Here is a 57,671-nt window from a genome sequence, read left to right as displayed (position 1 = left end):
GCTGTTTGGTGGCAAATCATCAGCAAAAGGGGTCAGTTCCTTTCAGGCCTTTGCCATTGCCATTTCGGGACGGGTCGGAACCGGAAATATTGCCGGTGTTGCCACGGCCATCGCCATGGGCGGACCGGGCGCGGTCTTCTGGATGTGGACCATCGCGTTTTTAGGGGCAGCATCGGCTTTTATCGAAGCTACGCTGGGTCAGATTTACAAGCAGGTGAAAGATGGTCAATACCGGGGTGGACCAGCCTATTACATCGAAAAAGGATTGGGAATTCAATGGTATGCAACGCTGTTTGCTATCGCAACGGTTCTCAGTACCGCCTTATTTTTGCCCGGCGTTCAAAGCAACAGCATTGCCATCAGTGCCCAAAATGCGTTTCAAATCCCGGTGGCCGTTACCGGTGGCATTGTAACGCTCCTGTTGAGTCTGATCATCTTTGGTGGCGTAAAACGCATTGGGAAAGTGGCCGAAATTGTCGTTCCGTTTATGGCCGGGGCCTACATTCTGATGGCCGTTATCATCATTGTCATGAACATTACCGAAGTCCCCTCGGTGATGAGCCTTATCGTTCGGTCGGCGTTTGATCTGGAACCGCTCTACAGTGGCGTTTTCGGCATGGCTGTGGCCTGGGGTGTAAAAAGAGGCATCTATTCCAATGAAGCCGGTCAGGGAACGGCCCCGCACGCAGCCGCAGCCGCCGAAACCAGCCATCCCGCCAAACAGGGACTGGTGCAGGCATTTTCGGTGTATGTCGATACGCTGTTCGTTTGTACCGCCACCGCCTTCATGATTTTATTCACGGGCCAATACAATGTTGTGAATCCGAAAGGCGGGTTTCTGGTCGAAAACATCCCCGGCGCGGCCATTGGGGGTGAATACACCCAAATGGCCATCAACACCCACTTCCCGTCGTTTGGGGGTGGTTTTGTGGCGGTATCGTTGTTTTTCTTCGCGTTTACCACCATTATGGCCTACTACTACATCGCAGAAACGAATTTGAGCTACCTGGACCAGAAAAAGAACAGCAAAAGTCTGTTGCTGGCACTTCGCATTCTGATTCTGGGTGCCACCTTTTACGGGTCAGTCAAAACGGCGGCTCTGGCCTGGACGCTGGGCGACATCGGCGTAGGCATCATGGCCTGGCTCAATGTCATTGCCATCGTTCTCCTGCGAAAACCGGCGTTGCTGGCCTTGAAAGACTACCAGGCTCAGAAAAAAGCGGGGAAAGATCCCGTTTTCAATCCGAGGGAACTGGGTATTAAAAACGCCGATGAATGGGAGAAGTCCTGAAAAGACGACGGTTCCGGTTTCAGAACAGCGGTTTTTTCTCGTTCAGCTTCTTCGCCCGTAGCAACGCTTCCAGGTAATAGTAATCGGCATAAACCAGCGGCACATCCCGCTCGAACGTCTTCGCACCCGTGCTGTGCAGGAGCAGAAAACCGTGGTTTTTCCCAACCGGCGAAGCATAACTTTTTGACAAACTGGTGATGACCTGATCGGCTTTGGCGCGGTAGTGTGCGTTCCTTAAACCGTAGGTACTCAGTTCGTACAAGGCCGAAGCCATCACCGCTGCCGCCGACACATCGCGCAGCTCGTTCGGAATGCCCGGCGCATCATAGTCGTAATATGGCACCAGATCGGCGGGCATCCGGGGGTGATCGAGCATAAACCGGGCAATGGCTTCGGCCTGTTTCAGAAACTGCGGATCTTTGGTTTCGCGGTAACAAAGCGTATAGCCGTACAATCCCCAGGCTTGGCCCCGCGACCAGGCCGACGCGTCGTTGAAACCCTGGTGCGTATTTTTCTTCAAAACTTTCCCGGTCAGCGTGTCATAATCGACCACGTGAAAGGAACTGTGATCGGGGCGGTAATGGTTTTTCAGCGTCGTTTTGGCGTGCGTAACCGCTATTTTGTAGAAACTCGAATCGCCCGTCAGGCGGGTGGCCGCAAACAGCAATTCCAGATTCATCATGTTGTCGATGATCACCGGACACTGCCAGACCTCTTTGTGGTGATCCCACGACCGGATGATACCGGCCGTCGGTTTAAACCGTTTGCTCAACGATTTTGCTCCCTGAATAATGACCTCGCGGTATGCCGGATCGCGCGTCAATCGAAAACCGTTGCCGTAGCTGCAATAGATTTTGAAACCCATGTCGTGCGTGCCGGCATTCATCTTCTCGGCTTCCAGGTTGGCCGTGTAGAACCGGGCCTGGGTGGCCCATTCTTTTTTACCGGTAAATTCGTAGAGGTACCACAGTTCGCCGGGGAAAAAACCGCTCGTCCAGTCGCGGGCGGGAACAAGCTGCAACGCACCGGCGTCATTTAACGTTCGGGGCGAGACCAAAAGCGGTTTGTTGTTGCCCGCTTTTTTATCGGCAGCGGCTACTTCGCTCAGCATCAGCCGGGTTTGCTGTTCTGCCTGGTCGAACAGGGATTTGATCAGGGTGTTGGGAACGAAACCGGTCAGCAGACCCAGTAACGCCAGTAGTGAGATGGGGACTTTTTTCATAGATACGGGGACATTAAAGCCAAATGACAGGATTGCGAATGGGCAGGTTCCGCAGCACTTCCTCAACCTGCGGACGATGTTCCAGTTTTTGCCAGGTTGCCAGCCAGGCCGGTTGGTCGAAAGCCACGGCCCCAAACACCAGAAACGGATGCGCCACCGGCCACTCGTTCCAGTACATGACATCGGGTTTGAGCGGCCAACTCGCTTTATTCTGCACAAACGGAACCAGATACGAAATGCCTTTACGAATACCGCGTCCGTCGGCAGTCTGGTACGTCCAGAGGTTGTCGGTTTTGGTGGATAAGATCTGACAGATCGTCGTCATGGCATCGAGGTTGAACAACGAATACCCATACGGTTTGGTCCGGCGAAGTTCCAGCGGAAAGCTGCCATCGACGGCCATTTGATCGGGGAGCAGCACGGTTTTGTAGCGGTTTCGGCAGAACGCCAGCAGCGAATCGTTGTTCGTGAGTTTGGCAAAAGCCGCCACCTGCATCACCCAGCAGGTGCCGTGGTTGTTCTTCGCATTCATTTCGTCTTTCCCGTACGGATGGGTCGTCAGCCAGGTCAGATAATCGGCAAACCATTGACGTACAGTCGCTACAGATCGTTTATCGCTGCTTTTGGCGGTTTCCATCACCCGCAATCCCTGCGCCACTTCCATCAGGTGAATGGTGTCGATGATGCCGATGCCCCGGCCCGTCGCCCGGCCTTTGATGGCCTGCGTGTAGAGCAACGACGGGTTCATGCGCGTGGCCGGATCGACAAACCAGGCGTTGAGGTGCCGGAAAGCCTGCCGGACGTAGGTTTCGTCGCGGGTGATGACGTAGGCAGAGGCCAGCGCCCCCACCACCCGGCTGAAGCGGATCATGGCCTGGCGGTGGGCCACAAAATTGTCGGGGTTGGTCATGCCGTCGCGCTGGACATAGGGCCCCTGCGGATTGGCGGAGTCGGGCCACCAGTAGTCGCCTTCCGAAAAGAAATCATGTTTGCCGCCCGCGCTCCGGGGTGAGGTTTGCGCCGTCACAGTGACGGGTTCCTGCTGCATGGCCCAGCGGGCTTCGGCCAGAACGGCGGACTTCAACGTGGACACAACGGTTTTCGGTGGGTTGGGCAACTGCCCATAAACCACCCCCGCCAGCCAGTGGCAGATCAAAACCGGGAAGAGAAGTAACCGTGTTTGCATCGGTATCACTTAAAAAGTACGGACTTGTCCGGCAACCCCAAAACCGGGGGTGTCAGCGCGAAGTCAGAGCAGGATCGAAAGCAAATATAGGAGAAAGGAGACGAGTACGACGATGGACCCGACTTCAGCAATGGATAGAATAAGTCTGTTTTTTCTCACAGGAATCGCTCCTACGTTTTGGAAGTGCAAGTTTAGTTACGTCCAACTTTTTCTTGATAACGTCTAGTGGTCAAATTGGTGGACAAATCGTTCAGGCCGATCAAAAACCGTTCAAAGAGGTGGACAAACCGTTCGATTTAGATTATTCCGACATTTTTTAGTCTCCTGACAATTAATATTGCTTCATGTTTAACCAATCAGCTTTGTCAACCCGATCAACTAGCATGTGGGCGTCGAGGGTACAACCTATTTTACAATTCTAAATCCTATGAAAAAAAACGGTACAAAAGCCAGCCGGTGGATCTGGTTCGCCCTGCTGGTGGGCCTGCAGTTTCCAATCCTGCTCATGGCGCAGCAAACCGCCCCGGTTTCGGGGAAAGTAACGGGAGCCAACGGTGAGGCCATTCCCGGAGCCAACGTGGTCGTGAAAGGAACGACCACCGGAACCTCCACCAATGCACAGGGTACATTTAGTTTGAACGCGCCGTCCAACGGCACGCTGGTCGTTTCGTCGCTGGGGTTTACTTCGCTCGAAGTGAACATCGGCGGTCGGAGCCAGCTTACGATTACGCTGGCCGAAGACCAGAAAGCGCTGGAAGAAGTCGTGGTGGTGGGCTACGGAACGCAGCGGAAAAGCGACGTAACGGGTTCGCTGTCGTCCGTTACGGCAAAAGACATCAAGTCTGTTCCGGTGACGGGTGTCGGGCAGGCGTTGCAGGGCCGGGCAGCCGGAGTGCAGGTAACGCAAGCATCCAACGCGCCGGGTGGTGGCGTAACGATTCGGATTCGCGGGGGTAACTCCATCAATGCCGGAAACGAGCCGCTCTACGTTATCGACGGTTTTCCGGTGTACAACGAAAGCGGAGCAAACCTGAACCCGAACGACATCGAATCGATGGAAATCCTGAAAGATGCGTCGGCGACGGCCATTTACGGGTCGCGTGGTGCTAATGGCGTGGTGCTGATTACGACCAAACGGGGTAAATCAGGCCAAAACCGCATCGAATTTGAGACCTACTACGGCATCCAGCAGGTACGCAAGAAACTGCCGATGCTGAATGCGACGCAATACGCGACGCTGGTGAACGAAGCCAACACCAATGCGGGCCGGGCACCGGTTTTCACGGATGCGCAAATCGCCGGTTTTGGCGAAGGCACCAACTGGCAGGATGAAATTTTCCGGGAAGCCCCGATTCAGAATTACCAGTTGACGGCGTCGGGCGGTTCCGACAAAACGCGCTATGCGGTTTCGGCCAACTACCTGAATCAGCAGGGTGTTATCATCAATTCCGAGTACGACCGGGCTTCATTCCGGTTCAATTTCGACCATAAAATCAACGACCGGTTCAACATCGGAACCAGCCTGAACGTGATCCGGAGCCGCAACAATGCCGTGCCGACGGACGCCGATGGTGGAACGAGCGGAACCGTCGTCTACAGTGCGCTGAACTTCTCGCCAACGCAGCCGGTTCGCAACCCGGACGGAACGCTGGTGGTTTTCAACACACCCGGCCGGATTCAGATCGGTAGCCCGGTGGCACAGGCACTGGGAACGTTCAACAAAACCGTTGGAACGCGGATGATCGGGAGCGTATTCGCCGATTACAAAATCATTCCCGGTCTGACGTTCCGGACGAGCTTCGGAGCCGATGTCAATTACTCCAAACGGAGTCTGTATCTGTCGCGCAATACCGCCACCGGTACGCAATTGAGCGGTCAGGCATCGATCATCAATACCCAATCGTCGACCTGGCTGAACGAAAACACGCTGACCTACAACAAAACGTTCGGTAGTGTTCATAACCTGACGTTTCTGGCGGGTTATACCATGCAGGGAAACCGGTTCGAGAGCGTCGAAGCGCGTTCGCAGGGATTTGCCAACGACATTCTGACCTACGAAAACCTGGGCTCGGCGTCAACGGCACTGGTGCCAGCGTCGTCGGCCAGCAACTGGCAGCTTAATTCGTATATCGGTCGCGCCAACTACGATTATGCCGGCAAATATTTGATGACGGCAACGGTTCGGGCCGATGGTTCATCCCGGTTTGGTGCCAGCAACAAATGGGCGGTTTTCCCGTCGGCTTCGGTGGCCTGGCGGTTGTCGGAAGAGGATTTCCTGAAAGGGAATAACGTGATCAACGACCTGAAACTGCGGGTAAGCTACGGCCTGAGCGGAAACCAGGAAATTACGCAATACCAATCCCTGGCGACGCTGGGAACGCAGAATGCCAACTTCAACAACACGGTTGTGATCGGCATCGGGCCGTCGCGCGTGGCCAACCCGGATTTGCGCTGGGAAACCACTGCGCAGTTCGATGTCGGTGTCGATGTGGGCGTTCTGAATAACCGCATCACGCTGACGGCGGATTATTACAACAAGAAAACGACTGATCTGCTGTTGTCGGTGCCGCTGCCTTATGTTTCGGGCTATGCGTCGGCTCTCCAAAACCTGGGAAGTATCCGGAATCAGGGGGTCGAACTGGGCATCAATTCCACCAATTTGACGGGTGCGTTCAAGTGGACGACGGCTTTCAACATTGCGGCTAACCGCAACGAAGTGCTCAATCTGGGCGATCAGACGGAATTTGCATCGGGCGATGCCAGCGGTCACCTCCAGCTTCCGAACTCCGGACTGGTGCGGGTGGGCGAGCAGATTGGCCTGTTCTACGGTTATAAAACGGACGGTATTTTTCAGACGCAGGCCGAAGTTGATGGATCAGCGCAGAAAACCGCCAAACCCGGTGACCGGCGTTACGTCGATCAGAACGGCGACGGTGCCATCAACGCCAGCGACCGCGTGATTCTGGGATATGCCCAGCCGAAACTCTACGGTGGGTTGACCAATACGTTCTCTTACAAAGGCGTGGAACTGAGCATTTTCATGCAGGGAACATACGGCAACAGCATCTTCAACATCAACCGCTTTGAGCAGGAGTCGTTGACGGGGGTGAGCAACCAATCGACGGAAACGCTGAACCGCTGGACGCCGACGAATCCGAGCAACACCATTCCGCGCGCCAACGCCGTCGGCAATGCCTACGTGCTTTCGAGCCGCCAGATTGAAGATGGCTCGTATTTGCGGGTGAAAAACATCAATTTGTCGTACACCCTGCCGTCGTCGCTGGTCAGTAAAATCAAACTGTATAACGTGAAGGTCTACGTCAGTGCGCAGAACTGGATTACGTTCACCAAGTACAGCGGTTTTGATCCGGAAGTGAACCGGTTTGGACAAAGTACGCTGAGCCAGGGCAGCGACTACGGGAGCTATCCGGGCAATAAAATGATTCTGGCCGGTCTGAACATTGGACTCTAATCCGACCTTAAAATTCTTGTAAGATCATGAAAATCAATCATATCCTTGCTGTTGCCGCGTTGACTTTCGGGCTGGGAGCGTGTTCGCTGGAAGAAACGCCCCCGTCGTCGCTGGCTCCGGTCAATTTTTATACGAACGCCAACGATGCCACGGCGGCCGTCAATGCCGTCTATGACATTGCCAACCAGGTGGGCGACCAAAGCCGGAATTTCATCATCATGGGCGATTTGCCCTCGGATGATATGGACCCCCTGCTGAACAATGCCGACCGGGTTCAGCTCTGGAGTTTCCAGACCATTCCGACCAACAGTGTGGTGACGCAGAGCTGGCAGGTGATCTACCAGGGCGTCAACCGCGCCAACACCGCCATCGACCGGATTCCGGGCATTACGATGGACGAAACGCTGAAAAAGCGTCTGATCGGGGAAGCGAAATTCCTCCGGGCTTTCTATTCTTTTTACCTCGTGCGCTGGTATGGCGGGGTGCCGCTGATGCTGACCGAAACCCAATCGCTGAGTGCGGGGAAAGATGTGGCCCGGGCCAGTGCCGATGAGGTCTATACGCAAATCATCAAGGACCTGACCGAGGCCGAAACGTCGTTGCCGGACAAGTTTACGGGTGCCGATCTGGGTCGGGTTACCGCCGGGGCTGCCAAGTCGATGCTGGCGCGGGTGTACCTCACCAGGAAGGATTTTGCAAACGCGCGGGCCAAATCCAAGGAAGTGATCGACAATGCCGCCAAATATGGTTACGGTTTGTTTGATCGGTACATCGACGTGTTTGCCATTTCGAATAAAAACGGCAAAGAGTCGGTTTTCGAGATTCAGTTTGTGGGTGGCGGCAGTGGCCAGGGCAGCGGTATGGTGACGTATTTTGCGCCGGAAAACTCGCCCATCACGGGCCGGGGTTTCGGGTCGTTCATTCCGACGATGGATTTGTATAACAGCTTCCAAACCGGAGATAAGCGCAAAGAACTGTTCCTGAATTCGTATGTAAACGGAGCGGGCCAAACCGTCAATACCTTTCAGCACTTCAACAAATACGTCGATCCGTCGGCGCGGGCGTTTGGCGATGCCAACAACAACTTCCCCATCATCCGGTATGCCGATGTGTTGCTGATGTTTGCCGAAGCCGAAAATGAAATCAGCGGACCTACGGCTGCGGCTTTGGGCGCTATCAACCCCATTCGTCGCCGGGCTTACGGTTTTCCGTTGACCGGCGCTTCGACAGCCGACTTTACGGCGGCTTTAACCAAAGAAGCCTTCCGGCAGGCGATTTGGGACGAACGGCGCTGGGAGTTTAACGCCGAAGGACACCGCTGGTTTGATCTGGTGCGGACGGGCCGGTTGGTGCCACTGCTGAAAGCCAAAGGCAAAACCAGCATTACCGAAACGCATACGCTGTATCCGATTCCGCAGCGCGAACGGGATCTGAACCCGAATCTGACGCAGAATCCGGGGTATTGAAGCCAATTGATAAGCAGGGATTGCCCCGGAGGGGCTCCCTGTTCATAGAAAATAAGTACGAATAGGTGATAAGCTCCGGAGGAGCGTCCTTCTTATTTAGGACGCTCCTCCGGAGCTTATACATGACCGGATTGCTAACAGGTTATTGACAGAGGGCTCCGCTGGAGCCTGATCAATTCTGACTCACATGACCGAATTACATAGAAATTGTTCCTTCCAGCTAGCCGCTTCAAAACGAATAATTCACTCCCTTTGGCAACGCTTCCACCGCCAGTTTCATCCACTTTCCGTTGATTTTAATCACAACGATGTTGTGGTCTTTATCGTAGAAGATTGTTCCGTTTTCGCTGTTTTTCAACGCTTCATAATTGACGTGTTTCGCGTCTTCGGCGTAATTCGTTTCGGCATCCGCCGTCGGTTTTTCCACCAGAAGATTATCGCGGCCAATATTGCCTAACGTCAGCGCATTGGTCATTTTTAAAGAACCGTAAAAAACCGCTTTATCACGGCTGAACAGAAACGAGTGTTGCCGTACATCGGAGCCGATTTTAAACCAGTTATAAGCCGGTTCGTCGTGGTTATAAACCGTACTGTAATAGTAGAGTTCGGCGACCGGTTTTTCATCCTCAATATGTTTGTTCACCAGCATCGTAATGCGGGATTTGTCGTCTTTGGCGTAGCCTTCAAACACATGATAGCCCCAGCGTTTGCGGTTTCGCTCATTTTCGTTGCCCCGCACCTGAATCATGTACGGCGTACTCAGAATCCCGTTGACGGTCGTATACATCGGCGTGATTCGCGGATTGAAGCCAAAATTATACCCGCGTTCTTTCCAGCGGTTCCAGGTCGTGTCGATGTCGGATGAAATCTCTACCCGTTTGAAGGCCGATTGCTCCGAACCGGGAATGAGTTTCAGGTAGTCCGTACCATTCGTAACCGTGGAATTTTGGGCATTTGCGTAACTGAAAAAGAAGGTAAGAGCATACAGGATGACTGCGTTTTTCATACGGAATTAAAATTGGATGGATTGAAAACAGGATGAGAAAATGTACGTATAATTTTGTGCCGATGGAAATTTACCGCACGTGCAGCACAATGCGACGGTAGCGGCTGAGGGCCGGTTGACCGGAATCGGTTACGGTCAGGAGCAATGAAATGGATTGGTTCCGGGCTTCCTTCGCGGTCCGGCAACGCAGCCGGGCTGTTTGATCGCCCGCCAGAACAAAGCCTTTCGGCAGGGTTCCGGGGTAGATCTGCCAGTTGAACCGCAGGGACTGACCATCCGGATCGGTCGAGTTGCCGGCATCAAACTGCACGTCGGAACCGGCAGAGATGACCCTGGTAAGCGGTTGAAAAGCAGCGTCTCCGTCAATACGAACCTGGGGATGGTGGTTTGCTTGCCGGTACGGTCGGGTACACCACTGTAAACGGGCCTGGAAGTCGGCCTGCCAGGCGGGACGCCAGCGGTAAACCGAGGCCATATACGGTGTCGGATCGGTAGCGTAATCCGCAGTCGAATCAACCTGATCCTGGAAATAACCCGCAGGGCTTCGCTGGAATGTACCACCCCAGCCGCCCAGTTCCGGCTGTTCCGGCCCGTTCAATCCGTTGGGAACCAGGCTCAAAAAGGACGGCGAGTCGCCTTCTTTGATCCCTTTTACCCGACCAATCCGGGAACTCCAGATGTCACCTCCGGCATAATTTGGATACAACGCGCCGAGCGGACTGCCACTTTGCTGAATATGGGTGGCTACCCAGCCTGAATCAGCCAGCCGGGTGTTTCCGCCCCGGTACATACCCCTGAAGTTGTGGCGGTTCAGGATATAAAAAAGCGTCGGAAACTGCTGCCGGATCCAGGGGCCGGTGGCATCCTGATCCGCAATGGCGTGAATGCGTAGTTTACCAATAAAATCCTTTACGGCCTTTTCGGAACGGGTTTGTTGCACCTTCCAGAGCGCCTGCGCCAAATCGGCCGTACCACCCCAGGCACACACCCAAACCGGACGCGGATCGGGCCGATCGACAACCCGGATCAGCCATTCCGAGGCCTCGGTGTCACGACCGGCACCGACGCTCGTGGTTACCGGCACGTTCGGCCCGGCCAACAGCTGGCCGGATTTGACCAAACCGAGCAACCGGGCGGCTGGCGGGTAAGAGCGATCGTGTTGTAAAAGTGTGGGCTGAACCTTCCCGTAGGTTTCGATGACCTGCCGAATCAGATCCGGTTGCACCCGCTGGCCATGCCCCAAATTAGAAGAGGCAACCAGTCCCTCAATCTCTAATTCATTGGTATACAGCATCAATCGGATCAGCGACTGACCGTCGTCGGGTTCGCCAGTGCCAGCTTGTAGACTGGTGATGTCGGTTAAAATCAGAACGCGCGGCTTGTCCGGGCCGGTGCGGGGTTCCTGGAAGGGCTCCGTCCAGAAGCCACTGATTGCCAGTATGCCCCCTAAAGCGGTGATGCCGGTGATGAGCGCGAAAAATCTTTTTGTAGGCAGGGGGAGCATGGTATGAGCCGGTTTTAGGGTCGCATTGATCGGAAGATCAGGACACTGCATTGATCGCACCCGCTGTTAAAAGCATTCCGTATTTTTGTTTTACTACTTGTCGTTGTTCAGAAGCAACTGAAACGCAGCCCAGGACCGGGTAGAATTCACAAGCCCACAAATCCGACCATCAAAAAAAAAACTATCGTAATATTGCGATTAATAAAATGACTGGTACCTTTGCAACATGGGACTCACCAAAACCGAAATATTTTCTGACCAGCAAAACCGCATCGCCGATCTGGCCAAAGCCTTTGCTCATCCCGCCCGGGTGGCCATTCTGCAATTGCTGATTGCGAAAAAAGCCTGTGTATGTGGCGATCTGGTGGATGAATTGCCGCTGGCACAACCGACGGTTTCCCAGCATTTGAAAGAACTGAAACGCATTGGTCTCATCAAGGGAGAAATTGATCCGCCCCGGGTGTGCTACTGCATCAACGAAACCGTTTGGGAAGAAGCCCGGCAGGCGTTTGGTACCCTGCTGGATTCGTTCGTGCCCGCGACCTGTTGCTAAAACCAGCGTCGCTATTTTTTTACCTGAATCAATCGTAATATTACAATAAACAAATCAATAAACGTGAACATGGAAACTGCTGAACAACTAAAAGAAATCGTGCGCCAGACCTACAGTGCTATTGCCGAAGGGGGGCAGCCTGAAGCGGCTGGCTGCGGGTGTGGTCCTACGTCGTGCTGTGGCCCCTCGAATGACGTGCCCATCAACATGGCCGTTGGCTACGACGGATTGAACGGCTACGTAGCCGAAGCGGATCTGGGGCTGGGCTGTGGCCTGCCGACACAATTTGCGCAGATCAAACCCGGCGACGTGGTGGTGGATCTGGGTTCAGGAGCGGGCAACGACGGTTTTGTGGCCCGGGCCGAAACCGGCGAAACCGGCCGGGTGATTGGCCTGGACATGACGCCGGCCATGATCGACCGCGCCCGCCGGAACGCCAAAACACTGGGGTATAGCAACGTTGACTTCGTGTACGGCGACATCGAAGAAATGCCGCTGCCCGACAACCTGGCCGATGTGGTGGTGAGCAACTGCGTGATGAATCTGGTTCCCGACAAGCAGAAAGCGTTTTCCGAGACGTTCCGGATTTTGAAACCCGGTGGTCATTTCAGCATTTCGGATATTGTATTGAAAGGCGATTTGCCTGCGGGCGTCATCAAGGATGCCGAATTGTATGCGGGCTGTGTGTCGGGGGCTATCCAGAAAGATACCTATTTGCAGATTGTTCAGGAAGCCGGTTTTACCGGGATCAGCCTGCAAAAAGAACGCGAAATTGTTCTGCCCGACGAACTGCTGCAAAACTACCTGACTGCGGACGAAATTGCTGACTACCGCCAGCAGGACAAAGGTATTTACAGCGTTACGGTTTATGCCGAAAAACCTACCGCACCGGCTGTCGAATTGGCTCCGGCAGCGACCAGTGCCGCTTCCTGCTGCGGACCCGACTGCTGCAATTAGTATCTTTAGTTAACGCGTTCAATGTTGAAAATGATGACTTTATCAATTGAAAATGTCCGCCCGGAAGACCGGGAAACGGTTATTGCGCTGTTGCAACAGGCGGAGTTGCTGACCGATGATTTGCCACCCGAACTACCCGGTTTTGTGATTGCTAAAGAACAGGAAACCGGCATTGGCGTGGCGGGTCTGGAACGCTTCGGAACCGTGGCACTGCTGCGTTCCGTGGCCGTTGAACCGCAGCACCAGGGTCGGCAAATCGCTGCGCAACTGGTTGACCGGCTGCTGGAAACTGCCCAAGCTGACGGGTTGGCCAACGTGTATCTGATCACGACCACCGCCGACCGCTATTTTGAGCGATACGGTTTTCTGCCCGTTGATCGACAGGACGTGCCTGAAGCCATTCAGCAAACGCAGCAGTTCAGTGCCCTTTGTCCCTCTTCAGCCATTGTGATGAAGCGAACGGTAAACAACAATGCCGCATGAACACGCCCCGCCTTTCATTTCTCGACCGGTTTTTAACGCTGTGGATTTTCCTGGCCATGCTCACCGGCGTGGGCATCGGCTACTTTTTTCCACAGTCGGAGGGCTTCATCAACGGGTTTAATTCCGGTTCGACAAATGTGCCGCTGGCCATCGGCCTGATTCTGATGATGTACCCGCCCCTGGCGAAGGTGCGGTATTCCGAATTGCCCAAAGTATTTTCCAATACCAGAATTCTGGGACTGTCGCTGGTGCAGAACTGGATCATCGGTCCGTTGCTGATGTTTTTTCTGGCCGTGATCTTCCTGCCCGACAAACCCGACTACATGACTGGTTTGATCCTGATCGGAATTGCCCGCTGCATCGCGATGGTCATCGTCTGGAACGATCTGGCGGGGGGCGACCGGCTCTACGCGGCCGGTCTGGTGGCTTTCAACAGCATTTTCCAGGTGCTGTTCTATTCACTCTATGCCTACGTTTTCATCACCGTTCTGCCGCCATTGTTTGGGTTACAGGGCTTCACGGTCGATATCACGATTGGCGAAGTGGCGCAGAGCGTGTTCATTTACCTGGGCATTCCGTTTCTGGCCGGTTTGCTGTCGCGGCTGATTCTGACGCGCGTTTTCAGCCGCCAATGGTACGAAGAGACGTTTTTATCGGCCATCAGTCCGATGACACTCATCGCCCTGCTGTTCACGATTGTGGTGATGTTCAGCCTGAAAGGAAAACTGATCGTTTCCATTCCGTTCGATGTGCTCCGGATTGCCGTTCCGCTGACGATCTATTTTGCCATCATGTTTTTCTCGGCGTTCTACCTGTCCAAACGGGCCGGTGCCGATTACGCCAAATCCACCTCGCTGGCTTTCACGGCCGCCGGGAACAACTTTGAACTGGGCATTGCCGTGGCCATTGCGGTTTTTGGCATCGACTCCGGAGCCGCTTTTGCCGCCGTCATCGGCCCGCTGATTGAAGTACCGGTGTTGATCCTGATGGTCAACTTCGCGCGTAAACAGAAGAATACATTTGGAATCTCCTCCCAAAAACCGTCCCCAAAAACCGTATGAAAATTGCCCTGTTTTCCGACATCCACGCCAACCTGCCCGCTCTGGAAGCGGTTTTAGCTGACATCGACCGCCAAAAACCGGACGCCGTGTATTGCCAGGGCGATTTGGTGGGGTACAACATCTGGCCCAACGAAGTGATCGCCGAAATCCGCCGTCGGAACATTCCGACCATTGCCGGTAATTACGACTACGGCATTGGCCGCTCGTCGGATGATTGCGGGTGTGCCTACAAAACCGAGGACGAAAAAGCCAACGGCAAGGTTTCCATTGCCTATACCAACAAAACCATAGGCGACAACGAACGGGCGTATTTGCGGACTTTACCCACCCACATTCGCGTCGAGTTTGAATTGGGCAACAATCCGGAACAATTGTGGCAGCAGCAGACGCCGGTTTCTTTGTTGCTGGTACACGGCAGCCCCCGGCGCGTCAACGAATATCTGTTTGAAGACCGCGGTGACCGCAGCCTGGCGCGTGTTCTGGAAGGTGCCAGCGCCGATATTATGTGTTTTGGCCACACGCACAAACCGTATTACAAAGTGGTGAATGCGCTGGGCGAAGGCGAAACACCGTATTACCGGCACGCCATCAACATCGGTTCCGTGGGCAAACCCAAAGACGGCGACCCCCGCGCGGGGTACGTTCTGCTCACGATCGGCGAAACCGCCCGGCCCGGTTCTGCCGATGGCGTTCACGTCGAGTTTGTTCGGGTGCCGTACGATGTGGAACGGGCGGCTCTGGCCGTCGAGCAGAGTGAATTGCCGGATGTCTATGCGCAGGCGCTGCGGCTGGCGCAATGAACAAGAAAGCTTGTTTCCAGTCGTATGCCTGGTGGCATGAAGCCTGACTTACGTAAATAGTGGTATTCTCCCGTTAATACCGGTGCCGTTTTTAACGCACTCACCAGAGCGCCAGAGGAACCGAATTTTTATGGCTTTTTCATGCATGAAATGATGAACTGGGCCGAAAAAACGTGCTTTATACCCGGAATTTTTTCCAGAAAAGGCTGTAAGAAATAGACCACTTTGGCGGGGCCGGTTGGAAAAAAGAAGGGGACGTAACCAACGTAGCTCCACGAATCAATTTGTCCGCCCGCATTGCGTATCCAGCGTTTTAAATCCCACTCGAAGAAGGACTGTTCTTCGTGTGCGATGTGATATTTGGACGTTTTTTCGATGACTTTCAGGATGGGGTTGTTGCCATTGGGTTCCATGATAATCAGGTGATCGGCGAACCGGAAAGCATTGGTGATGGCTTTTTGCTGATCGGAAAGGTGGTGGAGAACGCCCCGGATGACGGCTACATCGTATTTTTTGGCCGGAACAGGCAACTGGTCGTCCAGCAAATTAATGGTTTCAAACTGCACAGTAGGGTACTTCTTACTGGCGATCTGAATGGCCGAGTCGGCAGGATCGAAGCCGTGCACGTCCAGATGCGGGAAGTTTTCCTTGATGTTGTTGGTGTACATGCCGTCGCCACAGCCAATGTCTACCAAGGTTTTGTAATGTGGTTTGATGAGTTTGAAGATCTCGTCCGAAATCCGTTTGTTAGCGACATGCGACGAAAACTGCGCATTGGTGGTGTACAGAAAACCGCCATTTTCGTTCACATTCCGGTTGAACTCCTGGACATTTTTTTTCAGCGCCGTATTCATTATGCTAGGGGGTTAGATGAAGGAGAAGAGTGAAACTAATAGTGATCTTTGATCGGAGGATCAGGGTGGAACAAGGTGTAGCATGGCTAAAACGAGATTTGCAGCTTTCCCTCCGCGAAATAGCAGAACGGAAAGCCAGATGGGCCAGCCGCAAAACGGCTGAACACTGCTCGAAAAAGTGGCAAAAAGAGGAACTCCCCGGCACCCGATGAGGCCGCGTCAACGATCTAGCCCAGGGCTGGGGCTAGCGGAAAATCGTCGTCAGGGGGGAGTAAGTTGCAGCATAATTCTGAATGTGATCAATATCTATTGATCGGTTACTACGGCAAAAATTAAAAAGAAATTAAAAAAAGCAAGGGGAAAGATTAAAATCAGATTAAGTGGCCCTGCTGGAAGTTTCTTCTTACTATTGCAGTCTATCAATTGAAAAACCGATGAAAGCGACTTTTTTGAAACACTTCCAGGATTTTTTTACATCGGGTTCGATAGGCGGTTTCCTTCTCTTTCTCTGTGTGGTCATCTCACTCGGTATCGCCAATTCGCCCTTGGGGGCGTCCTTTGAAAACCTGCTGGCCACCCGGCTGGGAACGGACTGGGGCGGTCTGGATTTACAATACTCCGTTCTCATCTGGATCAACGATGGCCTGATGGCGATCTTTTTTCTGATGGTGGGCCTGGAAATCAAAAGGGAATTGGTCGAAGGAGAACTGTCATCCGTCAAAAAGGCGGCTTTGCCCATTTTTGCGGCCATCGGAGGTGTGGCGGTTCCGGCCCTGTTTTACATGATGCTGAACCGCGGAACCGAAACCACCGTGGGCTGGGGAATTCCGATGGCAACGGACATTGCTTTTGCCCTTGCCCTCATCACCTTGTTGGGAAAACGGGTTCCGGCGTCGCTGAAAATCTTTCTGACCGCCCTGGCTATTGTGGATGATCTGGTCGCCATCGTGGTGATTGCCATTTTCTACAGCACGGATCTGCACGTCAATTACCTGGCGTATGCAGGGGGTGTTTTGCTGGTATTGATTATTTTCAACCGGGTGGGCGTAACGAATCTGGCTTTCTACCTGATTCCCGGCCTGTTCATCTGGTATTTTATCCACCATTCGGGCGTCCATGCTACCATCGCCGGGGTGCTTACGGCCTTTACGCTGCCGACTACGCCGGATGACACCGAATCGGCACTGGAAAAACTGGAGCACATGCTGATCAAACCGGTCAATTTTGCCATCATGCCGCTGTTTGCACTCGCCAATACCAACATCCGGTTTGAAGACGGCATGTTGCAAGGCTTGTCGACCCCGCTGGGGTTGGGCATTTTGGTAGGGCTTGTGGTGGGCAAACCCGTGGGAATTACGCTGCTTTCCTGGTGCTCCGTCAAAGCGGGTTTGTGTACGTTGCCCGAAGGTGCGCGCTGGCCCCATATTATTGGGTTAGGCCTGTTGGGCGGCATCGGTTTTACCATGTCGATTTTTATCGCGCTCCTTTCGTTTGCCGGACAGCCGGTTTTTACCGCCGGTGCCAAATTTGCGATTCTCATCGCATCGGTTCTGGCGGGTGGTTTTGGCTACATTGTTTTAAGAGCCGTCGCCCGGAAAGACGACGTTCTGATCGCTGAAGAGTAAGTTTACGGACAAGAAAAACCCCATGAACGAATCACCGGTACGGGATCTGATTATTGTCGGAGGAGGACAATCCGCTCTGGCTACGGCCTACCATTTACAGCGCAGTTCCCTCGACTTTATCCTGCTGGATGAGCAATCGGCACCCGGTGGCGCCTGGCAGCACGGCTGGGAGTCGCTGCGGCTTTTTTCGCCGGCGGATGCCAGTTCCCTGCCTGGCTGGCTGATGCCCCGCACCGCGTCGTTGTATCCGTCGCGGCTGGACGTCATCGATTACCTTACGCAGTATGAGAAGCGGTATTCGTTTCCTGTTCACCGTCCGGTTCAGGTGCAAGCCGTCGAGCGTGCGGGTTCGTTGTTTCGGCTCATTACAAACCAGGGTGAATACCGCACCCGGACGCTGGTGTGTGCAACCGGAAGCTGGAGCAATCCTTACATTCCTGCGTATCCCGGAAGAGAAAATTTTCAAGGTCGGCAACTCCATTCGGCCCACTATCGCTTCCCCGCTGAATTGGCGGGAAAACGGGTGCTGGTGGTGGGCGGAGGCAACTCGGCGGCCCAGATTCTGGCAGAAGTGTCGAAGGTGGCGAATGCGACCTGGGTTACGTTGACCGAACCCACTTTTTTGCCGGATGAAGTCGATGGACGGTATTTGTTTCAGGCGGCCACCCAGCGGTTTCAGGCGGGGGACACCAAAACCGGTGGCAGTCTGGCCGATGTGGTCATGGTCGAACCCGTAAAAGAAGCCCGCAGTCGGGGTGTTCTGCATTCCGTCCGACCTTTTACGGCACTCACCCCAACCGGAGTAATTTGGCCCGATGGGAAAACCGAAGCCGTCGATGCCGTCATCTGGTGTACCGGTTTCCGGCCCGCCCTCGCGTTTTTAGAACCGCTTGACGTTCTTACGCCGGATGGAAAGGTCGCCGTAGCCGGAACGCGCTCGGTTCGGCAGCCGGGTTTGTGGCTGGTTGGCTACGGCAGTTGGACCGGTTTTGCCTCGGCAACCCTCATTGGCGTCAATCGGTCCGCTCGCCAGACGGCGCAGGAAGTCATCGGTTTTCTGCAAAAAGCCTTGTCTCCTTAACGAAAAAAACCGGAGTGGAGCCCCGGTTTTTTTCGTAGCCATTCTTGATTACACCACGGCCACTTCCTTGCGTTCGCCAATTTGCTGCCGCCACATGGCGTAGTATAATCCTTTCTGCAACAGCAAATCCGCATGACGGCCCTGTTCGGCCACGTGGCCTTTTTCCAAAACAAAAATCCGGTCGGCGTGCAGAATCGTGCTCAGGCGGTGGGCAATCAGAATCGTGATGTGCTGCCGCGAGCCCGAAAGCTGGCGGACGGTTTTGCCGATTTCCTCCTCCGTCAGCGAATCGAGGGCTGATGTGGCCTCATCGAACACCAGCAGGGTCGGACGGCGCAGCAACGCGCGGGCGATGCTCAGCCGCTGTTTTTCTCCCCCGGAAACTTTCACCCCGCCTTCGCCAATCACGGTATCGAGCCCTTGTGGAGCGCGACTCAAAAGCGTATCGGCGGCCGCCTGGCGGAGTGCCGTGAGGCATTCGGCATCGGTGGCATTCGGAGCTACAAAGCGCAGGTTTTCGCGAATGGTCCCGGCAAAAAGCTGCGTGTCCTGCGTTACAAAACCAATCTGTTCGCGCAATTCATCCAGATCGACTTCCGAACTCGGGATGTCGTTGTACAGAATCCGGCCCGCCAGCGGGGGATAAAGACCGACCAGCAGCTTGACCAGCGTCGTCTTCCCCGAACCGGACGGCCCGACAAACGCGATGGTTTCGCCCAGTTTGACATCGAACGAAATGCCATCGAGGGCCGGGTTGTCGGCGGATAAGTGTTTGAAACGGACGTCCTCGAACGCCAGCGTTTGAATCTTTTTGATTGGGATCGGATGGGCCGGTTTTACATCGCGGGGCGTGTCGAGAATCTGCTGGAAATTAGCCAGCGAGGCTTCCGTTTCCCGGTAAATATTGATGATGTTGCCCAACTCCTGCAACGGTCCGAAAATAGCGAAGGAGTAAATGAAGAGCGAGAAAAACTCACCCACCGTAATGCGTCCCTGCACCACAAGAAACAGCATCATCAGCATGATGGCATTCCGCAATAAGTTGACAAACGTGCCCTGCACAAACGACAGCGAGCGCACGTAACGGACCTTTTTGAGTTCGAGCCGCAGGATTTTTTCGGTGGTTGCATTCAGCCGTTCGGTTTCCTGCTGGGCCAGGCCGAGGCTTTTCACGAGTTCGATGTTGCGCAAACTTTCGGTGGTGGAACCGGCCAGCGCGGTGGTTTCGGCCACGATGTTCTTCTGCACGACTTTGATTTTTTTACTCAGCAGCGAACTGACAAAACCGAGCAGCGGAATGGTCAGAAAATAGGCCGGGGCAATGGGCCAGTACACCGTGCTGGCGTACCACATGACGAAAATAATCCCGACTACCGATGTGAATAATACGTTGACAAACGACTGGATGAGCTTTTCCACATCCGTCCGCACCTTCTGGAGTTTGCCCAGCGTCTCGCCCGAACGCTGGTCTTCAAACACCTGATAAGGCAGGTCGAGCGAGTGGCGCAAACCGTCGGAATAGAGCTTGGCGCCGAGTCGCTGCGTGATGACGTTGACGTAATAATCCTGAAAGTTTTTGGCGATGCGGCTCACCATCGCAACGCCCAGCGCCTGCAAAATCAGCAGCCCGGCACCATCGCTCAGGAAGCTCACGAAGTCCAGTCGCTGAATAGCCGAACCCGGTTTGACGACGTACTGATCGATGATTTTTCGGAAGATGTACGGATCGAGCAGCGAAAAAATCTGGTTGATGGCGGCCAGGAGCAGGGCCAGAATGAGGAGTGGCCAGAAACCGCGTAAGTAGCTGTACAGTAATTTCATAAAGTAAAAAAAGAGGTTTGATTTCGACCGGGCTGCGTACGGTTTTCAAAACAGGACAGCCCGTGGCGGGTCACTGCATCGTCCGCAAGCGGTTTTCCCGCTGAAACTCCTTAATGAGTTTTGTATTACCGGCCAACCAGATAACATCGCCCGGAAGGAAAAAGGTCGTTGAATCGGGATTTAAAATGCGCGTTCCCTTGCGTTCGATGCCCACGATGAGCCCCTGGGTTTTTTCCCGAATACCGGAATTTCGAATGCTTTGGTCGATGTACGGAAACGATTCATCGACGGCAATTTTCTGGAGCGATATTTCCTGCGCCGACGTAGCCTGAACCTTTTCTTTTTTAGCCGGTTCGATCAGGCTGATAAAATGTTCCAGTTGCTTGTCGGTGCCAATCACGGCAATTTTATCGCCCGGAAATAGCCGTTCGTTGCGGCCCGGCACCAGCATGGTCACGCTGCCCCGCGCAATGGAAATGACGTTGACGCCATATTTTTCCCGAAGCGCCAGTTCGGCGAGGGTAGACCCGACGCCCGGCGATTCGGCATTGACTTCAAAATAGGAAAGGTGGGCATCCCACGGCAGCAGGTTCCGCCCCATGCGGTTCTCCTGGTAGATCTGGCGGGAATTGAGGTTGACCAGAAACCGCTTTTCGATCAGCTCATAAATCAACGGAAGCCGCTTGCCCATCACGAGCCAGCCGCCGGTCAGCACGACGACGACGAAAAGCAACAGGCTAACGGAGAAAAATTGTTGCAGCAACAGCAGCACGAGCCCCAAACCGATGACGCCACGGGCAATTGCCAGCGTCACCAGTGGCCCCCGATACGCGCGTCGTTCGGTCCAGAGCCGGGTATAAACCGGCCGGTTGATTCGTTTCAGTACCAGTGCCCACAGAAACGGGGCCATCAGCAGAATGGACAGAAAACCGGTCAGAATATCGGCTCCCGGACTGCCGATGATTTCTTCCGCAATCAGGGGCATCAGCCAGCGGGATGCGAGCAGAATGATGCCCAGAATGACGGCGGTGTTGACGATAATGATCTGAATGTGTTCGCGAAGCAGTTGATACCAGTCACTCACACTGCCGATGGTTTGCGCCCCGGAGCTGTAGGCCGTCAGGAAGAGTTTGGTTCGCGGACTCAGCTTGCTTTCCACCCACGTGCAGAGCGGGCCGGATGCCTTGATCATGTAGGGTGTCGTAAATGCCGTCAGGGCGGAAACGGCAACGGCAATGGGATACAGAAAACCGCTGGTGACTTTCAGATTGAGGCCCAGTGTGGCGATGATGAACGAAAACTCCCCGATCTGCGCCAGGCTCATCCCGGTCTGGATCGATTGTTTCAGCGGCTGGCCCACCACGAGCGCACCGAGGGTAACAAAAATGGATTTGCCGAGAATAACGACGACGGTAACAATCGCAATCGGTCCGGCGTATTCGATCAAAAGAGCCGGGTCGATCAACATACCGACCGAGACAAAAAAGACCGCCCCAAACAGATCCTTGATGGAGGTCAGCAGGTGTTCGATGCGTTCGGCGTAAATGGTTCCGGCCAGAATCGACCCCATGATGAAAGCGCCCAAAGCCGGCGAAAAACCGACGCTCGTGGCGAAAACCACCATGAGCAGACACAGCGCCAGCGAGATGATCAGCAGGGTTTCGTCGGTGATGAATTTCCGGCCGCTTCGCAACAGGGAGGGAACGAGAAAAATACCACCCAGAAACCAGATGACCAGAAAGAACGCCAGTTTCATGATGGCGACCAGCATTTCGGCACTGAAAAACTGCTTGCTGACGGCCAGCGTAGAAAGCAGCACGAGTAGTAAAACCGCCACGATGTCTTCAATTACGAGAATACCGAAAACAATACCGGCAAACTGCTGGGTTTTGATGCCCAGTTCGTCGAACGCCCGGATGATGATGGTGGTGGAAGAAATGCAGACAATGCCGCCCAGAAAAATGCTGTCCATCGTCGACCAGCCCAGACACATGCCGGTGAGGTAACCCAGAAGAACCATCGCCGAAATCTCGATGACGCCCGTCATGGAAGCCGTGCCGCCGACCTTGACGAGCTTTTTGATGTTAAATTCAAGCCCGAGGCTGAACAGCAGCACAATGACGCCAATGTCGGCCCAGATGCGAATGGTGGCCGGGTCGGAAATGGTCGGGAATAATGAAAACTTTGGCCCTACGAGCACTCCGGCCAGAATATAACCCAGAACGAGGGGTTGTTTAAGCCATTTGAAAAGAAGCGTCGTTACGGCTGCGGTTCCCAAAATGATCGCCAGATCAATGATCAGGTTTGGTAAATGAGCCATATCTGGAAAAAAACCGTATTTTTATCGACCTACCCTTGAAACGGCAGACGGATAAAACGAATAAAATTGCTATTCTTACAATAATACGACCTTTTTAGCCCGAATCGGATGAATCATTTGCTTAACCGTAGAAAATTTCTGGGTGTGACAGCCACTACGGGACTCTCGCTCAGCTTGCCGCACACCCTCTTTTCGATGCCCGAACCGACTCCGTCGGCGGAGGGAAAACGGGTGGGTATCATTGGCCTGGACACCTCGCACAGCACCGCTTTCACCAAAGAACTGAACAGCCCGACCGCCGGTCCTGAGCTGGATGGCTACCGCGTTGTGGCGGCTTATCCGAAAGGCAGCAACGACATCGAGTCGAGCGTCAGCCGGGTGGCGGGGTATACGGAAGAAGTAAAAAAACTGGGTGTTGAAATCGTTGGTTCCATCGAAGAACTGCTCCGCAAGGTGGATGTGGTGTTGCTGGAAACCAACGACGGCCGGTTGCATCTGGAGCAGGCCCTGAAAGTGTTCAAGGCTGGGAAGCGGGTGTTTATCGACAAACCGATTGCAGCTTCGCTGGCCGATACCAAAGCTATTTTTGAAGCCGCCAAAAAGGCCAACGTGCCGGTTTTTTCGGCCTCATCGCTCCGCTATATGACCAGCGCGCAGGACATCGCACAAGGAAAAACCATCGGGAAAGTGCTGGGGGCTGACACCTACAGTCCGTCGCCCATCGAGAAAACCCATCCGGATCTGTTCTGGTACGGCATCCACGGCGTCGAAACGCTTTTCACGGTGATGGGGCCGGGTTGCAAGCAGGTGAGCCGGACGCACACGAAGGATATGGACGTGGTTGTCGGTGTCTGGAATGATGATCGGATCGGGACTTTCCGGGGAATCCGTTCCGGGAAAACCGGGTATGGCGGTACGGCGTACGGCGAAAAAGGCATCGCAGCCATCGGTCCCTACGAAGGCTACAAAGCGTTGCTGGTACAAATCGTGGAGTTCTTCAATACCGGAAAACCGCCGGTCAGTGCCGCCGAAACGCTGGAAATTTTTGCCTTTATGGAAGCCGCTGAGGAAAGTAAACGGCAGGGCGGAGCCACCGTGACGCTGGAAAGCGTGCTGCGAAAAGTATAAAGACGGTTCTTTAAGACGCCGTCCCAAACCGGATCAAAGCCGGAATGCCCCGCAGGGGTAGAATGTTAATAGATACAAGAAGTTAGCATCAAATCCAAGCTCCGGAGGAGTGTCGTCAAAGCACCCTAAGGGCGCTCCTCCGGAGCTTGAAAAAATAAGTATAGCCGATTGGGCTATTAACATTTTACCCCTCCGGGGTATGTTTCACAACCTATAACCCTTCAATCCATGCAATCATCGAATAAAACCCGCCGGGCGTTTATCAAAAAAACCGTATCGGGCACGGCGGCCTTATCGCTGGGGGGCATTCTGCCCGGTTTTAGTGCCAAAAGTTACGCCAGCATTCTCGGAGCCAACGAGCGAATCAAAGTGGCCGTGATGGGCGTCAATTCGCGGGGACTGGCGCTGGCGAGCAACTTTGCGCTTCAGAAAAACTGCGAGGTGCTGTACATCTGCGACGTCGATTCCCGGGCTTCCGACAAGGCCATTGCCACAGTGGAAGACCTGCAAAAAAGTCGCCCGAAAGCATCTCCTGATTTTCGCAAAGCCCTAGAAGACAAGGATCTGGAAGCACTGGTGGTGGCTGCGCCCGACCACTGGCATGCGCCGGCGGCTATTCTGGGCTGCAAAGCCGGCAAGCACGTATACCTCGAAAAACCGTGCAGTCACAATCCGCATGAAGGCGAATTGTTGATGGCGGCCACCGAAAAGTATAAACGGGTTGTGCAGATGGGCAACCAACGCCGGTCGTGGCCGAACGTAGCGAAGGCGATTCAGGAAGTGAAGGGCGGCATCATCGGTCGTCCGTATTTTGCGAAGGGCTGGTATACCAATAACCGGGCGTCGATTGGTGTCGGGAAAGAAGCCCCCGTTCCATCGTGGCTGAACTACGATTTGTGGCAGGGTCCGGCTCCGCGCCGACCGTTCAAAGACAATCTGCTGCATTACAACTGGCACTGGTTCTGGCACTGGGGAACGGGTGAAGCGCTCAACAACGGCACCCACATGATCGACCTGATGCGTTGGGGGCTGGGCGTCGAATACCCGACGCGGGTTTCCTCCGCGGGTGGGCGGTATCGCTACAAGGATGATTGGGAAACGCCGGATACCCAAGTGATTACGCTGGAGTTTGACAACAACACCAGCATCGTTTGGGAAGGACGTAGTTGCAATGGTCGCACGGTTGAAGATAATAGCGTGGGCGTCGAATTTTACGGCGAAACCGGTTCGGTTGTGATCGAAAGCGGGAATACCTACAAGGTGTATGACTTGCAGAGCAAACTGGTCAAGGATGTCAAAAACGATTTTGTCATCGACGCCCGTGACCGCATGAACCCGTCGCAGGCGCTGGATGCGATTCACATTCAGAACTTCTTTGACGGCATCCGGAAAGGCACGGCTCTGGCGGCCGAAATCAAAGGCGGACACCAGAGCACGCTGCTTTGCCAGTTGGGCAACATCGCCCTCCGGTCCGGCGAAACGCTGAACATCGACCCCAGCAACGGGCACATCAAAAACAAAGGTCTGATGAAAAAATACTGGCAGCGGGACTACCAATCCGGCTGGGAGCCAACGGTTTAATGATTTTTACTGCCACTCAATCACTCAATTGCCCATTCACTCCTTGAATTAGATGAAAGCAACTCTGGCGGCTGTCGAGGTCAGTTCGTTAAGCAAGCGGGATACGCTTATTTCGATCCTGATCATCGGCCTGTTATTTTTTATATTCGGTTTTGTGACCTGGGTCAATGCGATCCTGATTCCGTATTTTAAAATCGCCTGCGAACTCACCAATTTCCAGTCGTATCTGGTCACGTTCGCGTTTTACATCTCGTATTTCGTGATGTCGGTGCCGTCGTCGTATTTGCTGAAAGCCACCGGTTTTAAGAAAGGCATGATGATCGGTTTCTGGATTATGGCGGTGGGGGCGTTCATCTTCGTCCCGGCCGCCCTGACCCGAACCTACGGGATTTTTCTGCTGGGATTGTTCATGATCGGGGTCGGGCTGGCGGTTTTGCAAACGGCGGCCAATCCCTTCATCACTATTCTGGGACCGCAGGAACGAGCCGCCCAGCGGATCAGCATCATGGGCATTTGCAACAAAGGTGCCGGAGTGCTGGCTCCGATTCTGTTTGCCGCCGTGATTTTGCGGGCCACCGACACCGATCTGTTTGCGCAACTGCCGACGATGTCCGCCGTCGAGCGGAGTGCCGCACTGGATGAGCTGGTTCGGCGGGTGATCGTGCCCTACTCGCTGATGGGCGTGGTACTGATCGGCCTGGGGTTGCTGGTGCGGTTTTCGCCTTTGCCGGAAATCGATACCGAGCAGGAAACCGCCGATGTGGCGGCTGCCAATTCCGGAAAAACCTCGATTTTCCAGTTTCCCCACCTGATTCTGGGCGCTGTGGCTATTTTTCTGCACGTGGGCAGTCAGGTTATTGCCATCGATACGGTGATTGGGTATGCCAACTCCATGGGAATCAGTCTGCTGGAAGCCAAGACATTTCCGGCGTATACCTTAACGGCTACGATCTGCGGGTATATTCTCGGCATTTCGCTGATTCCGAAAACCATCAGTCAGGTGACGGCTTTCCAGTTTTGTACCTTGTTGGGTGCGGTTCTGACGCTGTTGATCATCTACACCAGTGGTCCGGTGACAATTCTGGGCCATCAGGCCGACCGCTCAATCTGGTTCGTGGTGTTGCTGGGTCTGGCCAATTCGCTGGTTTGGGCCGGCATCTGGCCACTGGCGCTGGACGGTCTGGGGCGGTTTACCAAACTGGGCGCGGCCATCCTGATCATGGGACTCTGCGGCAACGCCATTATGCCGCTTTTCTACGGTTATTTTGCAGATTTGTACGGCGTAAAACTCGCGTATTGGGTGTTATTTCCGTGTTATCTGTATCTGGTGTACTATGCGTTTTGGGGGCATCGGGTGCGGAGGTGGGTAGACTACCCCTGACGCCCCCATCAGAAAACGTTGGCAACCTCGCCGAAACCTGAAGACCGGAAAACGACGCTTCAGGGATTGCTTTTTCCGGTTGAACCGAACCGGCGTTTCAGCGTCGTGGTTGGGGGTTGATCTTTGTTACCGAACAACAAATATCGACTACCATGAACATTACCTACCCCCACACGATTGAAAACGGCCACGGCGAAAAATTGGTCTTTCTGGGCGTAACCCAGGAACCGGACGGCGACCGGGTCTTCGGAGAAAACTTTGTGAAACCCGGCAGCGGCCCGCCCATGCACGTGCACTGGCTGCAGGATGAGGGTTTTACGGTGGTGAAAGGCAAAATTGGCTACCAGATTCAGGGCCAAAAAGAGCAGTATGCCGGTGAAGGCGAGTCCATTGTGTTTAAACGTGGTGAACCCCACCGGTTCTGGAATGCGGGGACCGACATGCTTCAATGCCGGGCCTGGATCAAGCCAGCCAATACCATTGTGTTCTTTCTCTCGGCCATCTTTGCGGCCCAGGCCAAATCGGGCAGGAACCAGCCGGAAGCCTTCGATGCCGCCTACCTGCTGACCCGCTATGCCAGCGAATACGATATGCTGGAAATTCCCCTGTTTGTCAGGAAAGTGGTGATTCCCATTACCTATGCCCTCGGAAAGCTGCTGAATAAATACGAACATTTCAACGATGCCCCCGAAGCCGTGAAACCGCGTTAACCCAGCGCGTTTGGCTCATCTATATCCACATCGGCCGGCTGCCCAATCGCAAACGCAACAACGCGGGCGATGGCAGCCGGTGGCATGTAAACTGGTCCCGATGCGACAAACTGGCTCCTAAACCGGCAACGACTCCAGTCCATTTCTAAAGCCCGAAAGTTTATTTTCCCTTCTACAGTTACTTTTTTCAAATTCACCGTCTTACTACAGGATAGGTGATCATTCTTTCGCCTGGAGAGTGGGCATACTTTGTTAGAGTTAGTACAGTTCCGGTCGGAGTTCCTGACTCCGACCGGACTTCTTTTCCGGTTTCGGTTAAAACAGAAATTTGGGACGAGAGAACGTAGCGGTGCCACGTCCTCATTTTTTGGTTTTACTGACAACCTTCCGGCGAAATTCCTTGTCGATAAGACCAAGGAGGATAAAAAGCTGCTAAAAGCCGGGTGAAGGAGACGCTATGCGGTTTTAAGACCTTTCTCTCTTCTGATTTACGCAACGTACAAACGCAATCCAGAAACAAACATTCGCATGACAGCACGACTCGAGAAAGGAATAATGGAGCAATTGACGTCTAACCTGGCGAACGCAAAAAACATGAAACCCGCTGAACTGGACCAGATGATGCAGCGAATCGCGGACGTTGTCGAGAATGCTGCGGGTATTAAGGTGACGTGGAAACTACCGTCTTCAGCCCATAAAAACACCCAACAGGAACAACTGGATCAATTGGCCGCCCTCTATCTGGGGGTTTAGGCAGCAGTAAATGCAAGTCAGGAAAGCGTAGCGAAAATGGCGTGATAACATTCAACGAGCGGATCGGGTTTAAGTCAGCGTAACGTTGCCGTTTCCGAATTAAACCGGGACGTCGGCTAGTCATCCGCTCCTGCGTGCCCGTTGGGTGTCGGGAATCTGTCATTTGCCTATGGTTTCCATTAATTTGTTGCTGGTTGTGCTGGGCGTGGCTGTGCTGGCCGTTGCGTTCTTGCCTTCCTTTCTCAAAGAATATCCGCTTTCATACCCTATCGTTCTGGTCGGTTTAGGCCTGTTGGTCTATGCTTTTCCGCTCCCTTTACCATCTGCCGATCCGCTTCAGTATCCGGCTTTAACAACGCACCTGAGCGAATTATGCGTCATTGTGGCCCTGACGGGGACGGGACTTAAGATTGATCGCCGGTTTTCACTAAAAAACTGGCGGATACCGTTTCGGCTGGTCTCGCTGGCCATGATTCTCACCATCGGTGCCATGGCGGTGGCAGGCTGGTACGGTATGGCATTATCCCCGGCTTCGGCTCTGCTGCTGGCGGCTTCACTGGCACCCACGGATCCGGTGCTGGCGGGCGATGTGCAGGTTGGTGATCCGGGGGAGGGCGGTGAAGACAACGTCCGGTTTGCGCTGACGGGCGAAGCCGGCCTGAACGATGGTCTGGCTTTCCCGTTCGTATACGGAGCGATTGCCCTGTTGCCTTCTGAAGTGCCTTTGACGGACCGGTTTTGGGATTGGCTGGGCATGGACGTGGTCTACCGGCTGGGCGTAGGTCTGCTGGCAGGTTGGCTTTCAGGAAAACTCCTGGCCGTCTTCATTTTCCGGTTGCCCGAAAAAATCAGCATCAAATCATCGGTTTACGGATTTGTGGTTTTGGCGGTAACCCTGACCACCTACGGAGCCACCGAATTAGTACACGGATACGGCTTTCTGGCCGTCTTCATTGCCGCCGTCACCCTCCGCAGCTACGAACGAACCCACGAATACCACCAGCACATGCACGATTTTTCGGATCAGGTCGAGCGGCTTTTCATTGTCGTCGTCCTCCTCTTTTTTGGTGGAGCGATAGGGCAGGGTCTGCTGGCCCCGCTCACCTGGGCGGATGCCTTGCTGGGGCTGGGCCTTCTGCTGGTGATTCGTCCTCTGGCGGGTATTATGACGCTGGTGGGTGCCAAAGCCAGGCTTCGTGAACGGTGGGTCATTGCCGGTTTTGGAATTCGGGGCATCGGATCTTTTTTCTACCTCGCCTTTGGATTGGAGAAAGCCCCTTTCCCGGAAGCCGAGCGGCTTTGGGCCATCGTCGGCTTTGTGGTTCTCGTTTCCATCGTGGTTCACGGAATACTGGCTACGCCGGTCATGAAATGGCTCGACAAACAGAAATAAAGGTTGCCCGGCATTAGAGTTTATCCTTCCAGGCTTCCATCCGGGTCAGAATCGCTTCGGTAGAGCCGCTGAAATGAATAATATTTCTGTCCGGAAACTGCGTGTAAATGGCCCGGTAGATTTGACAGAATTCGATGGGACTTTTGGTGATTAACCCGGCCAGGACGTCTTTGCCCCGGTATTCCTCAATCACTTTCGCCATTCGATACCCCATAAAATAACTGGTTTCATCGAAGGCTACCGTAAAACCGATGTTGTAAAGCTCGCTGAGATTGGCGGTGGAGTCGTGAAAAGCGGAGAATAACAGGCTCTCGAAGAGCGCAAAGTTCTGCTGCGATCGCTGCCCGTTGCGTGCATACTGTTCCTGTTGCTCTTTTGAGAAACCGCCCGGCTGTTTGATTTTTGTAAAATCACCGACCAGACTGGCGGAGCCTTCGGCCCACAGATTGGCCAGCAGCGTATAGGTACGGTCAATATTTTTTGGCGGATTCGCTGCGGTCTTTCCGTTCGTGCGATGGCGTTCGCCCACCTGCTGAATGGTATGATAAAGTTCGTGGGCAACCAGATAAACCAGTCCTTCATAATCATCGCCAATTTTCTGCAAAGCCACATTGAAAGTGTCGTCGCTACCGATGGTGAAGCCCAGCGCACCCCCGCCGACCAGGAAACAGGCCCGGGCTTTTACGGGCAGCGTAGCCGGTGAATACGGTAAAATGAGCGCTTTTACATCCTCAATAAACGACGCCTTTGTTTCCAGTTGACGGACTAAGGCTCTGATTTCCGGAAGTTTAGCTTTTACGGCTTTCCACTCGAACGGGTCGTTGCCTTTCACCGTTCCCGTTTCGACCATCTCCCGCAAGGTTTGTTTAAAAGCGGCCTCTGTGCCCGTTTTGTTGTAACTGGTGACCTTTCGGATCAATTGCTGGCTGCCGTAGAGTTTCGCAATTTCGTCCAGTTCGGCATCGGTCGTTTTCGTTTTGGCCAGCAGATTCGTAACCGCCTGCGCACTCCCGAAATCGAGCTGAATGGCCATATCGGGTTGTGGAGACGGTTTTTTACTTTCCTGGCAGAAAGCTTTTGGATTGACCAGTAAAAACAAAATAAACGCGACTGTCTTCAGCATATGGAGAAAATTAGTGAGGTGATCTGGCTGGAATTAGCTATTTTGGAGCTTAGTATGAAAATATAAAAATAGTATTTGCTACGGATGTATGGCTAACCGTAACCGTAAAGTTGTCGTTTCGCTGGATACGTACCTGAGTATTCTGGCTGTCGTTTCCAGTTTCTGCGCCATCGGCATCACGTTTTATCAGGCGTATCTGCAACGAACGCAGCAGTATGCTTCGGTGATGCCGATCCTGGACAGTTACAATACGTCCAAACTCGAAGACGGAAGTTCGGGCTACGCAATTATGATTGATAACAATGGACTGGGTCCTGCTTTTATCGAGGAAGCTTCCTATTCTTATGCCGGAAAAAAATACGATACTGTTTCTGATTTCGAAAACGCTATTCTGAAGCGGGCCGGCATTATCGATAGCACGAGCATGGTCAGCGATCTCTGGAAAGGCCTGGTGATCCCGCAGGGCGGAAAGGTTGCCCTCATCGAATTGCACAGTCGAACGGCAGAACGGGCGATCCGTCAGAGTATGAATGATGCCAGGATCACCATTCTATACAAGTCCGTTTATGGTGAAAGATGGCGGCATACGTTTCCGCCGGGCCGAAACGCAGAACAAAATGCGAAGGTGGACGACTAATACGGTTTTCTTCTTCCGATTTTATCCCACTTTCTTCACCACCCATTCGCCCACTTTCAGACCCTGCGCCCGGCCCTGATCAATGGCGTCCATGAAATGAATGCCGCCGTAGAACCGGGAAAGTCCGGCTTCGACAGCGGCTTCGCGGAAGGATCGGAACGTGCGGGCTTTCAGGCCATACGGCTCTTCGACGGTGTCGGTATACTCAAAATGATCGCCGAAATAGTGTGTCAGAATGACTTCCGAAGCCGCCGAAATGGTGGAATGTCCGCTCAAATATTCGGGAAACGGGGGTGTTTGCAGAAACGGTTTCCAGTCGGGATCGATGAGCTTGCGGATGGCGGTTTCGGGACGAACGCGGTTGCTGCGGTATTTTTCGTCCCAGCAACAGATAAAACCGTCCGTTAATCCGATGGCTACGGCCGTGTAGATCTTCAGCGATTCGGCGAAGCTCTTTTTCGCTTTGGTACACGCAATCCCCGTAATGCCCAGCCAGTGAGCGCCGGGGGAGATTTTTTTGAGACCCACCATCATGTGGCCGTTGTTTTCGAGCGCAAACGGATTGCAATCCCAGAAAGCCGCAATCTGCCGGTGTTCTTCCGTCAGGCTGTTGCCGCCTTCCTTCTGATTTTGCAGGAGCATCCGGTAAAAAGACGAGCTCTTATCGGTGGAATAAGCCGCTGGCGGTGCGGGTTTGAACTGGGCCGCCGAGTCCAGCGTGAACGGCCGGACGGTGTTGAAATACGGTTCGACCGGGGCAAAATACCCCGGCGGGGTCGGATACCAGCTTCCGGCTTTTTCGGAGGGTGTATACCGGGGGTAGTTGCTGATGCGGTTGTACTGGTCGGCTTTGGCGTATTTCAGCATCTGTTTGCTCACCTCCAGCGCATACGTTGCCGACTGCTCGATCACCTCGTCGGAAAATCCCGCGGTTCGGCACGAATCCAGCAACTGCTTTTCCAGCTTCTCCAGCCGTTTGCCCGAAGGCTGCATTTTCTGGGCGGTTTTGAGCATCGCCAGCACCGCGCTGAGGTGCGTGGAATGTCCGCTGACATTCGGTTTTTCCATCGCCGGATAGCCGTTCAGGACGCCGTGCATGCTCCGGTAAGCCTTGTCGTTCTGGGCAACCACTTCGTAGCCGGCCAGACAAGCATAGGCAAAAAACCGGGCGGCCAGGGGCGGATTGGTTACGTCGTGAATCATGACCTCGGTCATCTCGGCGACGACGCTGGTGATCTCCCGGTTGCCCAGTTCCGGTGTTTTTTCGGTCTGGCAACTGCTTATAAGGGCTATAAAGAAGAGAGAGAGGAAGATTTTTTTCATTGAAATTGAAAGGTTGTTACACCGAGTTGATCAGAGGAAATCAGAGAAAAACTTTGATAACCTCTGATCAACTCGGTGTAATAACTCATTTAAACCCATACGCTTTTACGCCAACCTGGTTAATCCCCATTAAGACCGTGTTTCCAATCGGCAGCACGCTCCGGACATCGCCTTTCAGCAGAAAACCGGATTGGGGTTGCGGCACATACGAAAACTGGCCTTTTCCGTTGCCTTTCAGTAAAACACCGTAGTTGGCGTCGTACTTCCCGAACCGCAAGCGCGCCCGGCTGATGTTGCCGCACAGGAGCAGGTCTTTCTTGCCGTCGTGGTCGTAATCGAAGGCCGTGAGTGCAAAAACCGGGGAAACCTGCACCTCGACGGGCAGTGCTTTTTCCTGCCATTTTCCCGGTGCCGTACTTTCAAAATACGTGGTTTTCAGGTGATTGGCTTCCAGTCGATCCACGTCTTTCAGCTCTTCTTCCGTGAAAATATCCTTCATCGTCGCATCGGCGTAGCTTTTGTAATCCGGGAAGCGCGTTCGCATGATGCTGAGCTGATCCAGCAGCTCGTCGCGGGTGACGTAGGGATACGACTTGCCCTGAATGTAAAAACACAGAATCGGATCGACCGAACCGTTGTCGTCGAAGTCCTTGTAAAATAGTTCGGCGGGTTCTTTGTCGCTGGCTTTACACTGCGTGTTCAGGCCCTGATTGCCCACCACCAAATCCGGTTTGCCGTCGCCGTTGAGGTCATCGACCAGCAGTTTATTCCACCAGCCCCGGTATTCTTTGTCGAAAAAGGTCTTGGTCTGATCCGTAAATTTTCCGCCGTCGTTTCCGAAAACCGTCACCGGCATCCATTCCCCCACCACCACCAGTTCCGGTTTTTTATCGCCGTTGAGGTCGGTCCAGGCGGCATCGGTCACCATGCCAATGCGCTGGAGATCGGGAGCCAGCGTGGCCGTCTGATCGGTAAATTTTCCCTTGCCGTCGTTGATCAGCAGAAAACTCGGGGGCGTTTCGGGGTAGCGGCCCGGAATCACCCGCCCGCCCACGAACAGATCCGGTTTGCCATCGCCGTTGAGGTCGGCCACCCGAACGCAGCTTTTGCTGGTGCGCATGACGGGCAAAGCCGCCGGATTTTTGGTGAAATTTCCTTTGCCATCATTCATGTAAAGCCGATCCTGCAACAAGGCGTCGTCGGGCATGAAGTTCGCGTAACCACCGCTGCACACGTACAAATCCGGAAAACTGTCGCCGTTGGCATCGAAGAAAACCGCGTCGGCGTCGTCGCTGGCTTTGTCGGTTTCCAGCGCGGGTTGGGCTTTTTGCAGGAACTGCTGGTTGGCTTGCTGGAGAAAAACCGCCCCGGCCTGGCCGCTGCCCCCGCCCACAAATACGTCTTCCAGCCCGTCGCCGTTGACGTCAGCTTTGGTCAGACACGGCCCCACAAACGACGCCGGATTGACCAGCAGCGGCTGCCGTTTGAAATCATTGACGGTATTTTTGGGGTGCTGATACGCCACCGGGGATTTCAGTTCCGTAAACACCGCCGGAGCAGAAGGCGTTAACCGCCGGGATGTTTTGGCAGCCTTTTCCGAAACCACCAGCACCTGGTCGGCCTTGACGTTGGTCAGCAGTTGTTGTTTGTCGCCCGGCCACACAATGCGCAGCGAGTCGATGGTGGATTCTTTTCCCAGCCCGAAATGCAGCATGGGCGATACGCTCGACTGATAGCCGCGCGATGGCATTTGCTCCAGATACTGTTGCCGGCCGTTCCGGTAGAGGGTTACTTTGGCACCCAGCCCAAACCGGTTGGCCCCAACCCCGTCCAGTTTGACGTTCAGGTAGTGGTTTTTGAGTTGGCTACCGGCTTCGTTGCGGTAGATAAAAGCCGGTTTGTTGATGTTGTTGATGGCCAGATCCAGGTCGCCGTCGTTGTCGAGATCGGCATACACCGCGCCGTTGCTGTTCGAAGGCAGGGTCATGCCCCAGGCCCGACTGACGTCGGTGAAGGTAAGGTCGCCGTTGTTTTTAAAGGCATAATTAATCACATCGGAAGCCGGTATTTTATAGACGAGTTCCAGCAAATCCTGGCGCATGACCTTGCGGTTGAGCAGAAAATCGCCCATGTATTTCAGGAAATCCTGGTTGGTATAGTCGCGCAGGTAGCCGTTGGTAACGAACAGATCCTTCCAGCCGTCGTTGTCGTAGTCGGCCAGGAGGGGAGCCCAACTCCAGTCGGTGTTGGAAATGCCGGACAACTGCCCCACTTCGCTGAATTCGGGAATGCCTCCGGTTCCTTTCTTGCCATCCGTTCCGACATTCAATTGCAGCATATTCCGCATGTGCTGGTAATAAAAGCCCGAATTGACGGCCAGATCGAACTTTTCATAATTGTCGGGCGACATCAGGAGTTTCTGCCGCCGGTTGTCTTCGGGTAGCATGTCGAGCGTCAGAATGTCGGGCCGGGCGTCGTTGTTCATGTCGGCGACATCGTTTCCCATCGAGAAGTGGGAAATGTGACCGATGCCGGTTTGCAACTGGTTCGTAAAGGTTCCGTTCCGGTTGTTGAGATACAGAAAATCGGGGACGTTGTAGTCGTTGGACACATAGAGATCGGGCCAGCCGTCGCTATTCAGGTCGGAGACGCCCAGTCCCAGGCCATAGCTCAGCACCGAATTGAGCAGACCCGCCCGTTCGGTCACATCCTCGAAACGGGTTCCGGTATTCCGAAGCAGGCAAACCCCGATTTCCGGGCTTTTTTTCTTCATCAGCTCCGCCGTGGCATCCGGGTCGAGGATGGGCAGCAGCCGGGGGTTGTGGTTGAGCAGAAATAAATCCAGATCGCCATCGCGGTCGTAGTCGAAGAACGTTCCCTGGGTTGTCTGACCGGGTTTGTCCAGCCCCCATTTGGCGGTTTGATCGGAGAAGCGGGGAATGCCCTGCGCATCGGGGCCGTCGTTGATAAACAGTTGAGGTGTCCGTTTTTGGGGCGGCAGACTTCCTGAATAGGAGAGAAAGAGATCGAGCCGCCCGTCGCCGTTGACATCGGCCATCGTAACACCCGTTCGCCAGGGGCCTTCGCGTCCGGCCACGCCCGCAGTGGCGGTAATATCGGCGAATTTCAGATTGCCTTTGTTGAGGTACAACTGGTTCGGAACCATGTTGCCGCTGAAATAAATATCCTCCAGGCCGTCGCCGTTCAGATCACCAACGGCGACCCCGCCACCGTTGTAAAAATATTCGTACATGAGCACATTGGTATTCAGCCCTTCGTTCAGCGTATTGACGAACGAAATGCCGGTTTGCTCCGGGGAAAGCAAGGTGAACAGCGGAGGTCCCGTGTCGGGGGCCGTCTGCTCGGTGGAAGCCGGTTTTTTCTGGCAACCCGTCGACAAAAAGGCCATCATAATGATGAGACCACTCCAAAAAGCGCGTAAAAAAAGCGTCATAAACGAAAGAATGAATGAAAAGGCACGGAAAGCTAAGTTAGGACAATTGAGTGCAATAGTTCAGTGTTTTTTCAAATTGTCCTGATCAGGGGCGGGTTGACGCATTCAGATTGTTTTGGGAGCAAAAGCGGGAATGAAGATCAAAAAAACTGGTGCCAACGCAGGGTTATACGTTGGCACCAGGTATATTCAGAGGGATATCGACTTGTGGAAAGCGTTCAATGCTATTGATAGCCGGGATTTTGCACCAATTGCTTGTTCCGGTTGATCTCATCCCGACTGATCGGCAGGAAGTAGATTTTGTCGGCCCACTTCCGGTTTTCCTTCCCGGTTCCTAAATCCTGAACGCTGTAGGAATACGTATAATTTTCTTTGCTGTACTTATACGTCGTCACGGTTTTGCCGGGTTTCAGTTTACCGGTGATGACGATGATCTGAGCCTGTTTACCCAACACCGTTGGTGCGATCATCCAGCGTCGAACGTCATAGAACCGCTGGTCTTCGAACAGCATCTCGATGTTCCGTTCGTTCTGGTACCGCGCGACGAGGGCCGCTCCGGTTTCGGTAATGGCAGGCATGCCCACCCGGAACCGGACTTTGTTGAGCCAGGTTTTGGCTTCGGCTTCCTGACCCAGTGCCAGACAGGCTTCCACGTAGTTCAACACCACTTCTGTAAACCGGATCTGGATGGAAGGTACTTCCTGCCGGATGTTCTGATCGACAAGCGTTGGATCGGGGTCCATAAACTTGCGGATCGCGTAACCCGTCCAGGTTCCGTTCCAGTTTTCGATGGAGCTATTGCGGGTATCCAAACCGGAATATTTGGTGGGAGCCGCCGAGCTACCTACTTCATACTCACCCATTTGAATCTGTCCGGCCGGATCGATACCGGCTCCATCGGGCGTGCGGGGCTTCCATTGCGCACCGTCGTACAGGATGGATGCATAGAAGCGCGGATCGCGGTTTTCGTAAGGTGTTGCCGCGTGGGCCGGGTTTTTCCAGTCGAACTTCGTACCGTCCATCATCTCGTAGTTATCCACCAGTTGTTGAGTGGGTTGACTCGATGTCCAGCCGTGATAACCGTTTGGCATGTTGTTGCGCGGATACCACGAACCCCAGTCGTCGAATGAAGCCCGGATGTAGTATTTCAGGAAGATACCATCGGCTTCACCACCGTTGCGCGACAGATACATGTTGATGTAATTCTGCTGGCCTTCGGCCGCAGAAACCGGTGCCGTCAGGTTCAGTTTATAGCCATACTGGTTTAGGTCGATCACGGCTTTGGCAGCATCCCGGGCTTTCGTCCAGCGGGCAATCCGGTCGCCACTAACGTATCCCAGCAGTTCGGGTTTGTTGAAACCAGCGATGACGGTCGACTTGGCTTTTGCCGTCGGAATATCGTGCAGATCACTGGCGGCATACAACAACACGCGGGCTTTCAGGGCCATGGCGGCACCCATCGTGGCGCGGCCACTGGTCAGGGTTTTCCCTTTCAGCAGGATAGCGGCCGAATCCAGGTCACTCACGATTGAGTTTACACACTCTTCGTAGGTATTCCGGGCGATGGTGAAATCGGGGTTATCCAGCGTGTAAGGCGACTTGATCAGCGGAACCGCCCCATAATAACGAAGCAGTTGGTTGTAAAAATAGCCCCGCATGAAATACATTTCACCCTTCATCCGATCAGCCACCGTGGCATTGTTAAACTTGGGCTTGGCCAGGTTGGCCAGTGCAATGTTAGCCGCCCGAATCCGGGAGTACATGGCACTCCATTCCATCGTGTTTTTAACCGTTCCCAGGTTCGATGGACTCACGTTGGCTTCGTTGACATCCTGCTTGCCAAAGCTGTAGAGGGCGTTGTCGGTCTGGCAATCGAAACTCATCTGGTCCAGAACACCGTCCCTGATCCCGTTGTAAACATCCGTCACAAAAGCTTCGGAGAGGTTCTGATCCGACCAGACCGCATCCCCCGACACTTTGTCGAGGGGCTTGGTATCCAGAAAATCGCTGTTGCAAGCTACCATCGTCATCCCTACGAGTAAACTGGACGACAGGCATTTTACGATATGATTCATAATAGAATGATTGAGCATTTAGTTAAAAACTGACTGATAAACCGGCGTTGATTACCCGCGCCTGCGGATAGTACTGCGCGCTACCGCTGGTCGATTCCGGATCGAACAGGCCTTTCATGGCTGGGGCATAGGTAGCCAGGTTAAGACCGTTTACATACACCCGCAGGTTGTTCAGCCCCACTTTGCTGGAAATCAGGGATGGTAACGTATATCCGATTTCGACGTTCTTCAGACGGATGTAGTCGGTTTTTTTCAACCAGTAGCTGGTACCGTTGGAGAAGTACTGGTTGCTGCGGTCAACGATCCGGGGATGTTCCGTGCTGGGGTTGTCCACCGTCCACCGGTTGTCGTAGCTCCATTTCAGGAAGTTACCGATCGTGCCTGACTCGGTTTGCAGGAAGATCTGACCACCCGCCGAAGCCTGCACCAGGATGCTGAAGTCGAAGCCTTTGTAGGACATCGTTCCGTTGAAACCGCCCTGGAACCGGGGCTGATTGTTGCGGTCGGCCCGAACGCGGTCGTCACCGTTGATTTTTTTATCACCGTTGATGTCTTTCAGTCTCATGTCGCCGGGGCGCAGCAAGCTGGCTCCTACACCACTGTAATCCACCGTGTTCTGATCGATTTCGGCCTGGGTCGAGAAGATGCCGTCGTATTGGTACATCAGCGTGCCGTTCTGCTGGTTCGGATCGTTGACGTTGCTCGGAATGGGCTTGCCGGTCGACCGCTGCCATTCGGGTGCTCCGGGGGTTTCGTCCCAGAACGTAATTTCGTTCTTGGCATACCCGCCGTTTACACTCACGCTGTAGCGCAATTCACCCGCCTGTCCGTTGTAACCCACCCGGAATTCGTAGCCTTTGTTGGTTACTTTCCCGATGTTCGTGGCCGGCAGGGTCATCCCCGTCGTTTGCGGAATGGAAGCACTCTTGCGCCACAGGATGTTGGAACGCTTGTTCTGGAATACGTCGAACTCGAAGAAAATCTTCCCGTTCAGGGCGGCACCTTCCAGACCGATGTCGGCGTTGTTGGCTACTTCCCAGGTGAGCGTCGTGTTCGGAACACCGTTTTCATAGAGTGTCTGAGCAACCTGACCGCCCGTTACATAACCCCAGTTGGCATTCACGGCATCACCGTAGGCATACGTAGGCAGGTAATCATATTCACGCAAAGCACCGTTGAAATACACCTGGTCGTTCCCCAACTGGCCCCACGATGCCCGCAGTTTCAGAGAATTGATGGCCGGAATGGCATTTTTGAAGAAATTCTCTTCGGATATACGCCAGCCTGCCGACACGCCGGGGAAGAAGCCCCACCGGCTTTCTTTCGGGAACATGTACGAACCATCATACCGCCACAGGAATTCAGCGAGGTATTTTTCTTTGTAGTTATACGCAGCCCGACCGAAGTAACTCATCCGCGCCCGTTCCCAGGCTGACGTCGTGTTGCTGTTCTTTTCGGCACTACCACCGGCAAACAACTGATCGATGGCCGTGGAGGCAAAATACCGCCGGAAACCGGAGAAACCGGCCGAGTTAGACGCTTCTTTCGTGATCCCCGCCAGCAAGGTGATGCCGTGGTTACCGCCGAATACGTGATCGTAGGTCAAAATACCCGACAGCAGCGAGTTGAACTGGTCGTTCGTGTATTGGTTCAGCTCTGCCTGAGCGGGACCTTTTGCCACCCGGTTCAGGATGGGTTGCTTGTTGGCATCGTACGACGTGTAATCCCAGCTATAGACGTACCAGGGCGTCTGCCATCTCTTGCCTTGCTGAATGTATTTGTCTAGGGCAACACTACCGCTGAATTTCAGACCCGGAATCCAGGGGTTGGTAACGTTGACGGTGGCATTGCTTTGCACATAATACCGCGTATCCCGGTCGTAACCGGTGGCATCCGTCGTCACCAGAACGGGTTGCTGACCATTTTCGATGTCAGGAGCGGGCAGCCCATTCGGCCAGAAAGCCGGTTTGTTCGGATAGCCCCGCATCAGCATCCGGAAAATGGCCCCGGCACCTACCGTCGGGAAAAACCGGTTTTCCTGACGACCGACCACACCCACGACGGTATTGACGTATTTGTTGACTTTCGCGTCCAGATTCATGCGGAAGTCATACTGCTTATACCCTGTTGCGGAGTTTTTGTAGTAACCATCCTGGTTCTGGTAGTTGGCCGACACCAGGTATTTGATGTTTTCGCTACCGCCAATCAACTGGAGCGTGTGTTTCACCTGAGGAGCCCAGGTTTTCAGCGCTTCGCCGAACCAGTCGGTGTTGGGGTGTCCCCACGGATCGGACCCATCGTTAAACTTCTTGATATCATCCGGCGTAAAGGCGGCTTTGGCAATCGCTCCGTTGTCGGGGCGGGTAAAGCTGCCTGTCGTTTTGAAGGCATCCGAAGCGGCTTTCCAGTATTGCGGAGGCAGGTTATAGACGTTGATCTCGTTGTTCAACTGGGCGTATTCGGCGGCTGTTGCCATTTTGGGAATAACCGTCGCCTGCGAAAAACCCTGGTTGAAACTGTAGGAAAGTTCCGGTTTGCCGGTTTTGCCCCGCTTGGTGGTAACCAGAATAACCCCGTTGGCTGCCCGCGAGCCGTAAATGGCCGCTGCGGCATCTTTCAGGACGGAAATGCTTTCGACATCCTGTGGATTGATCCGGTCGAAACCCCCGGCCCGGGCCGGAACACCGTCGATAACGATCAGTGCGTCGTTGTTTCCCAACGTGTTGGAACCCCGGATGCGGATGGCTGAACCGTCATAACCCGGTTCGCCACTGGAGTTGGTGGCAATAACGCCCGGCATCCGTCCTGCAATGGAGTTACTCATGTTCATGGCGGGTGATTTCACCAGATCCGTCCCTTTTACGGTAGCAACCGCACCCGTAATCGTTTCTTTCTTTTGCTCACCATACCCCACAACCACGACTTCATTCAGGGTGCTGATGTCGTCAGCCAGCTTCACGTCGATCACTGACCGGCCGCCAATGGGTAATTCCTGGCTCACATACCCAATGAATGAAAATACCAGCGTTGCATTTTTGTTCGGAACGTTGAGCGAATACGTGCCGTCCGAGGCCGTTGTGGTTCCCTGTGTGGTGCCTTTGACCACAATGCTCACGCCAGGCAGTGCGTCTCCCTGTCCACCGGTCACCTTCCCTTTTATGGTTGAGTTTTGAGCAAAAGAAAGGGTGACAGAAGCAATCATTAGATAAAGTACCAATAGATACCTGTTTTTTGGAGGCACCCGATGAGTAGACTTTTTCATACGCATAAGACGGATTAGATTAAGTAAGTAATAGAGTTGGTAAGATTGAACAGGTAATACTTCTTCACGTGTAGGGAAGCGTGGACAGCAAGAAGACTATAGGTGTCACTAAGACCCCCGGTGTCTGGTAATACCGGGGGCGCTAGTCAAAAAGGATTGGGAAATGAATTAAACTGGGGAGAACCCCGAATGATTGTAGTAATTGTTTATCATAATTAATAGAGATGGTTTGAGACAATTGAATTATGCAAAGGAAAAATTATTTCCCGAATTATTTCGTCAATTTGTAACAGAATAGAGGAGAAAAATACCATCCTGATACCTGTTACTGCGACCTAATTTGGTAAAATGAATTGCCTGCCGAATTCACATTGAAAAACGCCTGCGTGGGGGCGAGGATCGTAATTCAAACGTTAAGTTAAGAATAGAATATAAATAATAAAATATTGGAACAATAAAAGTCAAAACGAAGTCAAAACCGGTTAAAAATCAGTCACTCGCCGGTGACCATCGACCCGGATTCTCCGGAATTATGTCGGATAAATAAATTAAATGATCCTAATTTAATAGGTTGTCCGCTGCCGTACATCAACTTGACCGGCATTACGGGCCGTGTGCCGTTGCTGGGCGGTTTCCGGGTTTCTTCAAGTTGATGCAAACTGCTGAAAAAAGACCGTTAATAATGAATATCGAATGCTAAATGACGAAAGCCGGGTCAATCACTTCGTTATTCGTTACCGCGCGGGCGGCCCGTCAACATTCAGTATGCGATATTTTAACACCTGCCCCACCGGCGCGTTGTCGGGGCGTTAACTTTTTTTAACAGGCTGTTTATAAGGCAGAAGGATGGTCGGAAGGGGATACGAAGTACCTTTAGGGCAACCAAATCCGGCTTGCCAACGGGGCTTATGCTACAGAACTACTTCAAAATCGCCTGGCGGAATTTAACCACGCAGCGGAGTTACACCCTGCTCAACATCCTTGGTTTGTCCGTTGGCATGGCGGGCGGACTGCTCATTTTTCTGTTCGTTCGCTACCACCTCAGCACCGACCGGCACCACACCAAATTTGACCGGATCTTCCGGGTCGTAACGGACATGCACCTCGACGACGGTTCCGTCGAGTATTACCCCGAAGCTCCGCTGCCGATGGCGCAGGCGTTGCGAACGGATTTTTCGCAGGTCGAGCAGGCGGCTTTTCTGATGATGAACCGTGAACTGACCGTAACGTACCGAAAGAACGGAAAACCGGTTCGGTTTCTGGAGCACAAAGGAACCGCTTTTGTTGAGCCGGAATTGTTTGCTATTCTGGACTATCAATGGTTGCGCGGTAACCCCAAAACCGCACTTCGTGAACCCAGCAGCATCGTCCTGACCGAGTCGTGGGCTAAAAAGTATTTCGGTGACGCCGACCCGATGGGGCAGATGCTGAATCTAAAACCCGGAATCGACGCCAAAGTAACCGGTGTTCTGGCTGATCCACTCAAAACGACCGACACGGACATCAGTCTTTTCATTTCCATTGCAACTCTCAAAAAGTTCAGTCCCGATTACAACCAGGGTGACTGGGGCTGGCTCAACAGCAACTACCGGCTTTTCTGTACGCTGACAAGTCCGGAAGCGGCCGGTAGTCTGGAAGCGGCTATGCCCGCTTTGGGCAAAAAGCATTTGGGCGACAATGCCCATGTCATTCAGTTTCATATCCAGCCCCTTCGCGAAAGCCATTTCGACGTTCGACGCATTATGGGTGGTGCCACGGCCATCCGCCCGTCGCTGCTGTGGTCGCTGGGTCTGGTGGGGGTGTTTCTGGTGCTGACGGCCTGCATCAACTTCGTCAATCTGGCAACGGCCCAGGCTCTCCGGCGGGGCAAGGAAGTCGGCATCCGGAAAACGCTCGGCAGCACCCGGGGGCAACTGGTCCGGCAGTTTTTGCTCGAAACCGCGCTGATCGTGCTGGCGGCTACCGGTTTGGCCCTCCTGATGGCGGTGCTGAGTCTGCCGGTTTTCAACCAGTGGGTCAGCATCGGTTTGTCGCTGCACCTGGATGGCCTGACGCTTGGTTTTATCGCGTTACTCGTTCTGATCGTCATTTTGCTGGCGGGTGGTTATCCGGCCGCAGTTTTGTCGGGGTTTAGTCCGTGGGCGGCTTTGAAAGGGAAACTGTCGGCTAAATCGGGGGGCAGTTATTCCGTGCGGCAGTCGTTGATTGTCCTGCAATTTGTCATTTGCCAGGCCCTGATCATCGGTTCACTGGTGGTGGCCACACAGGTCCGCTACATTCAAAATACGGATATCGGTTTCCGAAAAGACAACGTCGTGGTGGTGACCTTGCCCAATCCGCAGAAAGCGTCGCGGGAGACGTTCAAAAATGAACTTCTGCAATACCCCGAAATCAAGTCGGTGAGTGCCAGTTACCGCCCGCCCTCCGCCCTGGTGATGAACGGCGGATCGTTCAAGTTTGGAGACAAAGCCGAATGGGAGCCGTTTCCGCTGCGGGAGCGCGTGGCCGATGCCGATTATCTCAAAACGTACGGGATGCAACTCGTCGCAGGTCGTAATATAAGCCAGAGCGATACGATTCAAGAGTATCTGGTGAACGAAGCTTTTCTGCGAAAAATGAACATTCGAGATCCAAAGCAGATTGTGGGTCGCCGGATGCAGTATTACCTCTCGCCGGTTTCGCTGCCGATTGTGGGCGTCGTCAAAGACTTTCACCTGCGGTCGTTGCGCGAGGAAATTGCCCCCTGTTTCATCGCCAGTCATTCCGAATTTTTTGTCCGGGCAGGCATCCGGATTTCGGGGCAAAACCCGCAGCAAACCGTTCAGCGCATTCAGCAAATCTGGGAGAAAATCTATCCCGATGCGGTTTTTGAGTATGAATTTCTGGACGAACAACTGGCGCAATTCTACGAAACCGAGAACCTGATTTTCCGGCTGGTCAACACCTTTGCGGGCATCGCCATCCTGATTTGCGGACTCGGTTTATACGGTCTGGTATCGCTGGTAGTCGTTCAACGGACGAAAGAAATCGGCATTCGGAAAGTGCTGGGCGCATCGGTGGCCGGCATTGTTGCGCTACTTTCGAAAGACTTCCTGAAACTGGTGGTGGTGGCTATGGTGATTGCCAGCCCGATTGCGGGATATGTCATGAGCCAGTGGTTGCAGGACTTCGCTTATAAGATCAGTCTGGCCTGGTGGATGTTTGCGCTGGCGGGCGGGCTGGCGGTTTTGGTCGCGCTGGTGACGGTTTCCTTCCAAAGCATCAGAGCGGCTTTGGCGAATCCGGTGAAGAGTTTGCGGACGGAGTAGAATTAAAGAACACAAAGTCTGTTCGGTCGACGACTATTCTTTAAACAGGGAAGTAAGACTCAATTCAATACCCGTCTGCGCATCGCTTAAGATACCATCGGTAAAAACTTCCTGTTGAGTAGGGGATAACACCGTCACTTGCTTGAATTGAGGAATAATAACCCAAACGGTTGTTACGCCGGACGGAAAATACACGTCCAATGCTTTATCGGTGAGGTCCGACAGCGCCTGCCGGGGGGATAAAATCTCAATGGCTATCAACGGTGGAGTCGTGGGACGAATGATGTCTTTGAGCCAGTTTGCTTTTCCAGGGAGACAAATGGCAACATCCGGTTTTGCCCGACCGTGCGAAAGGTCAAACTCCAGTTCCGGCAGAATATCGAATAGTTCGTCATACTGACCAAGACTTTTCGTGAGACGATACGTAAGCTTAGCGTGGTTGTATGACATGACATCTTCCGTTTGAAACTCCTCGAATACATCATACTGGGGTGTTTCCATAGCGCTTTGAGTTTTTATCAAATGTAACAAAAATAGTAAGACTATGCTGAGCAACTACCTCAAAATCGCCCTGCGCAACCTCTGGCGCAACAAGTTGTATACCGGTTTGAACGTCGGCGGGCTGGCCATCGGGCTGGCGGCCTGTCTGCTGATGGCGTTGTATGTCGACCACGAATTTTCGTACGACCGCTACCACGCCAACGCCCACCGCATCGTGCGCGTAACGACCGATATGAAAACGCCGGAGTCGGTTTTGTCGATTGCCTCCAGCCCGGTTCCGCTGGCGGAAGCCCTGAAACGCGATTACCCGGAAGTCGAAACCGCCGTGCGTTTGCTGCCTACTGATGCCGTTATACGTCATGACGATAAGCTGCTTAAAGAATCGGATGTCTATTACGCCGACAACGAAGTGTTCTCGGTTTTCTCGTATGCATTTCTGGCGGGAAATCCGGCTTCGGCGCTGGCGAATCCGAACAGCGCGGTTCTGACCGAACGGCTGGCAAAGAAGTATTTCGGGAAGACGGACGTGCTGGGGAAAACCCTCGAATTCAACAAGCAGCTTTTTCAGGTCACCGGCGTGGTGGCCGACGCGCCGAGCAATACCGATTTGCCCGTGAGCGCCCTGCTGTCCAAAGTGTTCACCGGGAGCCGGTCGTGGGTGGAAGATGATTTTCCGTGTTATACCTACGTTCTCTTCCGGGACGAACCAAATCTGGCGGTTTTCGGCAAAAAACTGACGCAGCTTGCCAACCGATACGCCAATCCCGAACTGCAAAAAATGGGCGCGGAGGGCTACTCGCTCCGTTTTCCGGCCGAGGTGTTGCAGGACGTTCATTACAGCCAGGGCAAGATGGCCGATACACCCAAAGGCAACAAACAATACGGGTATCTGTTCGCCTTTCTGTCGGTCTTTGTACTGGCCATTGCCCTGCTGAACTACATCAACCTGCTGACGGCCAAAGCCACCGAACGCGCCAAAGAAGTCGGGATTCGGAAGGCCAACGGCGCCCAACGCGGCCAGTTGATCCGGCAGTTTCTGCTGGAATCGCTGTTGTTAAGCGGTTTTTCGGTCGGTATTGCCGTGGTGTTGGTCTATTTGGCCCTTTCTTTTTTCAATGAACTGTTACAAATCCGCCTGTCAATCGTCTTATCGGAAGCGGTGCCGCTAATCGGTTTTACGTGGCTCCTGATCACGCTGGCGGGCGGTTTATACCCGGCTTTTGTATTGTCTGATTATCGCCCGGTCGAGGTGCTGAGAGGCCGGCTTGGCAGCTACGGAAAAGGAGCGTGGTTTCGGAAATCCGTGATTGTTTTTCAGTTTGTGCTGGCCGTCGGCATGATTGCCGGGGTTCTGGTGATTCGCCGACAAATGAATTTCCTGCAAACCAGAGACCTGGGTTTTACGAAGGAGCGGATTCTGAGCGTTCACCTGCCCGACGACTCGACGGCGCGGGTGGCTGCCACCGCGTTTGCCAACAGTCTGAAAAACCGCAGTGAGGTCGGCGCGGTGACGCTGGGTTCCGGTTTGCAGCCGTCGGGCCTGCTGCCCATGGCGTCCACTACGTTCCGGAGCAATGGACGAAAACGGGAACTGATGAGCAACTTTCTATTTGTGGATGACCAGTTTTTACCGTTACTGAACATGAAGCTGAAAGCAGGGCGCAACCTGTCGTCGCAATCGAAAGCCGATTTGAAAGGTGGATTCATCGTCAACGAAGCGTTTGTTAAACTGGCGGGTTGGAAGGACGGCATCGGGCAGACGATCGACGGATTTGGCCACAAGGGGAAGGTCGTTGGCGTCGTAAAGAATTTCCATTATCGCTCCCTGCACAACCTGATCGAACCTTTGGTGCTGGTTTACAATACCATTCCGGCGAGCAGCGTCATGCTCAGCATAAGCTCCGATCAGTTGCCGGTGGTGAAAAGCATCTGGCAGCATCATTACCCGCTCTATCCGTTCGATTATGAATTTCTGGACCAATCGTTTGAGGCCCAATATCACAAAGATCGGGTGTTGGCAACAGTTTTTAACGGTTTCGCCACATTAACCATCCTGGTTTCTTGTTTAGGACTATTCGGTTTTGTTACCTTTACAACCGGGCAACGAACAAAAGAGATCGGTATACGCAAGATTTTAGGTGCGTCCGTCGTTAACGTGGTGTTATTGCTCTCCAAAGATTTTCTCAAGTTAGTTTTCATTGCCTTTTTCATTGCTGCTCCGGTTGCCTGGTATGCGCTGGATCACTGGTTGCAGGATTTCGCGTACCGTGTCGGATTGGAAGGATGGCTCTTCGCAGCAGCGGGTGGTCTGGTCGTACTGATTGCCGTGTTGACCGTATCGTTTCAGTCCATCAATGCCGCATTAATGAATCCGGTGAACAGTTTAAAATCAGAATGAACACCCTGAACCGCCCGGGTAGCCCTTGGAATGGTGTGGATTCAGGTTACTCTCCCTAAAACAGTAAACACATGAAAACAGCAATTACCCTCGCACTCTTCGGAATCAGTGTCGCGGCTGTCGCCCAGGAACGCTCGTCGATCAGCCGGAGCATCAATGACAATGGCAAAACGTTGCGTATAAAGATCGACGTTGAACAGCCCAGCCGCAACATTCACTACGACCAGGAATTCGATGCGATGGGAATGAGCAAGGAAGAGAAAGAAGCATTGATCAGCTCGATCCAGGATTCACTGGGCGTGCATGTCGTGGTCAGTCCGCCCCGCGCCCCCAAACCGCCGACGGCCCCCCGGGGTGGTGTCCGACCAACGCGCTATGAATCGGGTGAAGTGGCGGTTGCGTCGAGAGGAACCGGCACGTCCGGCAACCGGTCGAAGAACGAGGACAGTCACCTGCCGAAAAACGTGATTGTGGCACCCGACGGAACGCCGTATACCAAAACTCTTATCGAAGATCTCGAGAATAATCGCCTGAAAATGAAGTATGAATACAAGCTTGACGGCGAAGAACACGTTTTCGAGCGGACGATCAACTTGCAGGGCAAAAGTGAATCCGAAAAACAGCAGCTCATTGCCGAAACGGAGCGAACGCTGGGCCTGTCGAATGCGCGAAAGTGAGCAGCGAACGATAAATAACTGATCCGGTATGGATTGAAAATCCCGACTGAAGGCTCGCGTCTTCAGCCGGGATTTTTTATTTCATTTGAAAACGAATCGACGGTGCAACACGCGGCTACCCCAATCCGTCTATTGAAAAATGGCCCGAAAGGGGTGCCAAAACGTCCTGAACCATGCTTCAAAACTACCTCAAAGTCGCTCTCCGCAGCCTCCGGCGCGATCCGGTTTATTCCAGTATCCATTTGGCGGGTTTGTCCGTTGCCCTGGCGTTCGGCTTGCTGACCTACGCCTTTGTGCGCCACGAACGCTCATTCGACCGGTTTCATGCCGACGCCGACCGCATCTACCGGTTTGAATCGACCGATTTGTTCGACTTTGAAGGCAAACCCAAACGGCACCCGCTCAACCTGCCGTTTTTCCCGGCCGAAGAACACCGGAGTCTGGCCTTTCCGGTGGTTTTCGGGATGGAAATCAAACAGCAAATGCCGGAATTTCAAGACGTGGTTCGAATGACAAGGCTTCAGGAAAGTATTGTGAAATACGGAACGAAAGCGGTGTATGAAAAGGCCATTCTGTTTGCGGATTCCAATTACTTCACGTTTTTCTCAATTCCGTTGACGGTGGGTCGCCCGGAGCAGGTGCTGGCTGGACTGCACAACGCGGTGATTTCGGAACGACTGACTCAGAAACTGTTTGCAAATGAGAATCCGGTTGGCAAGACGATTCGGTACGATGGTAAATTCTACACGGTATCGGGCGTGATGCAAAACCCGCCGTCGAACACGGCACTCACCGCCGAACTGGTGGTGCGGCTGGAAAGCGATGACTATTACACGAAGCAACTCGAACAACGGTACAACACGAGCAATGTCTACACACTTGGGAAACTAAGCCCTACGGCTTCGCTGTCGTCAGCAACCGCCAAACTGGCCATGCTAGGGCCACAGCTCTTTAAAGAAGTGATAACTGATATGCTAAAGGCAGCGTCTCCTGAGCACAAAGACCGTCTGACCAATAACCAGTTTTTACTGACCGTTCGCCCGCTGACCGATACGCATTTTTCGTTCAGCGAACGCTGGAACCGCACGGTTTCGCCGACGAATGTGTACCTGCTGGTGTCCATCAGTCTATTGATTCTGCTCGTGGCCGGTCTGAATTACATCATCATTTCGCTGTCGAAACTGGCGGGGCGGTTGCAGGAGGTGGGCGTTCGGAAAGTGGTGGGAGCGGCTCCGCAACAACTGGCGGTGCAACTCTGGCTGGAAATCGTGCTGGTCGTCGGGCTGGCGTCGGTCATCAGCCTGCTGCTGGCGTTGCTGCTGTTGCCGACCTTCAACAACCTGACCGACCGGACGCTGACATTCTTCGACGTTTTTCAGGCGGGTAATTTGCTGGGATTATTGAGCATGGTATGGGCGGTCAGTTTAATCGCGGGAATTTATCCGGCACTGTTGTTCGCCCGTTTACGACCGAATTTGTTTCTGGGCCAAAACCGCACCTACAAAATCAATCCGCTGGTGATTCAGGGCATGATGGGAACGCAGTTTGTGCTGTCGCTGGTGCTGGTGACGGCCGCCATTACGATGCATAAACAGTTGCGTTTTGTGCAGGAAAAGGAACTGGGGCTAACGAAAGAACTGGTTCTCAAAATCAAAAACCTGCAACAGTTTGAGGATGGCAGCGGCCCCCGGATTTATGAGCGGTTATTGCGGTATCAGGCGACGAACCCGGACGTATTGCTGGTTGCGAGCAGCGCGGGCGGTTACGGCGAAGACGGTTTTAACCGCAACGGCACTACGATCAACGGGCAGAAATACTGGGCCTTGCAGCAGGCCATCGATTACAACTTCTTTACGTTGCTGGGAATCAAACTCAAGCAGGGCCGGATTTTTTCGCCGGCGTTCCGGTCGGATACGGCAAAAAGCGTCAAGGCGGTGGTGATCAACGAAACGCTGGCGAAGTTGCTGGGTCAGGAACTGGTGTTCAACAAACCGCTGGAAACCTTGAATGGGCGGACGGTGATTGGCGTTGTGAATGATCACAACATCGAACCGCTGACCAAAGCCATTCAGCCCGCGTATTACAAACTGGATCTGGGCTTTCAGGGCGTGTTTTACCTGAAACTGACGCCCGGCAATCTGTCCGATAAAGTCGCCCGCATCGCCCGCGACTGGCCGCAGCTTTCCGACGGGCAACCCTTCGAGTATTCTTTTCTGGATCAGGATCTGCAAGCCCGGTATCGCGACTACCAGCGTTGGACGACGCTGACCCAACTCGCCACCGGTATTGCGTTGCTGATCGCGGCTTTGGGCCTGTTCGGGCTGGCGGGCATTCAGGCCATCAACCGGATGCGGGAAGTCGGTATCCGGAAAGTGATGGGTGCCACCGTGGGGCAACTCTGGGTTCTGCTCAACCGCCGGACGCTGACGCTGGTGGGGCTGGCTTTCGCTCTGGCCATCCCGCTATCGACCTGGTTGATGAACCGCTGGCTGGATAGTTTCGCCTACCGCATTCCGCTGAACTGGCCCATTTTTGCGCTCGCGGGAGCGTTGGGCGTTTTCGTCGCGCTGGCTGCGGTCAGCTACCACTCCATTCGAACGGCTTTGATGAATCCGGTGAAGTCACTGCGTTCAGAATAATGAGTTAAGAGTTAAGAATTAAGAGTGAGGAATTGAGAGTAAAGAATAATGGGTGATCAGTTAAGCGTGAGGAGTAAGGAATCGTTCGGGTGAAGGCCGGAGGCCTGTCCTGTCAATAGAAACGTGGTCACCTACATACCGCAAGCTCCGGAGGAGCGGTCTAAGCATGTTTTTCAGACCGCTCCTCCGGAGCTTGCCTCTGACGAAAACCGGGAATTTTCTATTGGCAGATCGCCCTTTCAGGGCTTTTGGGTTAATTTGAATGGCTTCTTGAACTCAATCATCCTGCTTTATCCTTCAAAAATCTCGGCTAACTGGAGCTGAATACCGGTTTCGGGATCGGTAATCGTCCCTTCCGTAAAATTGAGCTGTGTGCGGTTGGGCAACAAAATGGAAACAATTTGCAGCGCTGGTATGATCAGCCAGACGGTTTTGACACCAGCAGGGAAATGCTTCTTGTAGATTCGTTCGAGCAGGCTGTTCATACTTTGCTCGGGAGAGAGAATCTCCAGCGTAGTGAGCGGAACATCCTGTACAACGATTTCATCAGTCAGCCAATCCAAAGTTCGTTTGGGGAAAATGCAGAGATCGGGCCGGGTTTTACCGAAAGCAAATTCCAGATCTAGTTCTGTTAGCACACTATACTGTTTGCGATATGCTGTAAGCAGCAAAAAAGCCAACTGGCTTTGCAATTTGGAGTGGTTCAGACTCGACTTTTTTCCTCTTCAGGGTTCTGACTGCTCAGTTGTGGTTCGGCAACGGCTTCCATACGCATTGAGGTTTTTTCAAATATACTTTTATTTCAGCTCAACAAAAATGCTACATACCCTTCGCTCCGCTGGCGAGAAAAACGGGAAATCACTTTCGGACTTAACTTTAAACCGCTACTTTAGCGGCCATGAATGGCTTTGGGGGTGTCCCGTGCGGACTGAGATAATACCCTTCGAACCTGACACAGTTGAGACTGTCGTAGGGAAAAGCTGGAGAGAGCGCTCGCTTCTTTCTTTTTGATTTCCATACCGGGAAACGCACCCACGCGTCCATTCAGCTTTTGCTCACGTCAAAACCCGGTCCGTTGTGAATACCCTCGAACACGATTTAAACGCCCTGCGGGCAATGGCTCCGCTGGTGCATAACATCACAAATTACGTGGTGATGAATTACTCCGCCAATGCCCTGCTGGCCATCGGCGCTTCACCGGTGATGGCCCACGCCATCGAAGAAGTCGAAGAAATGGCAAGCATTGCCGGCGCACTGGTCATCAACATCGGAACACTTTCGGCACCCTGGGTACAGGCCATGAAGCTGGCGATGAAAAAAGCCGCTGACCTCGGAAAACCGATTGTGCTGGACCCGGTTGGCGCGGGCGCGACGGGCTACCGGAATACCGTCTTGTCCGAACTGCTGGAAACCGCTGCGCCTGCGGTGATTCGCGGCAATGCGTCCGAAATTCTGGCGCTGGCCGGTTTGGGCGGTCAGACCAAAGGCGTCGATAGCACGGCGTCCTCCATGAGCAGTCTGGACGCGGCCCATTCCCTTAGCGAGCGGTTGGGTTGTGTCGTCAGCGTCAGCGGAGCCATTGATGTCATCGTGCAGAAAGGCCGGATTGCGTACGTGGAAAACGGCCATCCGCTCATGACGAAGGTGACGGGCATGGGCTGCTCGGCTTCGGCGATTGCCGGGGCGTTTTGTGCCGTTCAGCCGGATTTGTTTCAGGCGGCTGTGTCGGCTGCCGCAACGATGGGCGTTTGCGGGCAACTGGCTTTTAGCAAAGCCACCGCGCCCGGTAGTTTCCAGATCGCGTTTCTGGATGCGCTGGCTGAATTGGCCCCCGAAAAACTGGTTGAACTGGCGCGGATTCGATAAGAAACAGAGAAAAGAATAGAGAAGGGAGACAAGAGACCCTAGAAGCCTTATCAATAATGATTCGCGTCTCTACTCTCTTGTCCCACCTCTTTCATCGGAAACTATGCAACTTTATTTAGTAACTGACGAAGCCGCCTGCCTGGGCCGGGATCTCTTTTGGGTCGTTGATGAAGCCGTCAAAGGCGGGGTGACGATGGTGCAATTGCGCGAAAAGTCGCTCGGCACACGGGCTTTTGTGGACCGGGCGATCCGTCTGAAGGCGTTGTTAAAACCGCATAATGTTCCGCTGATTATCAACGACCGGGTCGATGTGGCCCTGGCCAGCGATGCCGACGGTGTTCACATCGGGCAGAGCGACATGCCGTATGAAACCGTGCGCGCTCTGCTGCCACCCGGTAAAATCATCGGCTTATCGGCTGAAACGAAAGAGCACGTTCAGGAAGCCGAGGATTGGGATCTTTCCTATCTGGCGTTAAGTCCGTTGTACGCAACGCCTTCCAAAACCGACCATGCCGAACCGTGGGGACTGGACGGTTTGCAGTGGGTGCGCGCCAACAGCCGCCATGCGCTGGTGGTCATCGGTGGGTTGAATTTACTGAATACTGCCGAAGCGATTGAAAACGGAGCCGACGGTGTTGCGGTGATTTCCGCGATCTGTAGTGCCGAATCGCCCCGGACGGCGGCTTTTGAATTGAAGAAAACGTTACAAACCGGTGTGAAAAAACGATGAAACGCTATCCAACGGTATTGACCATTGCAGGTTCAGACAGTGGCGGTGGGGCCGGTATTCAGGCTGATTTAAAGACGATTGCGGCATTGGGGGCCTACGGAACCTCGGCCATCACGGCGCTGACCGCCCAGAATACGCTGGGTGTGCGGGCCATTCACGCGGTTCCGGCGGCTTTTCTGCGGGAACAACTCGAAGCGGTTTTTGAGGATATTACCATCGACGCCGTTAAAATCGGGATGATCAATACCGTTGAGGTGGTGGAGGTCATTGCCGACGTTCTGGACCGTTTTCAGCCCCTGTTTGTGGTTTTCGATCCGGTGATGGTGGCCACGAGTGGGGCGAAACTGATTCTAAACGAAACCGTTGACGTCCTGAAAAACCAGCTTTTTCCGCGTGCTACCCTGATCACACCCAACCTGGACGAAGCCCGGATTCTGCTGAAAAAACCGATCGAATCGGTTGAGCAGATGCGGGAAGCGGCTGAAGAATTGATCGATCAGGGCTGTCGGGCGGTTTTGCTGAAAGGCGGCCACCTCGTTGCGGCCCGGCTGTATGATGTGCTGGCGGTTCGGGGTGAACCAACGCAGGTTTTTGAGTCGGACTACATCGAAAGCAGGAATGTCCACGGGACGGGGTGTACGCTTTCGTCGGCGATTGCTACGCATCTGGCATTGGGCTATAGGTTGAATGATGCCGTTTCGTTGTCAAAAGCATACGTGTCCGATGCGATTCGGGCCGGGAAAGACGTTACCACCGGGCGCGGTTCCGGTCCTTTGAATCATTCCTTTTCTCCAAAACCCCTGGTAATCCGGTCATGAAATTCACCGAACAGCTCTGGAATGCCGCGTTGCCGGTGTACGAAAAAATACAGGCACATCCCTTCAATGAGGAACTGAAAACCGGTACGTTACCGGTCGAAACGTTCAAGTTTTACATTTACCAGGATTCACTCTATCTGGCAGATTTTGCGAAAGCGCTGGCCGTCGCCGGAACCCGGTCTTCGACGAGTGAAGAGTTGCTGGAGTTTCTGCAATTTGCCCAAAATGCCATTCTGGTAGAACGCGCCCTGCACGAAAGTTACTTTGCTGCGTACCACATCGGGTTCACCAGCGGCAAGGCACCGGGCTGTTTTGCGTATACGAATTACCTGCTGGCTACCAGCACGTTCGAGTCCTACGAAGTGGCCGTAGCCGCCCTGCTGCCCTGTTTCTGGATTTATAAGCGGGTCGGGGATTTTATTTATGCCAACCAGACCACGCCCAATCCCTACCAGAACTGGATCGACGCCTACGCTGGCGAAGAATTTGGCTTGGCCGTGAACAAAGCACTTGCCATCTGCGACCGTCTGGGCGAACAGGCTTCCGAATCCACCAAAAACCGCATGACCGAAGCTTATCTAAACTCGTCCCGGCTGGAATACATTTTCTGGGATAGCGCCTATCGGCGGGAAAACTGGCCGGTCTGAATCAATGCGTTAGTCCGTAAATGGCAAAGTAGGTCAAAGAACCGGCGATGTAGCCCAGCAACGCAAGTCCGCTGATCCGGCGCAGATACCAGCCAAATTCCAGCTTTTCCATGCCCATAACCGCCACCCCGGCGGCTGAACCAATGACGAGCAGACTGCCGCCCGTTCCGGCGCAGTAGGCCAGAAATTCCCACAGTTTGGCATCGGCCGGATAGGTCGTCATATCATACATGCCCATCGCGGCCGCCACAATCGGGACGTTGTCGACAATGGCCGATGCCACCCCGATGATCATCACAATGAGGTCGAGATCGCCGACGGCTTCATCGAGCGCTAAAGCCACACTCGAGAGAATTTCAGTGGATTGCAGGGCACCGACGGCCAGCAAGATGCCCAGAAAGAATAAAATACTGGGAATGTCGATTTTGCTGAGGGCATAAGCCGCCGTAAACCGCTGGCGGTGTTCTTCATCTTTATCGGAATGAATAACCTCCGAAACCACCCAAACAGCACCCAGGGCCAGCATCATGGCCATGTAGGGCGGGAGGTGGGTAACGGTTTTGAAGATCGGAACAAAGAGGATGGCAGTTAATCCGGTGGCAAACATGGTGCGCCGGTCGCGCCGTTGAAGCGGGGTCACGTAGGGGCGGCTAATGCCTTTCTTCGCCGTGGCAATCTCGGTTTCGGAGGTCGGTTTGATGGTGAAGGTCAGCCACACCAGCGGCACCAGCAAACAGACCAAACTGGGCAGAAACAGTTGCGTAATGATGTTCATTGTCGTGACCTGACCGCCAATCCAGAGCATGGTGGTGGTGACATCGCCGATGGGGGACCACGCCCCTCCGGCATTGGCGGAAATGATGATCATTCCGGCCATCAACCGCCGTTGTTCCGGGTCTTTCACCAGTTTGCGGGTCACTGAAACCATTACGATGGCCGAAGCCAGGTTGTCGAGCATGGCCGACAGAAAGAACGTCAGCCCACAAATCAGCCAGAGCAGCACCCGTGCATTCCGGCTGGCAATGCGGTCGGTGATGATGGAAAAGCCGTCGTGAATATCGATCAGTTCCACGATGGTCATGGCCCCCATCAGGAAGAACAGAATCTGGGCAATTTCGGCAAGATGGTGCCCCAGACTCTCCAGCACCGGCTCCGGTTCCGGAACATTCAGGATGTAGAGGGTCCAGCAAATTACGCCGGTAATGAGGGCCGTAGCGGTTTTATTGAGCCGAATGGGATGTTCGAGCGTAATTAAAATATAGCCAATTACGAATACGATAATAATGAGTGTTGTCATGAAGCGAGTGGACTTGCCTGGCCCAAAGGTAGTGCAATCGGGGCATTTGGGGTGAAACCGGATGATTAGATTAAGCTTAGAATGTGTCAGTTAGTTCGTTATACCGGCTTCGGCCAGCAACACCAGCAGAACGTTTTGCAGGCCCAGAACGCCCTGGTCGTTCAGCCACCATTCGTTCAGTGAGTGGACGTTTCCTCCCTTGCCACCGCTGCCAATCGTCACGGCGGGAACGCCCAGCGAAATCGGCGTATTGGCGTTGGTTGAAGAAACATCCAGTTTGGGCGTGGCACCCAGGTGTTTGGAAACCGCCATCGCCCGTTGCACCAGCGGCACCGTCGGCTCGATTTTGCCGGAAGGACGGTCGCCGATTTTCTTTACCTCGACCGTCAGATCGGGACCGCTGCGTTTCAGTCCATTCTCTTCTTTCAACGCCCGTTGCACGGCGGTTTGCAGCAATTGATCGATGCCCTTGAGCCGTTCGGGGCTTTCAGAGCGCATATCGATTTCCATCCACGACTCAAACGGAATGGCGTTCACCGACGTGCCTCCGCCGACGACACTGACGCTGTAGGTGGTTTTGATGCCCTGCCGCGTGAACTGGTCGGCTTCGTTGGTGAAATAATAAATGGCTTTGCCCAGCGCACTGTGCGGGTTGACGATCCCGAACGCGCCGTAAGAATGCCCGCCCGGCCCTTTGAAGGTGATCCGGTAACGGTAGGAACCCAGACCCCGGTGAACAATTTCGCTGATGCCGTCGCCATCGACGGCGATGTACGAATTGATTTTGGAACCGTTCGTTTTGAACAGATGCTTGACGCCCCGCAAGTCGCCCAGGCCTTCTTCACCCACGGCCCCGACAAACCAGACATCCGCATTGGTTTCGATCTTCGCCTTTTCCAATCCTTTCAAAACCGTCAGAATGGCCACCAACCCCCGGGTGTCGTCGCCAACGCCGGGCGCGTAGAGCGTGTCGCCTTTCTGTTTCACTTTCACGTCCGTGCCTTCCGGAAAAACCGTGTCCAAATGCGCTTCGACCACCACGGTTTTCTGGCCGGAGCGGCCTTTGCGTTTGCCAATGACGTTGCCGATCTCATCGATCCAGACCGAATCCACGCCCGCTTCTTTCAGCATGGCGGCATATTTTTTGGCTTTCACCGATTCCTTGAAAGGCGGAGCCGGTGTTTCGGTGAGCGTAATCAGGTCCTGCTTCGTCTGCGGTTCCCATTCCACAAAATGTTGAAAAACCGCCTTCACCGCCGGACGATTCG

42 protein-coding genes and 1 riboswitch (2 of these 43 cut by a window edge) are annotated in these 57,671 nt (G+C 53.8%); of the genes, 25 read left to right on the top strand and 17 right to left on the bottom strand.

Features of this window, described 5'->3' with window-relative positions; all coding sequences use genetic code 11:
* Window positions 1-1,291, top strand: the 3' portion of a protein-coding gene (locus FH871_RS22540) for a sodium:alanine symporter family protein (protein ID WP_138993692.1). Its footprint begins 137 nt before the window's first position; the window shows 1,291 of its 1,428 coding nt (coding positions 138-1,428); its start codon lies beyond the left edge, outside the window; the stop codon is at window positions 1,289-1,291.
* Window positions 1,292-1,310: 19 nt separating this feature from the next.
* Here FH871_RS22540 and FH871_RS22535 read toward each other — a convergent pair whose 3' ends face one another.
* Window positions 1,311-2,513 carry a glycoside hydrolase family 88 protein gene (locus FH871_RS22535; RefSeq protein ID WP_138993691.1) on the bottom strand — a complete coding sequence of 401 codons (1,203 nt, stop codon included), beginning with the start codon at window positions 2,511-2,513 and terminating at the stop codon, window positions 1,311-1,313.
* A 13-nt stretch (window positions 2,514-2,526) separates the two neighbouring features.
* Window positions 2,527-3,699 (bottom strand): alginate lyase family protein, encoded by a 1,173-nt coding sequence (locus FH871_RS22530; protein ID WP_138993690.1) that lies wholly within the window; start codon window positions 3,697-3,699, stop codon window positions 2,527-2,529.
* Window positions 3,700-4,126: 427 nt separating this feature from the next.
* Between FH871_RS22530 and FH871_RS22525 the strand changes: the two genes are divergently transcribed.
* Together FH871_RS22525 and FH871_RS22520 are read left to right on the top strand one after the other, a co-directional pair.
* Window positions 4,127-7,171, top strand: coding sequence for a TonB-dependent receptor (locus FH871_RS22525; protein ID WP_138993689.1), 3,045 nt, complete (start codon window positions 4,127-4,129; stop codon window positions 7,169-7,171).
* A 26-nt stretch (window positions 7,172-7,197) separates the two neighbouring features.
* Window positions 7,198-8,637, top strand: a complete 1,440-nt coding sequence (locus tag FH871_RS22520; RefSeq protein WP_138993688.1) for a RagB/SusD family nutrient uptake outer membrane protein — start codon at window positions 7,198-7,200, stop codon at window positions 8,635-8,637.
* A gap of 229 nt (window positions 8,638-8,866) precedes the next feature.
* Here the strand turns inward: FH871_RS22520 and FH871_RS22515 are convergent, their stop codons facing one another.
* On the bottom strand, window positions 8,867-9,643 hold the full coding sequence (locus tag FH871_RS22515) for a hypothetical protein (RefSeq protein WP_229317493.1): 777 nt from the start codon (window positions 9,641-9,643) through the stop codon (window positions 8,867-8,869).
* A 70-nt stretch (window positions 9,644-9,713) separates the two neighbouring features.
* Window positions 9,714-11,147: a nucleoside hydrolase-like domain-containing protein gene (locus FH871_RS22510; RefSeq protein ID WP_171062918.1), complete on the bottom strand. Its 1,434-nt coding sequence runs from the start codon at window positions 11,145-11,147 to the stop codon at window positions 9,714-9,716.
* Between the two features lie 226 nt (window positions 11,148-11,373).
* Here FH871_RS22510 and FH871_RS22505 point away from each other — a divergent pair, with 226 nt between their 5' ends.
* The 5 genes from FH871_RS22505 to FH871_RS22485 all read left to right on the top strand — a co-directional run bounded on the left by FH871_RS22505 (window position 11,374) and on the right by FH871_RS22485 (window position 15,001).
* Complete coding sequence (locus tag FH871_RS22505; protein WP_138993686.1) at window positions 11,374-11,700, top strand: helix-turn-helix transcriptional regulator; 327 nt, start codon at window positions 11,374-11,376, stop codon at window positions 11,698-11,700.
* Between the two features lie 69 nt (window positions 11,701-11,769).
* Entirely contained in the window at window positions 11,770-12,657 is an 888-nt protein-coding gene (locus FH871_RS22500) for an arsenite methyltransferase (RefSeq protein WP_138993685.1), read from the top strand.
* Between the two features lie 30 nt (window positions 12,658-12,687).
* Window positions 12,688-13,140: an arsenic resistance N-acetyltransferase ArsN2 gene (arsN2, locus tag FH871_RS22495; RefSeq protein WP_229317491.1), complete on the top strand. Its 453-nt coding sequence runs from the start codon at window positions 12,688-12,690 to the stop codon at window positions 13,138-13,140.
* Window positions 13,137-14,201: an ACR3 family arsenite efflux transporter gene (arsB, locus tag FH871_RS22490; RefSeq protein ID WP_138993684.1), complete on the top strand. Its 1,065-nt coding sequence runs from the start codon at window positions 13,137-13,139 to the stop codon at window positions 14,199-14,201. Before arsN2 ends, arsB begins: the two co-directional genes overlap by 4 nt.
* Window positions 14,198-15,001 (top strand): metallophosphoesterase, encoded by an 804-nt coding sequence (locus tag FH871_RS22485; RefSeq protein WP_138993683.1) that lies wholly within the window; start codon window positions 14,198-14,200, stop codon window positions 14,999-15,001. Before arsB ends, FH871_RS22485 begins: the two co-directional genes overlap by 4 nt.
* A gap of 128 nt (window positions 15,002-15,129) precedes the next feature.
* Here the strand turns inward: FH871_RS22485 and FH871_RS22480 are convergent, their stop codons facing one another.
* Window positions 15,130-15,855: a trans-aconitate 2-methyltransferase gene (locus FH871_RS22480; RefSeq protein WP_138993682.1), complete on the bottom strand. Its 726-nt coding sequence runs from the start codon at window positions 15,853-15,855 to the stop codon at window positions 15,130-15,132.
* Between the two features lie 434 nt (window positions 15,856-16,289).
* Between FH871_RS22480 and nhaA the strand changes: the two genes are divergently transcribed.
* Both nhaA and FH871_RS22470 read left to right on the top strand, forming a co-directional pair.
* A complete protein-coding gene (gene nhaA, locus FH871_RS22475; RefSeq protein WP_138993681.1) occupies window positions 16,290-17,480 on the top strand; it encodes a Na+/H+ antiporter NhaA in 1,191 nt (396 codons plus the stop codon).
* A gap of 22 nt (window positions 17,481-17,502) precedes the next feature.
* Entirely contained in the window at window positions 17,503-18,561 is a 1,059-nt protein-coding gene (locus FH871_RS22470; protein ID WP_138993680.1) for an ArsO family NAD(P)H-dependent flavin-containing monooxygenase, read from the top strand.
* 48 nt (window positions 18,562-18,609) lie between these two features.
* Here FH871_RS22470 and FH871_RS22465 read toward each other — a convergent pair whose 3' ends face one another.
* Window positions 18,610-20,382: an ABC transporter ATP-binding protein gene (locus FH871_RS22465; protein ID WP_138993679.1), complete on the bottom strand. Its 1,773-nt coding sequence runs from the start codon at window positions 20,380-20,382 to the stop codon at window positions 18,610-18,612.
* Window positions 20,383-20,452: 70 nt separating this feature from the next.
* Complete coding sequence (locus FH871_RS22460) at window positions 20,453-22,702, bottom strand: cation:proton antiporter (protein ID WP_138993678.1); 2,250 nt, start codon at window positions 22,700-22,702, stop codon at window positions 20,453-20,455.
* Window positions 22,703-22,810: 108 nt separating this feature from the next.
* Here FH871_RS22460 and FH871_RS22455 point away from each other — a divergent pair, with 108 nt between their 5' ends.
* The 4 genes from FH871_RS22455 to FH871_RS22440 all read left to right on the top strand — a co-directional run bounded on the left by FH871_RS22455 (window position 22,811) and on the right by FH871_RS22440 (window position 27,502).
* Window positions 22,811-23,830 (top strand): Gfo/Idh/MocA family protein, encoded by a 1,020-nt coding sequence (locus FH871_RS22455; protein WP_138993677.1) that lies wholly within the window; start codon window positions 22,811-22,813, stop codon window positions 23,828-23,830.
* A 228-nt stretch (window positions 23,831-24,058) separates the two neighbouring features.
* Window positions 24,059-25,411 (top strand): Gfo/Idh/MocA family protein, encoded by a 1,353-nt coding sequence (locus tag FH871_RS22450; protein WP_138993676.1) that lies wholly within the window; start codon window positions 24,059-24,061, stop codon window positions 25,409-25,411.
* Window positions 25,412-25,463: 52 nt separating this feature from the next.
* Window positions 25,464-26,792: a sugar MFS transporter gene (locus tag FH871_RS22445; RefSeq protein WP_138993675.1), complete on the top strand. Its 1,329-nt coding sequence runs from the start codon at window positions 25,464-25,466 to the stop codon at window positions 26,790-26,792.
* Between the two features lie 152 nt (window positions 26,793-26,944).
* On the top strand, window positions 26,945-27,502 hold the full coding sequence (locus FH871_RS22440; protein ID WP_138993674.1) for a cupin domain-containing protein: 558 nt from the start codon (window positions 26,945-26,947) through the stop codon (window positions 27,500-27,502).
* On the opposite strand, the gene FH871_RS33225 is transcribed toward FH871_RS22440, so the two are convergent.
* Complete coding sequence (locus tag FH871_RS33225) at window positions 27,499-27,645, bottom strand: hypothetical protein (protein ID WP_171062917.1); 147 nt, start codon at window positions 27,643-27,645, stop codon at window positions 27,499-27,501. The two genes, FH871_RS22440 and FH871_RS33225, sit on opposite strands and share 4 nt — an antisense overlap.
* A 385-nt stretch (window positions 27,646-28,030) precedes the next feature.
* Here FH871_RS33225 and FH871_RS22435 point away from each other — a divergent pair, with 385 nt between their 5' ends.
* Together FH871_RS22435 and FH871_RS22430 are read left to right on the top strand one after the other, a co-directional pair.
* Window positions 28,031-28,255, top strand: coding sequence for a hypothetical protein (locus FH871_RS22435; protein ID WP_138993673.1), 225 nt, complete (start codon window positions 28,031-28,033; stop codon window positions 28,253-28,255).
* Between the two features lie 169 nt (window positions 28,256-28,424).
* On the top strand, window positions 28,425-29,648 hold the full coding sequence (locus FH871_RS22430) for a sodium:proton antiporter (protein ID WP_138993672.1): 1,224 nt from the start codon (window positions 28,425-28,427) through the stop codon (window positions 29,646-29,648).
* Between the two features lie 13 nt (window positions 29,649-29,661).
* Here the strand turns inward: FH871_RS22430 and FH871_RS22425 are convergent, their stop codons facing one another.
* Complete coding sequence (locus FH871_RS22425; protein WP_138993671.1) at window positions 29,662-30,771, bottom strand: DUF5700 domain-containing putative Zn-dependent protease; 1,110 nt, start codon at window positions 30,769-30,771, stop codon at window positions 29,662-29,664.
* A gap of 88 nt (window positions 30,772-30,859) precedes the next feature.
* On the opposite strand from FH871_RS22425, the gene FH871_RS22420 reads away from it, so the two are divergent.
* Window positions 30,860-31,408: a hypothetical protein gene (locus FH871_RS22420; RefSeq protein ID WP_138993670.1), complete on the top strand. Its 549-nt coding sequence runs from the start codon at window positions 30,860-30,862 to the stop codon at window positions 31,406-31,408.
* Window positions 31,409-31,429: 21 nt separating this feature from the next.
* Here FH871_RS22420 and FH871_RS22415 read toward each other — a convergent pair whose 3' ends face one another.
* The 4 genes from FH871_RS22415 to FH871_RS22400 all read right to left on the bottom strand — a co-directional run bounded on the left by FH871_RS22415 (window position 31,430) and on the right by FH871_RS22400 (window position 41,462).
* Window positions 31,430-32,731 (bottom strand): vanadium-dependent haloperoxidase, encoded by a 1,302-nt coding sequence (locus FH871_RS22415; protein ID WP_138993669.1) that lies wholly within the window; start codon window positions 32,729-32,731, stop codon window positions 31,430-31,432.
* A gap of 85 nt (window positions 32,732-32,816) precedes the next feature.
* Window positions 32,817-36,185 carry a VCBS repeat-containing protein gene (locus tag FH871_RS22410; protein WP_138993668.1) on the bottom strand — a complete coding sequence of 1,123 codons (3,369 nt, stop codon included), beginning with the start codon at window positions 36,183-36,185 and terminating at the stop codon, window positions 32,817-32,819.
* Window positions 36,186-36,409: 224 nt separating this feature from the next.
* Window positions 36,410-38,260: a RagB/SusD family nutrient uptake outer membrane protein gene (locus FH871_RS22405; protein ID WP_138993667.1), complete on the bottom strand. Its 1,851-nt coding sequence runs from the start codon at window positions 38,258-38,260 to the stop codon at window positions 36,410-36,412.
* Between the two features lie 22 nt (window positions 38,261-38,282).
* Window positions 38,283-41,462 (bottom strand): TonB-dependent receptor, encoded by a 3,180-nt coding sequence (locus FH871_RS22400; protein WP_229317489.1) that lies wholly within the window; start codon window positions 41,460-41,462, stop codon window positions 38,283-38,285.
* A gap of 968 nt (window positions 41,463-42,430) precedes the next feature.
* Between FH871_RS22400 and FH871_RS22395 the strand changes: the two genes are divergently transcribed.
* Window positions 42,431-44,830, top strand: coding sequence for an ABC transporter permease (locus tag FH871_RS22395; protein WP_138993665.1), 2,400 nt, complete (start codon window positions 42,431-42,433; stop codon window positions 44,828-44,830).
* Window positions 44,831-44,863: 33 nt separating this feature from the next.
* On the opposite strand, the gene FH871_RS22390 is transcribed toward FH871_RS22395, so the two are convergent.
* A complete protein-coding gene (locus FH871_RS22390) occupies window positions 44,864-45,331 on the bottom strand; it encodes a Uma2 family endonuclease (protein WP_138993664.1) in 468 nt (155 codons plus the stop codon).
* 43 nt (window positions 45,332-45,374) lie between these two features.
* Between FH871_RS22390 and FH871_RS22385 the strand changes: the two genes are divergently transcribed.
* The 3 genes from FH871_RS22385 to FH871_RS22375 all read left to right on the top strand — a co-directional run bounded on the left by FH871_RS22385 (window position 45,375) and on the right by FH871_RS22375 (window position 51,045).
* Window positions 45,375-47,729 (top strand): ABC transporter permease, encoded by a 2,355-nt coding sequence (locus FH871_RS22385; protein ID WP_138993663.1) that lies wholly within the window; start codon window positions 45,375-45,377, stop codon window positions 47,727-47,729.
* Between the two features lie 71 nt (window positions 47,730-47,800).
* The gene (locus FH871_RS22380) at window positions 47,801-48,406 is read left to right on the top strand and encodes a hypothetical protein (protein ID WP_138993662.1); all 606 of its coding nucleotides are present in this window, start codon (window positions 47,801-47,803) and stop codon (window positions 48,404-48,406) included.
* 173 nt (window positions 48,407-48,579) lie between these two features.
* Window positions 48,580-51,045, top strand: coding sequence for an ABC transporter permease (locus FH871_RS22375; protein ID WP_138993661.1), 2,466 nt, complete (start codon window positions 48,580-48,582; stop codon window positions 51,043-51,045).
* Window positions 51,046-51,335: 290 nt separating this feature from the next.
* Here FH871_RS22375 and FH871_RS22370 read toward each other — a convergent pair whose 3' ends face one another.
* Complete coding sequence (locus FH871_RS22370) at window positions 51,336-51,752, bottom strand: Uma2 family endonuclease (protein WP_369008805.1); 417 nt, start codon at window positions 51,750-51,752, stop codon at window positions 51,336-51,338.
* A gap of 193 nt (window positions 51,753-51,945) precedes the next feature.
* Window positions 51,946-52,038: riboswitch (TPP riboswitch) on the top strand.
* Between the two features lie 84 nt (window positions 52,039-52,122).
* Between FH871_RS22370 and thiM the strand changes: the two genes are divergently transcribed.
* The 4 genes from thiM to FH871_RS22350 all read left to right on the top strand — a co-directional run bounded on the left by thiM (window position 52,123) and on the right by FH871_RS22350 (window position 55,106).
* Complete coding sequence (thiM, locus tag FH871_RS22365; protein ID WP_255516954.1) at window positions 52,123-52,911, top strand: hydroxyethylthiazole kinase; 789 nt, start codon at window positions 52,123-52,125, stop codon at window positions 52,909-52,911.
* 103 nt (window positions 52,912-53,014) lie between these two features.
* A complete protein-coding gene (gene thiE / locus FH871_RS22360; protein WP_138993659.1) occupies window positions 53,015-53,641 on the top strand; it encodes a thiamine phosphate synthase in 627 nt (208 codons plus the stop codon).
* The gene (thiD, locus tag FH871_RS22355) at window positions 53,638-54,459 is read left to right on the top strand and encodes a bifunctional hydroxymethylpyrimidine kinase/phosphomethylpyrimidine kinase (RefSeq protein ID WP_138993658.1); all 822 of its coding nucleotides are present in this window, start codon (window positions 53,638-53,640) and stop codon (window positions 54,457-54,459) included. Before thiE ends, thiD begins: the two co-directional genes overlap by 4 nt.
* A complete protein-coding gene (locus tag FH871_RS22350) occupies window positions 54,456-55,106 on the top strand; it encodes a TenA family protein (RefSeq protein WP_138993657.1) in 651 nt (216 codons plus the stop codon). Before thiD ends, FH871_RS22350 begins: the two co-directional genes overlap by 4 nt.
* Window position 55,107: 1 nt before the next feature.
* On the opposite strand, the gene nhaD is transcribed toward FH871_RS22350, so the two are convergent.
* Both nhaD and FH871_RS22340 read right to left on the bottom strand, forming a co-directional pair.
* The gene (gene nhaD / locus FH871_RS22345; protein ID WP_138993656.1) at window positions 55,108-56,403 is read right to left on the bottom strand and encodes a sodium:proton antiporter NhaD; all 1,296 of its coding nucleotides are present in this window, start codon (window positions 56,401-56,403) and stop codon (window positions 55,108-55,110) included.
* A 90-nt stretch (window positions 56,404-56,493) separates the two neighbouring features.
* Window positions 56,494-57,671: the 3' portion of a M20/M25/M40 family metallo-hydrolase gene (locus FH871_RS22340; RefSeq protein ID WP_138993655.1), read on the bottom strand. The gene runs 124 nt beyond the window's last position; 1,178 of the gene's 1,302 nt are visible here — the last part of the coding sequence; its start codon lies off the right edge, out of view; its stop codon occupies window positions 56,494-56,496.

Origin of the sequence: Larkinella sp. C7 (assembly GCF_006149005.1) — a bacterium.
GTDB lineage: Bacteria > Bacteroidota > Bacteroidia > Cytophagales > Spirosomataceae > Larkinella.
Note: the sequence above shows the minus strand (reverse complement) of the source record. Positions and strands in the feature narration are given on the sequence as shown.

Excerpts from the sequence above, each read along its gene's own strand:
- FH871_RS22535 (WP_138993691.1), bottom strand. The coding sequence starts at position 2,513 with ATGAAAAAAGTCCCCATCTCACTACTGGCGTTACTGGGTCTGCTGACC.
- FH871_RS22530 (WP_138993690.1), bottom strand. The coding sequence starts at position 3,699 with ATGCAAACACGGTTACTTCTCTTCCCGGTTTTGATCTGCCACTGGCTG.
- FH871_RS22525 (WP_138993689.1), top strand. The coding sequence starts at position 4,127 with ATGAAAAAAAACGGTACAAAAGCCAGCCGGTGGATCTGGTTCGCCCTG.
- FH871_RS22520 (WP_138993688.1), top strand. The coding sequence starts at position 7,198 with ATGAAAATCAATCATATCCTTGCTGTTGCCGCGTTGACTTTCGGGCTG.
- FH871_RS22515 (WP_229317493.1), bottom strand. The coding sequence starts at position 9,643 with ATGAAAAACGCAGTCATCCTGTATGCTCTTACCTTCTTTTTCAGTTAC.
- FH871_RS22510 (WP_171062918.1), bottom strand. The coding sequence starts at position 11,147 with ATGCTCCCCCTGCCTACAAAAAGATTTTTCGCGCTCATCACCGGCATC.
- FH871_RS22505 (WP_138993686.1), top strand. The coding sequence starts at position 11,374 with ATGGGACTCACCAAAACCGAAATATTTTCTGACCAGCAAAACCGCATC.
- FH871_RS22500 (WP_138993685.1), top strand. The coding sequence starts at position 11,770 with ATGGAAACTGCTGAACAACTAAAAGAAATCGTGCGCCAGACCTACAGT.
- arsN2 (WP_229317491.1), top strand. The coding sequence starts at position 12,688 with ATGATGACTTTATCAATTGAAAATGTCCGCCCGGAAGACCGGGAAACG.
- arsB (WP_138993684.1), top strand. The coding sequence starts at position 13,137 with ATGAACACGCCCCGCCTTTCATTTCTCGACCGGTTTTTAACGCTGTGG.
- FH871_RS22485 (WP_138993683.1), top strand. The coding sequence starts at position 14,198 with ATGAAAATTGCCCTGTTTTCCGACATCCACGCCAACCTGCCCGCTCTG.
- FH871_RS22480 (WP_138993682.1), bottom strand. The coding sequence starts at position 15,855 with ATGAATACGGCGCTGAAAAAAAATGTCCAGGAGTTCAACCGGAATGTG.
- nhaA (WP_138993681.1), top strand. The coding sequence starts at position 16,290 with ATGAAAGCGACTTTTTTGAAACACTTCCAGGATTTTTTTACATCGGGT.
- FH871_RS22470 (WP_138993680.1), top strand. The coding sequence starts at position 17,503 with ATGAACGAATCACCGGTACGGGATCTGATTATTGTCGGAGGAGGACAA.
- FH871_RS22465 (WP_138993679.1), bottom strand. The coding sequence starts at position 20,382 with ATGAAATTACTGTACAGCTACTTACGCGGTTTCTGGCCACTCCTCATT.
- FH871_RS22460 (WP_138993678.1), bottom strand. The coding sequence starts at position 22,702 with ATGGCTCATTTACCAAACCTGATCATTGATCTGGCGATCATTTTGGGA.
- FH871_RS22455 (WP_138993677.1), top strand. The coding sequence starts at position 22,811 with ATGAATCATTTGCTTAACCGTAGAAAATTTCTGGGTGTGACAGCCACT.
- FH871_RS22450 (WP_138993676.1), top strand. The coding sequence starts at position 24,059 with ATGCAATCATCGAATAAAACCCGCCGGGCGTTTATCAAAAAAACCGTA.
- FH871_RS22445 (WP_138993675.1), top strand. The coding sequence starts at position 25,464 with ATGAAAGCAACTCTGGCGGCTGTCGAGGTCAGTTCGTTAAGCAAGCGG.
- FH871_RS22440 (WP_138993674.1), top strand. The coding sequence starts at position 26,945 with ATGAACATTACCTACCCCCACACGATTGAAAACGGCCACGGCGAAAAA.
- FH871_RS33225 (WP_171062917.1), bottom strand. The coding sequence starts at position 27,645 with ATGGACTGGAGTCGTTGCCGGTTTAGGAGCCAGTTTGTCGCATCGGGA.
- FH871_RS22435 (WP_138993673.1), top strand. The coding sequence starts at position 28,031 with ATGACAGCACGACTCGAGAAAGGAATAATGGAGCAATTGACGTCTAAC.
- FH871_RS22430 (WP_138993672.1), top strand. The coding sequence starts at position 28,425 with ATGGTTTCCATTAATTTGTTGCTGGTTGTGCTGGGCGTGGCTGTGCTG.
- FH871_RS22425 (WP_138993671.1), bottom strand. The coding sequence starts at position 30,771 with ATGCTGAAGACAGTCGCGTTTATTTTGTTTTTACTGGTCAATCCAAAA.
- FH871_RS22420 (WP_138993670.1), top strand. The coding sequence starts at position 30,860 with ATGGCTAACCGTAACCGTAAAGTTGTCGTTTCGCTGGATACGTACCTG.
- FH871_RS22415 (WP_138993669.1), bottom strand. The coding sequence starts at position 32,731 with ATGAAAAAAATCTTCCTCTCTCTCTTCTTTATAGCCCTTATAAGCAGT.
- FH871_RS22410 (WP_138993668.1), bottom strand. The coding sequence starts at position 36,185 with ATGACGCTTTTTTTACGCGCTTTTTGGAGTGGTCTCATCATTATGATG.
- FH871_RS22405 (WP_138993667.1), bottom strand. The coding sequence starts at position 38,260 with ATGAATCATATCGTAAAATGCCTGTCGTCCAGTTTACTCGTAGGGATG.
- FH871_RS22400 (WP_229317489.1), bottom strand. The coding sequence starts at position 41,462 with ATGATTGCTTCTGTCACCCTTTCTTTTGCTCAAAACTCAACCATAAAA.
- FH871_RS22395 (WP_138993665.1), top strand. The coding sequence starts at position 42,431 with ATGCTACAGAACTACTTCAAAATCGCCTGGCGGAATTTAACCACGCAG.
- FH871_RS22390 (WP_138993664.1), bottom strand. The coding sequence starts at position 45,331 with ATGGAAACACCCCAGTATGATGTATTCGAGGAGTTTCAAACGGAAGAT.
- FH871_RS22385 (WP_138993663.1), top strand. The coding sequence starts at position 45,375 with ATGCTGAGCAACTACCTCAAAATCGCCCTGCGCAACCTCTGGCGCAAC.
- FH871_RS22380 (WP_138993662.1), top strand. The coding sequence starts at position 47,801 with ATGAAAACAGCAATTACCCTCGCACTCTTCGGAATCAGTGTCGCGGCT.
- FH871_RS22375 (WP_138993661.1), top strand. The coding sequence starts at position 48,580 with ATGCTTCAAAACTACCTCAAAGTCGCTCTCCGCAGCCTCCGGCGCGAT.
- thiE (WP_138993659.1), top strand. The coding sequence starts at position 53,015 with ATGCAACTTTATTTAGTAACTGACGAAGCCGCCTGCCTGGGCCGGGAT.
- thiD (WP_138993658.1), top strand. The coding sequence starts at position 53,638 with ATGAAACGCTATCCAACGGTATTGACCATTGCAGGTTCAGACAGTGGC.
- FH871_RS22350 (WP_138993657.1), top strand. The coding sequence starts at position 54,456 with ATGAAATTCACCGAACAGCTCTGGAATGCCGCGTTGCCGGTGTACGAA.
- nhaD (WP_138993656.1), bottom strand. The coding sequence starts at position 56,403 with ATGACAACACTCATTATTATCGTATTCGTAATTGGCTATATTTTAATT.